Here is a 57671-nt window from a genome sequence, read left to right as displayed (position 1 = left end):
GTCATCGGTGCGTCCGCCGTAAGCGCAGAAGGGCTCTAGCTTGCTAACCACAAGGATATGCCGGGGCTTAACTGCTTTCTAAAAGGATTTCGAGTATTAGCGTACCACTTTTTGTAAAGGGTCTCTTGTCGCGCTGCTAACGCTTCAAGGGAAGGGGCTCGAACCCCCCCCGAGACGCTTTGGCAATCTTCGCATACTGCCAATTTTGCTGAGGAGAAAAGCCATTGTCGGCAACCCGTTGCGGCCTATGAGAGCTGCATTAACAGCGTTTCAGTCAAATACGTCACTTCTAGCGAGAGCAGATATCTCCAAAAACGATCGCCACCCTAATAGACACCATTTCTCTGGAGTCTTAGATCGACTATTGAGGCATGACCTTCTACCTCACACCCAGCATCAGGGCACGCATGATACTTATAGTCCGTAGACTTATAGGCATCACCCTGCGAAATTTCAAGCTACCGAGACCCTCTAGGAAGAACTGTGGGCGATATAGTTTGCAAAAATTTTGGTAAGAGGATCAGGCTCCTACGAATGAGTGCAGGGCTTTCCCAGGAGCAATTGGCCAACTTGTGTGACCTGGATAGAACCTACATTGGTGGAATCGAGCGCGGCGAGCGTAATCCTGCGCTAAAGAATATATATCGACTAGCAAAAGCACTCGACGTCTCACTATCAAATTTATTTGAAAGCATATAAGGAACGAGCAAGTGACATTGGACCTCAACAAGTTAAAATTTGATATTTTGGACAATTTTCACCGAGATCTACGCCCAGCAGTCGACGAAATAAGCAGACTGAATATTGAGCATCAAAAAAAAGCACAGGCTGTCAACTCTCTTGCTGGACAAATAAGAAACGCATGGATTAACTGGATTGCTTCTCTCCCTACAACGGATAGGACGAATGCATCGCTTGTGCTCCAATACTGTTATTCAGTGGCAAGCCTAGAATACAGAAACAAAGTTTGGCCATATGAGTATATGGCTTTCTCCCGGCGAGTAGGCGAGTTGTGGGAGGGTTTTTGTTCAGCCGCCTGGAACTTCCCAAACAGAGCAAATGTACAGCGCTTTAGTCATCCTCATTTTGATGACGTTAGAAGAACACTACGAGCACGCCTGGACTCTAACATCGGTGGTCATGCACGCAAAACGGAACTGCAGGCAGACATAGATATACTATTCGACATTATTGGCGACATCAACATGAGGGAGGACGAAGTCTTCGAGGTAGACGGCATCCCTCATGTTATTGATTTCAAAAGTGGATTTGGGTCCAACGAAAAAGGAAATATGCTTCGCCTACAAACCGTTGGGCGCGCATATAAGCTTTGGAACCTAAACACTCGACTATTGCTTCTCGTCAGACAGTCAACTAACAACAACTACCTCAGGGTTCTACAGAACCTTGGGTTATGGGAAGTCCATACAAGCGACAACGCTTACAACCTCATCTCCGAACTTACCGGAGCTGACATCCAGCAAGTTCGGCGCATGATAATAGATTGGGAGCACGATCTCTCCCCAGAATTCATAAACCATCTATCAGAACAAACAACGGATCTCCGAGCCTATCTAGAGTGGTAATACATCCAACGACTCTATAAATTTATCGCACACATCTTGCGGCAGAGCATTGTCAGTCTTGGCTTTAGCATAAATCTCTGCCGCAACTCTATATTGCTCCTCCGTTAGTTTAGGCACAGCGAGGCGCTTTAGATAATTAGCGGAATTATTAGCGCTACCGTTCGTAATTTCCTTAACTTTACGAGACGCGATAGAAGAATTTAAATAAATGAGAAGAAAAGGAATATCTCGCTCCTCTTTTGGAAAAATACCAACAACACCTTGGTCAAATACAGCATTTTCCATCAGAGCAGCAGAGATACGGCTCGTTGAAACCATAGGAACCGAGATGCCACGCCGAAAGTAAAAACTAGAATTTTGAAGGCGAGCTTTTTTATTCGTTTTATAAAAGCTTACTGACTCCTCGCTCCAATGCACGGCTGAAGAAGGCTGCTCAAATGGCTGCCTATGCCCTCCACGAATCAATGGGACATATGCTTTTCCACTTTTTATCCCAGTTTCCATTTCCGCTGCAGTGAGCTTATCACTCTTTACTTCTTCCCATGGAATAGGATGACCGTTAATTCTCCGCGGAATGCGCCTAGGATCGAATCCAATGAATCTCTCATTATCACCAGTGTAGATACCAGTACGGCATTCTGCGATATCCCCAAGGACTGTATGATTAGCAGAATCTCTTCCCTCCTCCACTAACATACCAGAACTCCACCCTGTAGAAACTCCCCGAACAAGATCTTTAGAAGCCACGCTAGACTGCAAAACAGATGTCAAATTCAGAGGCAGCTCATCATCAAAAAGATCGGCCCAATAAACTGATCCAGTAGTATCTAATGATTTCCGATCACCAGCAATTATACACAAATTTCCATAACCAAAATTTACAGTTTCAAAACGTCGAGAGGAAAATCTGATGATATGCGTAGGTGCCGCCGCACTTACTATAAACTCTCTCAGCGGCTTATGAGAAACACTTGTCAAGAAAGTATCCGGAACAATAAAAACATAACGTCCATTTTCCTTGAGTCGCAATATCGACAGCATGAAAAACAACCCGTACGACTCTTTCACATAGAAATTCGGATATCTTTTCTTGAGTTGGCGCCGATAGTCCAAATCGAAATACAAACCATACGGAGGATTTGAAATTACCGCATCGTAAAGCGTTTCACATATCGCATCGTAACCAGTTAACAAATCACCATCAAAAATCCTAATAAAATCTTTATGGTGAAGGCTTAGATTAAGATGACCGAAACGTTGTCGTGTAACGTTTAAAGCGTCAGCATCTACATCCACAGCATCGATTTTGCTTGGTGAACCGATAAGACCTGATAGGAAGGAACCATGACCTACACTGGGTTCAAGCACCGACAAATTGGTAACATCCCCCAAAAGTTGGCACATTAAGGATTTTATTTCCGGGGCATCGGTGAAATACTGTTTGAGAATTTGTTTCTTCATTGTCACTTTTTCTTAAGTGCGGTACTTAAAATCATCATATCATTTTACGCACTCAAATGTCTACTCCAGTCTTCAACGGAAATCTGATAACTCCGCCACATAAGATTAGCACTTAGGAAAACTCACGAAGCATCATAGACTTCAACCGAAGCTATTAATCATGCTCAATGTCTTGGCAGCTAGCCCTATAACACCCGAAAGCTTTTGATATTTGCCTCAAGAGAATATCCAGCTCTGCCGTGCTCCCGTTTTGGAGTACCTCAGTCAGTAATTCTGCCGCATATAGTGGATCTCGCCTGAATTGCTCAACAACCGCATCGTCGCGCGCTCGATCTCTCAAATGCTACCACCTCACATATTTAAATAACCACTCAATCCTAACTATTGCAGCTGACCTACTATTTTGCTTTCAATTCACCTCACAATATTAAAATTCGAGCATACAAGATACAGAGCCCATACAGGCTGAATTAACAAGAAACCTTCTAATTACAACATCAAGCCAATAGCATACCCTCCTAGAACTTAAAGTGCTGCAAACATACTATTTTTTATTGTTTACGATCTGACTCATAAGATTCAAAATCTGCGATTGTAGAGTTCGAAAATCGCTTATCAGCGCATCCAAGTTTATCGGCCTTATTCCCCCCCCTGGCCTCTTAACCAACCACAGTTTTAACAACCCAGCGGCTCGACCGAGATCGCCGTTGACCTTGGCCAAATCGGAAACAGCTTTCAGATCGACGACAGAACGCATTGGCGTGTTCAACCCAAGCGCCCGGAGGTAACCCGAACGGGACATGCCCGCCTCCTCGGCACGTTCAGTGATGGTCGCTTTTTCCTCGTCGGTCACCCACACCTCTATAGGCTTTCCCCGCCGTCGAGGTTGGGCCTTCCCCTTGGTGTCCTCTGTCATGACTTTTGCTCCTATTGTTGCCTTCAGCGATCTTAGACGCGGCAGCGGCTGGGGCCTCGCAGAGCAAGATACCATTGAGCCGCAGGCGAATACGGGGCGGTGTTGGATGGGTTCGGGCTTGCCCGTACCCGTACAACACACATCTTGCCGTCCAGTGAAGCGCAAACACGTGCGTATCTCTGCGAACAGCTCTGGACTAGTATCACTAAGCATACTTACGCATATATACGCTAGGTTGAGCGTGGCACAAATGCAACTTTATGCGCATACTTGCGTAATCATGCTTAGGCGGAGCTTGCGATGAAGAACACACCAAAAGAGGGACTCAGCGGCGCGGGTCGCGTAGCATTTCTAGCGCGTCTTGAGGAGTTCCGAGTCCTGATTCAGGCCGGTTGGCCCGTGACGGTCGTATACGAGAATCATGGTGGAGACAAGACGAGCCTCAGCTACAGTCAGTTCGCCCGATACGTTGGAAAATACATCCGCACACCAACCAAACGCGGAGCCCAGCGAGCAAGGGCTACGGACGGAACGCAACCCCCAACGACACCTTTGCTTGAGCAAAGGCAATCTACCCACCCAACGCAACCAAGCACCATGTCGAAACGTCAGCCTGGGTTTCAGCATGACCCAAGCAGCGGCAACAATCGTGACGATCTCATCTAAATCTTTATGAGTTTCTGTGCCTACCTGGGACACGATCAGCGCCGACTGACCGAAAAACACGGTCAATCGGGCGCTTAATTATTTTTAGGGCGAACCACAGCGACATTCATTACAGTCGATATTGTTCATGTCAACCTAAGTAGCCAATCATTCTATCGATGCAACTGGCATATCGGGGCACGATCAGGCACGAATAATAGTGACTGATCGAGGTCAATCATATGCGTAATATATCCGCAGCCCGATTTAAAGACAAAACGCTGTCAGAAAACATCTCGAACGAAACACCCGCTTCTCCGTTCCAAAAATTCCTACGCCAAGCGGCCTATAGCACCAAAATAGTTGGAGCCGCTTTTATAGCGATGGCCGTATACATCGCATCAACCCCGGCCTATGCAATCTACTGTTCGAACTGCTCAACGTTCTACCAGCAAATGTTCGAGTACGCTGAGGCGGTTAACACGGCTCTAAACACCGCCGAGCAACTGCAAACCCAAGTGCAGCAGTATCAAAGCATGATCACGCAGGGCACGGGCTTGCCTGATTCGATGTTCGGCAGTATCGCGGCTGATCTTAGAAACGTGATGAACATCTACGACCGCTCGCAAGCGTTAGGCCGCCAAATCCAGAACATGGATTCGCAGTTCAGCAGGGCTTTCCCCGGTTTCAATTCGTACCTGAATCAAGCTGCCAACTCGGCTGAGTCACCGGCACAAGACCGCTTTCAGGCGTGGTCTGAGCAAGGCCGCGATAACGTGAAAGCTGCGCTGGAAGCGGCGAACCTCAATACCAGCACCTTTGAGACTGAGGGCGAGCAGCTTGACCGCATGATGACCCGCTCACAGTCGGCCGTCGGCCGGATGCAGGCACTTCAGGCGGGCAACGAAATTGCCTCACAGAACGTACAGCAATTGCAAAAGCTGCGCGATCTTGTGGCTACGCAAATCAACATGCAGGGCAACTATCTGGCTCAGCAGGGCGACAGGGCAGCAGCCAGCGAAGCTACCGAACTACAGTTTGAAGCTCGCAAAAACACACGCGGCGGCGTGAAGGGGTACTGAGAATGGCTATTTCGAAATGGCTCATCACGTTGATCTGCTTCGGCTCTGCACTAATCGGTTCGATGATCACCGTGGCGATTCAGAGCGACTGCGAATGTACCTCTGTGATTGAGCACCAACGGCAACAGCATGACGCTGATGCCTCGTTTGAAGCGCGCCCGAACACTCGCGGCGGCGTTAAGGGGTACTAGCTATGGATACTCGCCTACTGTTGTTCCTCGCCTTAGCGAGTGCGTTCGTGAGCGGAAATGCTATGGCAACCTCCGACCTTTCCCATGCTGACACATCGGTGCAGGGCCTACTCGACCTCGTTTTACATCAGTCGCACCAGTGGTCAGGAAAGCTGTATGACTATGCGATCAGATTATTCTGGCTGTTGGCCTCGATTCAGTTCATCTGGACGTTCATACCTCTGGTCATGAAGCAAGCCGACTTCGGCGAGATTGTCGGCGAGCTGCTGCGCTTCGTCCTGGTGGTCGGTTTCTTCCTTGCCATTATGAAGTACTCGGTGGAGTGGTCATCTGCCATTGTCGATAGTTTCCGCGATGCGGCGGCATCTGCGAGCGGCCTCAGCCGTGCGTTAGAACCCGGCGATATGCTGGCGGTTGCGCTGGATTTTGGCCGCACTATGGTGAAGGGCATATCAGTGTTTTCGCCGGCCAAAGGACTTCTGATCGCAGTTTGCGCAATCCTTGTATTGGCGTGTTTCGCCTTCATCGCTGCATTCATGTTCGTAACGCTCGTAGAGTCTTACGTCATCATCAATGCTTCGGTGCTGTTCTTTGGCTTTGGCGGCTCACAATGGACGCGTGATTTTGCGATCGCCCCAATGCGTTTCACCGTCGCAATCGGAGCCAAGCTGTTCGTCTTAACGCTGATCGTCGGCCTGATCGTTCAGTCGGCCAAGCAGTGGTTGGCCGCCTACACCAATGACGAAGCGTCGTTGATGACGATGGTTGGTCTGGCCTTGGTGTGCTGCTATCTGACAAAGACCATTCCTGACCTCATCGGCGGCATGATAAGTGGCACCTCGATGGGTGGTGGATCAGCCATCGGCGGTATGGCGGCGGCTGGTGCTGCCGGTGCAGCGGCGGCAATCGCAACCATCGCCACAGCCGGGGCTGCCGCTCCTGCTACTGTCGGTGCTCTCGGCGCCGCTGGCAGCAGTGGTGCAGCCGGTACCGGTGCAGGTGCAGCGGGTGCCGGGGGCGGTCTCGCAGGGGCGATCAACTCCAGCTTTGCCGGTGCAAGCTCCGCCGGTGGTGCCGCTCCGGCTGTAGGTGGCGCTACCCCCACTGGCGTCGGGGCCAACACTGGCGGCGGGGCAGTTGCCAAGACGGCCAGCTCCGCAGGCGTGAAAACTGGAGGTGGCGCAACTACCCAATCGGCCCCGCCCAGCAGCGGCACACAGCAGGCCGCTAAGCAGACCGGGAAGGCCTCGCAGAGCGGCGATGACAATGATCAGAAAGCAACACCGAAAGGGGGAGCTGTTAGTTCCGGCAACGCACTGTCCCAAGCGGCCAATGGTGGTGCAAAAGCGCTTGGCGTAATCGCCTCACTGACAGTCCCGGGCATGGAGAATGCACACTCAGCGTCGCTTGGCGCTGGTCCTCCACAGCCAGCTCACGGTGCCTCCAGTTCGCTCAAATCCGCAACGCCGGCTGCGGAAGCCCTAGCTATGGAATCCAATGTCATTCGACCAGATACGCACACCAGCTCGAACTCCGGAGGCACCGACGTTTCGAGCATAACCTCAAGCAATGACCACCCGGAGAAATAACCATGAATAGCATTCTGATGTTCGCTGGATTCGTCGTACTCGCCTCCACCTTGGCCATTGCCATGTGGGCGTTCGGCCGCTGGCTACGAAGCAAAGGCTACGGGCCATTGCTCGATAGACTGGGTCGACAATGTACCGCGTTGCAGCTTCGAGTTAGCCCGCTGGCCCTTTCGGCTTCCTTTCACATGTTTTCCGGAGTGCAACACCTGAATCGCCTCCCACTGCTTGGTAGCAAGAGCAATGCTGCTCAAGCCCAGCAAATTCTGATGGCGATCCGAGCGACGCAGGAAGCCCAAAGGCTCGACTCCCCCGGCGACCGTTGACCCTACAACCCCCGCCAGAGTGCGGGGGTTTGTTTTTCCGGAGATACCCAATCCGAGTAATACGCACGGACTTGTCTCAGCTCATCCCTTCAGATCTCCCGCACGTAAGCGTCATCTCCCCCTGAATTCAAAATCCGAGCCGCCTTATTACTTCGGACCAGCACCCTTCTGGCATTTCATCAGAATGACGACCCCAGACAGCCTTGATCCAACGCTCGGAAGGCTCTGCCATTAGTAATACGCACGGACTTTGAACACCTAGACCATCAGCTTGGACGGAGCGCCGCCAAAAGCGCAGGGGCTTCGCCATTAGTAATACGGACGGACTCTGAACACTCTACGGCGGGAGCTTTGAGATAGCCCGAGACGGCCCCCACGGATACAGCCATTTGCTTAGCGATGGCTCGCACGCTCAGGCCTTCGCGTCTGAGGGCCTGCGCCTGCGCCTGCTTAGCGTTGGCAGCCTCAAGGTAGGTTTCTCGATCTACAGAACCGGCAGCTCGCCTACGAAGTTCGTGGCGCCTCCTATCGCGCTCTGCAGCCTCGACCCGACTGACAATCGTTTTGAGCTGGCGTTGTTCGTCCTCAGTGATGCCGAACAGGTTGATAAGGGTGTCGTTCTTCGGCGTGTACAGCGGCGCGTAGTTCTTTCCGCCAAAGCTGATTTTCTCCCCGGCCTCGTAGGCTTTGGCCTTGCTGAACAGGGTCATAAGCTCTTTCGAGCGGCTATTCCACTGCGGATCGAGTTCGCGGGCCAGCGCAGCCGCTTCGTGGTACATCTGCTTGCTGTTGGTCGCCCCGGACAGCAGCAGGAAATTCAATCGCCAAAACAGGTGCTGCATCCGGCTGCCTTCACCGACACCACCGCGCAGCTCGGCCAGCTTGCGCAGGTCTTCCAGCCGATCCCACGCGAGCTGTCGGCCGGAAAACCCGCGCAGATTGTCGATTTTGCTGCCGGGCACCAAAAGGAAAGGCTTTCTCGATGCGCGCTGTTCGGCCTGTTTCTGTTGCTCCTGCCGTTGCTGCTCGATAGTCCATCGGGCTGCCGGTAGAAGGGCCTCGGCTAGATACTCGAAGTTGTAGCGGATCGGCTGACCATCGAGGCCGCTCTGAACGTGAACCACACGGCAGACTTCGCCGCTCTTGCTGTTGACCGTCTCGACGGTGCGCAGCACGCGGCTGGCATCCTTGGCCATCGGGTCGGCCCCGACGTGCGCGAGACGATCCACAAGGTAGCGTTGGCAGGCGTTCCAGCGGGGCAGGGCCTGTCGTGGAATCGTGCCCTCCAGCAGCCACTTGGCTTGTATGCCCCGGCCGCTGTAGATCAGCACGGACGGCGGCGGCAAGCCCTCTTCGGCGCAGAAGTATAGGACGGACGCGGCCAATTGGTCAGGCGCTCGCCCAGCCAGCGCGGGCACGCGGTAAGTGTCGAGGTCGGCGAACAGCAAGCCAAGCCGCAGAAGATTAACGACTCGCCTATTGGGTCGGATGAACTCTGCTTGGGACATCCACGTGTCACGTTTTTTGTCCAACAAACTGAGCACTTTTGGCATATCAGCCAAACGATGAGAAGACTGGCGCTTTTCACCTCGGGAGTCGACGAGCAACGAAAAAAAACCGGCTCTCATCCTATCGTGGTACATCTGCGCTTCGTCCTGAGAACTGAAAAGCACAAGCTGTGAACATGCGCTATTCAGCTCTACCAGAGCGTTTGCAGTGTCTGAGTAAAGACGCGATATCGACCTTGTCTCAGGCCTGACCTGCACCGCTCAGACTGCCATTCCTGGCCTAGGAGGAGGGCCGAACTCCCTGCATGTATCAATCCACTCCTCTATCTCAGCTAAATCCCACACGACCTTGCGGCTACTCACCGCAATTCGACGTGGAAATTTAGTAAGGGATCCATCATCCCCACATTCCAACCGTCCACCTGATTCCCGATGCTGTGCTCCCGATTTCTTTCTGGAGCCAGCCCGCCATGATGCGCCCCGACAGCAAAGTCGAAAAAGTCTACCTCTACCCCAAGCCCGTGGACTTTCGAAAGTCCATCGACGGCCTCACTGCCCTGGTCGAACTGGACATCAAGGTCGCCGTGTTCGACCCGGTACTTTTCGTCTTCCTCAATAAAGCCCGTAACCGCATCAAGGTGTTGTATTGGGAGCGCAACGGCTTCTGCCTTTGGCTCAAGCGCCTCGAAGCCGAGCGTTTCAAAACTTCACCCGACGCGACCGACGAAGCTATCGTACTGACCGTCCAGGAACTGAATTGGCTACTCGACGGTTTCGATCTCTGGCGCAACCGTCCGCATCAGGTTTTGACTCCTCGTTTCGTCGCCTGACCGGGTATAATCCGGGCCATGATTTCAGTGCCCGATAACCTTCCTGACGACCCTGCCGCGCTCAAACTACTGCTTGCGCAGTTGTTGGCCGAGCGCACGGTCGACAAAGGTCAGATCGTCGACCTTAAAGAACAGGTCAAGCTGCTGCGTGACCGATTATTCAATCGCAAGTCCGAGCAAACCGTCGAGTCCAACACGCCCCAACTGGCGTTGTTCAATGAACCCGAAAGTCAGTGGGTACCTACCGCTGATGATGCCGACGAAGAAGTTGTTGCGCCAAGCAAGCAGCGCGGCAAACGCAAGCCACTGTCGGCTGACCTGCCACGCATTGAAGTCATTCATGACTTGCCCGAGCACGAACTGACTTGCGCCTGTGGTTGCCGCAAACACGTGGTTGGCGAGCAAACCAGCGAACAACTCGACATCGTGCCGATGCAGATCCGTGTGCTTAAACACGTACGCAAAATCTATGGCTGCCGTGGCTGCGAAACCGCGCCGGTCACCGCTGACAAGCCGGCCCAATTGATTGAAAAGAGCATGGCCAGTCCCAGCGTGCTGGCGATGTTGCTAACCACCAAGTACGTCGATGGCCTGCCGCTGCACCGCTTCGAAACGGTGCTGAACCGACATGGTATCGAGATCCCCCGGCAAACCCTGGCCCGCTGGGTCATCCAGTGCAGCGAACACTTTCAGCCACTGCTGAACCTGATGCGTGACCGCCTGCTGGAAAGCCCGGTGATCCATTGCGATGAAACTCGCGTGCAGGTGCTCAAAGAGCCGGATCGTGATCCGACCAGTCAATCCTGGATGTGGGTGCAGGCCAGTGGCCCGCCTGATCGACAAGTCGTGCTGTTCGATTACACCACCAGCCGCGCGCAGGAGGTGCCGCTGCGCCTGCTGGAGGGCTATCGCGGTTACGTGATGACCGATGATTACGCCGGTTACAACGCGTTGGCGCTACAGCCGGGCGTTGAACGACTGGCGTGCATGGCGCATGTCCGGCGTAAATTCGTCGAAGCGCAGAAGGTGCAGCCTAAGGGCAAGACCGGTCGCGCCGATGTTGCGCTGACGATGATCAACAAACTGTATGGCATCGAACGCGACCTCAAGGATGCCAGCGATGAACAGCGATTCATCGGTCGTCAGGAACGAAGCCTGCCGATCCTTGAGCAGTTGAAAAGTTGGCTCGACAAGACGCACTCACAGGTGACACCGCAAAGCGTACTGGGCAAGGCGGTGCTTTACCTGGCAAACAACTGGAACCGCTTGGAGCGGTATGTCGAGGCGGGCCACCTGCCGATCGACAACAACCTGGCAGAGCGGGCCATAAAGCCGTTTGTGATCGGGCGCAAAGCTTGGCTGTTCAGTGACACGCCCAAGGGAGCCACGGCTAGCGCGCAGATCTACAGCTTGGTCGAAACCGCCAAGGTCAACGGCCAAGAGCCCTATACGTGGCTGCGCCACGTCCTGGAGCGACTGCCGCACGCCTCATCGGTAGCAGCCTACGAAGCGCTGCTGCCATGGAACTGTTCGCCAGAGATGCCACGGTAACCTTGGCTTCCACCTTGTGGTAGGTGGGGTTTATGGATCGGTTACGAAATTTACCCTTCATTTCAAAGTTATAGATCGTGCGCTCACACAGCGGGATCATCGCCAGGAGTGTCTTTTTGTCGATGAGTTTTTTGCTCGATGGATGCATAGCTAGGCCCTACCAGTCACAGCGAATGTGTGCCTGATCGTGCCTTTAGGTGCCTATTGCTTCGACAGAATGATTGGCTAGAATGGTTGACATGAAAAAACAAACGACCATAGCTATTTGGGAGGGGTGTGACCCCTCCGTCGCAGAGGCCCTTCACCGGTTCCTTGATCGCTGGGAGCCTTACTCCACTGCATCTAAACGCTATGCGATCGTTCGTCTGGTCGAAGAGCTTATCGACCCTGCCGTGGCGGCATATGTCGAAACGCTTCCATCGCGCTATACGGGCCATATACCCGGAGCAGGAACGAATGTAGCGTTCAGCGCGATTATGCAGCTGGTTGGCGTTGCCGCTATGGTCCGCCTACAGCGCCAACTGCTACGAGCCTTTGTTCTGACCCATGACAAGCAGTCGGAAGATGATCGCCGCTTCATTGCGACGCTTGAGACGTTGATAGAACTGGTGCTGGCATGTAAGCGCAAGCAACCGTCTAACAAGGATCTGGGCGGTTTGAACGGTCAACGCTTGAAGGGCTTTTGTAGATTCTGCGGCGCGCGAGCAGAGCTAGCATTGTTCGCAGAAGGTGAAGGTCAGCGTGACCTTGATGAACACCTACGCCTGAGCAACCTTTACTGCACCACCCACCGCCCAAAGACACCAGATGGACGATGGAACCCGGCATACAGGCAAGCAATGAGATCTGTAGCGCAGTTCGACCTAGAGCTGGCCAGGTTGAGCAGACAATGCGCGATGCGAGCAGAGCCTAAGGCAAAGTCAGGTGACGAACTGGTCGACGCGTATATCTTTCGATACATGCTTAGCCAAACCCTGCACCTAGCGGACGAAGCGGAGTTAAGAAATCTCGCTCGACTAATGGTGGACATGAAACTGACAGACCGAAGAAAGCAAATACTCGTACTGCAAAAATTCGGCTTCAACCAGTCAGAAATTGCTCGCAGACTGGAGATCGAGCGCCAAGCAGTATCCAAAGCTCTTCGCTCGATTCCTGATTGCTTTCGGCTTTCGACGCCGTGAATGCGTCGAACTGGGTAAATTGCGCCCACGTGACCACACACTTGTATTCGACGTGACCAGTCATTCGCATGGCTGAGGGACGAAAGCAGCCATCAACGCCCGGCAGCTAACTGCCAGAAGCAGAATCTCGCTCAAAGGTGAGCACTCCCCCCTGAGCGGCTCGATCGCAATTCAGAATGTTTTTTTGCTCCCCCATATAACCTGATTAGTAAATGGTCAGAAGAGCTATGCGCCCTGATTTCGAGGCTCCTTAGCGGGGGCGAATTCCACCGTGATGAAGTACTCGGTCTCCTCCTTCGTGCTTGCGGTGATCTGCGCGTTTGCGCCTGCTTGTAGCATTTGAGCTTGGATTTGGAACTCTATATTGCGGTCGTTCGAGAACGACGTGGTCTCTTTGATTTCGAGCGACGCTGCTTCACACGCACCGATTTCACGAGCCATCACCACTGCTGCCCAAGATGGTTCAAAGGCCAGCCAGAAGTAATCCGCTCTGGTCAGGCGGTCGCCCTCATGCCATTGCTTACCTCTGAGCCGAAACTCCCTGGAGTCCATAGCATTCCTGGCCTGATCGTTCTTGCTGGAGTAGGACGCACTACTACCGCCGTAACCAGCAACGTCAGTGGATGCAGATCCGTCGATTGAGCTACGGGCTACCTCAGCGGATTTTTTTGAGATCTGGATTCTGGTCGCCCCCATGTCGACCAGCATTTTGATCAGCTCTGCTTCACGCTCAGCGAGCAAAATTTGGTCATACCGCTCGCTTGGGATGTACAGGTTATGCTTGTCATGGGTTGCGGCACCTGCCAGCGGATGACGCTTGTAGACTTTTCCAACTAGCGGGTGCCCTGGCTCGAATCGGAACCCCGCCTTCTCGGCCAGGGCGGGAGTTACAGAGTGCTTACGCATATACGCTGCAAATCGAGCGGCTTCTAGTGCCTGAGCTTCGTTCAACTGTTTTCGTTCTTCCGCATTCGCTACCGCATAGCGGGATATCAATTGAACGAAAAATGGGCTAACTGCCGCTGCGCCGACTGCAGAGACTAAAAGCCCAATCGGGGTGGTCCGCATCGTAGCGATAGCGGCAAGGCTCAATCCGCTCAACGCCAGCTTATCCCAGCTTTTTTCATCTGGTGAGATTGGACTGAGCGAGCCCTCTACATCTTTGACTGAGGCACCTTCTGTCACGTAGATGTGATCAAGCATTAAAGGCCCAAGGGTCTCGTCTTCACTAGGAAGATTGATTACATTCACTTGCGATCACCTCTGGGTATGATTGGTCATATCTGCTTCGGCTGATTTTGCGTTTACTTAATTTTTGTTACGAGCGTGCTGTGAAGGCACGGGCGTGGAGCATGGCTGGTCACTGGTGTCTGGACAGCGCCTACCTATTTGTTTTCCGAGGTTTATCAAGCGTCCACTCATCAATCATGTCGGCCCAATCCTGCAACATGGCTCGACGCTGATCACGATACTCGGCTTTGTTGTACACGGCTCGCACACCTTTCTGCTCGTGCGCGAGGCACTTCTCGATCCAGTCGGAGTTGTAGCCCGCCTCATGCAACAGCGTGCTGGCCGTGCGCCGCAGGTCGTGAGGACCGAACTTGCCTAGGGGAACCCCCTCCTTTTGGGCAAGACGATAGGTCAGCGTCAGTACCTGGTTGATCGTGGCCGCACTCATTGGCAAATCAGAGTCGTAGCGTGACGGCAAAACGTAGTCCGAACCTCCTGCCAAGGTTTTCAATGCGATGAAGAAATCCAATGCCTGCTGGGACAGAAATACCAAATGAGGGTTACGACGCTTCATCCGCTCTTTTGGGATGGTCCATAACGCTTCGCTGAAATTGATCTCATTCCACGTCGCATTGGTCAGCTCGCTCTTGCGCACCATCGTCAGCAGAAGGAGCTTTGCCGCAGCACGAACCGAAGTCGCGGTACCGATTCTGTCCATGTACTGGTACATCAGCGCAATTTCATCGGGCGTCAACGCACGGTCGCGTGGCTCGAATTTCGCGATGCTGGCAGGCCGTACCAGATCGGCCGGGTTTTCAACCTTCTGGCCACGCTCGATGGCCCAACGGAAGACTTGCAGCACGATCTCTCTTGAGTGGACGGCGGTTGCAGGGGCACCCCGCTCCACTATGGCATCCGTCAGCGCACGCAGATCCTCATGGGTGATTTCGACCAGCTTCTGATTGCCAAATTTCGGCTTCAACTCACGCTCGTAGACTGATCGACGCATGTCTCGCGTCGAGTCCGCCATCTGGTAGCCTCGCAGCCATTTTTCAGCCCAAGCATCAAAGGTCTCAGCGCCCTTCGTGCGAGCCTTCGCACGCGCTTTTTCCTTCGCTGGAGACTTGCCAGCGGCGACCATCTTCTTAGCCTCCCCTAGCCGCTCACGCGCCTCTGCCAAGGTGATGCCCCCTAAGCCATAACGACCGAAGGTGATGGTCTCCTGCCGGCCGTTGATGGAGTAGTTGTAGCGAAAGGAGATTGAGCCGGCTGGGGTAACGGCTACGTACAAGCCGTCACGGTCAATCACCTTGTAGAGCTTGTCCTGGGGCTTGAGATTTCGAAGCTTGGTATCGGTGAGCATGGCTTCCACTATTTCCATGAAAAAATACCATGCCCTGAAAAGCGCGGAAAAATGGGGTCTATACCCAGTAAAACCGGGCCTTTAGGCCAACTCGATACCATGCCAACACTGAAGCAAAGGACATGGTATTGAGCGTCATGCATGGCATTAGATGCAGTCAATACCCCGTACCATGCCACACAAACACCGTGCTTGGCGATGCATAACGCTACCCGAATTTGCCAGACCCAAAAAGCCAAAAGCCCGCAATTACGCGGGCTTCAGGGCATTTTTTGCTAGATCGTACCTGGCAGTGCCAGACGCGGGATCATTCCCACTCGATAGTCGCCGGCGGCTTGCTCGACACGTCGTAGGTAACGCGCGAGATGCCGTCGATTTCATTGATGATACGGCCGCTGACGGTTTCCAGCAGCTCGTACGGCAGGTGCGCCCAGCGCGCGGTCATGAAGTCCACGGTCTCGACGGCACGCAGGGCCACGACCCAGGCGTAGCGACGGCCATCGCCAACGACGCCTACCGACTTGACCGGCTGGAACACCACGAATGCCTGGCTGGTCTTGTGGTACCAGTCGGCCTTGCGCAGCTCTTCGATGAAGATGTGGTCGGCGCGACGCAGGATGTCGGCGTATTCCTTCTTCACTTCACCAAGGATACGCACGCCCAGGCCCGGGCCCGGGAACGGGTGGCGGTAGACCATGTCGTACGGCAGGCCCAGCTCCAGGCCGATCTTGCGCACTTCGTCCTTGAACAGTTCACGCAGCGGCTCGACCAGCTTGAGGTTCATTTCCTCCGGCAGGCCACCGACGTTGTGGTGCGACTTGATCACGTGGGCCTTGCCGCTCTTGGCGCCCGCCGACTCGATCACGTCCGGGTAGATGGTGCCTTGGGCGAGGAACTGGATGTTTTCCAGCTTGCTGGCTTCGGCATCGAACACGTCGATGAAGGTGCGGCCGATGATCTTGCGCTTCTTCTCCGGGTCGGCTTCGCCGGCCAGGTTGTCGAGGAACTGCTTTTCAGCGTCGGCGCGGATGACCTTGACGCCCATGTTCTCCTTGAACATGGCCATCACCTGGTCACCTTCGTGCAGGCGCAGCAGGCCGTTGTCCACGAATACGCAGGTCAGCTGGTCGCCGATGGCGCGGTGCAGCAGTGCGGCAACGACGGAGCTGTCGACGCCGCCGGACAGGCCCAGCAGGACGTTGGCCGAACCGACCTGCTCACGCACCTGGGCAATGGCGTCTTCGACGATGTTGGACGGAGTCCACAGGGCTTCACAGCCGCAGATGTCCTGCACGAAGCGGGACAGGATGCGACCGCCCTGCTTGGTGTGGGTCACTTCCGGGTGGAACTGCACGCCGTAGTAGCCGCGCGCGTCGTCGAACATGCCAGCGATCGGGCAGCTCGGGGTGCTGGCCAGCACGTGGAAGTTGCCCGGCATCTGGGTGACCTTGTCGCCGTGGCTCATCCACACGTCCAGACCCAGCACGCCGTCGGCGTCGATGTGGTCTTCGATGCCGTCGAGCAGGCGGCTCTTGCCAACCACGTCCACGCGGGCATAACCGAATTCACGCAGGTCGGAACCTTCGACCTTGCCGCCCATCTGCTCGGCCATGGTCTGCATGCCGTAGCAGATGCCCAGCACTGGTACGTTCAGGTCGAACACCGCCTGCGGGGCGCGCGGGCTGTTGGCTTCGTGGACCGACTCGGGGCCGCCGGCGAGGATGATGCCGCGCGGGTTGAATTCGCGGATCGCTTCATCGTCCATGTCGAACGGATGCAGCTCGCAGTACACGCCGATTTCGCGCACGCGGCGGGCGATCAGCTGGGTGTACTGGGAACCGAAATCGAGGATCAGGATGCGGTGAGCGTGAATGTCGAGGGCCATGACTCAATCTCGTCAGTGGAAATCGGAAACGACGCGGGGCTGTCATGACAGCCCCGCTTTCTGTTGTAGCTGGAAGCCTCAGCCTACGCGGTAGTTAGGGGCTTCTTTGGTGATCTGCACGTCATGCACGTGGGACTCGGCCATGCCGGCACCGGTGATGCGCACGAATTCCGGCTTGGTGCGCATCTCTTCGATGGTTGCGCTGCCGGTGTAGCCCATGGACGAACGCAGGCCGCCCATCAGCTGGTGGATGATCGCGGCCAGCGCGCCCTTGTAGGGAACACGGCCTTCGATACCTTCCGGTACCAGCTTCTCGGCGCCGGCCGAGGAGTCCTGGAAGTAGCGGTCGGACGAGCCTTGCGCCTGTGCCATGGCACCCAGCGAGCCCATGCCGCGGTAGGCCTTGTAGGAACGGCCCTGGAACAGTTCGACTTCACCCGGAGCCTCTTCGGTACCGGCGAACATCGAACCCATCATCACGCAGGAAGCACCGGCAACGATGGCCTTGGACAGGTCACCCGAGAAGCGGATGCCGCCGTCGGCGATCAGTGGCACGCCAGTGCCTTCCAGTGCAGCGGCAACGTTGGCGATGGCGCTGATTTGCGGCACGCCTACGCCGGCAACGATACGGGTGGTGCAGATCGAGCCTGGGCCGATACCGACCTTGACCGCGTCAGCGCCAGCTTCGGCCAGAGCCTTGGCGGCAGCGCCGGTGGCGATGTTGCCGCCGATCACCTGCACTTGCGGGTAGGTTTCCTTGACCCAGCGAACGCGATCGATCACACCTTTGGAGTGACCGTGGGCGGTGTCGACCACAACCACGTCAACGCCAGCAGCCACCAGGGCGGCAACACGCTCGCCGGTGTCCTTGCCGGTGCCGACCGCGGCGCCGACGCGCAGGCGACCCTGGTCGTCCTTGCTGGCCAGCGGGTAGGCCTTGGCCTTTTCGATGTCCTTGACGGTCATCATGCCCTTGAGGTTGAACTTGTCGTCAACGATCAGGACTTTTTCCAGGCGGTGCTTGTGCAGCAGCTCGCGGACTTCGTTCTTGTCGGCGCCTTCGCGGACGGTGACCAGACGCTCTTTCGGGGTCATCACGTCGCGGACCTTGGCGTCCAGGCGGCTTTCGAAGCGCACGTCACGGGAGGTGACGATGCCGACCAGGTCGCCGTTCGCCAGCACCGGAACGCCGGAGATGTTGTTCAGGCGGGTCAGATCGAACAGATCGCGCACGGTGGCGTCGGCGTCGATGGTGATCGGGTCCTTGACCACGCCAGCCTCGAACTTCTTGACCTTGCGGACTTCGCTGGCCTGCTGTTCGATGGTCATGTTCTTGTGGATGATGCCGATGCCGCCTTCCTGGGCCATGGCAATGGCCAGGCGCGCTTCGGTCACGGTATCCATGGCAGCGGATACCAGCGGAATGTTCAGCTCGATGCCACGGGTCAAACGGGTCTTGAGACTGACTTCATTAGGCAGTACCTCGGAATAGCCAGGTACAAGGAGGATATCGTCGAAGGTCAGGGCTTCTTGGCTGATACGCAGCATCGCGGGGGCTCCCGGGCGGGAAAAATGGAAGCGCGCCATTATACTCATGCACGGCGCGCCGCTCAATGCAAAATAAGGGCCTTCGGTCAGCCTTGTGGCAGTTTTACCTGTACCACGGCCACCGGCTGGTCGAGCCAGTCGGCGAAGCTGTCGAGAAAGGCCTGGGTGAACCCGGCCTCGCCCCAGTTGTTGAAGATGAACCCCAGGTTGGAAAAGGCACATGGCTGCAGGTAAATGAAGCCATTGATGTCATCTTCGAAGCCGCACAACGGGCAGGTGAAGTTGTCGCTAACTGCCGGCATCCATTCTTCCAGGCTTTCGAACAGCGGCTCACCCACCTCGCGCCGGCACTCGGGGCAACCGGCCTCTTCGAGGAAACCTTCGGTAGGGGTATAGATGCAGCGCTTGAGCATCACCTCCAGGCCGTTGACCTGTTCGCCGAAGGGCAGTTTCTCCGGATGCAGGGCCACTTTGCGGGCACCTTCGGCCAGGGCATGGCCCATGCGGTTGCCGGTGCGGCCACAGGTGGTCAGCTGTTCCTCGACGACTTTCTCGCGCACCAGCCAGCGCAGGATGGCGCGGGCACGGGCTTCGTGCACCGGGACGGTAGACAGCTTGGGAACGATGATGCTCTGGGTGTTCATGAACGGGACAAGCCTGAAAAACTGCGGTAATAGCGCAATTCTACCGCCTGCTCAGGCGCTCAGGTAGCGACCGATCAGCGCCAGGCCGCTGGCCAGCACCAGCCAGGTGACCAGGCGCACAAAGGCTTCGCGAGACAGCCGATGGGTAAGCCTGCGCCCTGCCCAGAGGCCGACGAGCATGACCGGCAACAGGCAGGCGGCGAGCAACAGCAGGCTCTGGTCGGCATAGACGCCTGCGATAAGGAACAGCGTCAGCCGCACCACCGTACTGCAACTGATCAGCGCGCTCTGGGTAGCGCGCACCTGCTCCTTCACCTCCAGCCGCGCGCTCAGGTACAGCGCATAAAGGAAGCCGCCGCTGCCGAACAAGGCGCCGAACAGCCCGCCTGCCGTGCCCATCGGCATTGCCCAGAAACCCGACAGACTGGCCGGCCGTACCTTCACCGCCAGCCCGTACAGGGCATACGCCGTGACGAACAGCCCCATCAGCAGCAGCAACAGGTCTGACTTCAGCTGTAGCAGGAATACCACACCCAGCGCGCAGCCAATGGCCATGAACGGCAGCAGCCGCAACAGTTCGCCGCGCACGACATCGCGGCGCGAGGGCAGCAGGTTGCCGAAGGCGGCGACGAAGTCCAGCAGCACCAGCAGCGGAATGATCCGCGACAGCGGCATGAAGTGGATCAGCACTGGGCCGGCCACCAGCGCGGTGCCGAAACCGGCGATGCCGAAGACGATGTAGGCAGCGCCGACACCAAGCAGGATAGGCAGCCAGTCGAGGCCGGAAAACGACAGTTGGGCGAGCATGACAGCAGTTCCTGGGAAGACAGGCAAAGGTTAGCCAGCCATGAGCCATGCCGACTAATATGCCTTTGTCGCCACACTCATCTCGAAAAGGCATGACATGACGTCGATCCGCCAATTGCGTTACTTCGTGGAAATCGCCGAATGCGGCAGCTTCAGCGCTGCCGCCGAGCGGCTGTACATCGCCCAGTCGGCGCTGAGCCGGCAGATCAAGGAACTGGAGCAGCAACTGGGCACGCCGCTGTTCGAACGCACCGCGCGCCTCCCGCGCCTGACACTGGCTGGCCAGGCCTTTTTGGAACGGGCGCGGCGCTTGCTGGCCGACTTGGCGCAGGCCGAGCGTGTAACCCGCGACATTGGCGAAGGGCTGCAGGGCAGTCTGCGCCTGAACCACTCCAGTACAGTGCCGCTGACCGGCCCGCTGCTGGCTCGCCTGGGCGGTTACTTGCGCGACAACCCAGGTGTTTCGCTGGAAATTGCCCAGCAGTCGTCGGAGGCGCAGTTGGAGGATATCGCTGCCGGGCGGTTGGATATCGGCCTGCTGCGCTTGCCGGTGCTGCGCCAGCATGAAGGGGTGGTGCTGCATGAACTGTTCAGCGAACCCCTGCTACTGGCGGTCGCCGCCGCGCATCCCTTGGCCAGCGCGCCACAGGTGAAACTGGAACAACTGCGGGAAGAGCGCTTCATTTCCATTCCGCACCGGGACCGTGGCGGGCTGAGCTACCTGTCGGCCTCGATGTGCATGGAGGCAGGCTTTTTCCCGCGAGCAGCGCAGGTGCTGTCGCGCAAGACCACCCAGTTGCAGTTGATTCAGGCGGGGTTTGGGGTGGCGTTGTTGCCGGAATGCATGCGAGAGATTGCGCCAGCCTCAGTCAGCTTCGTGGCACTGGAAGGAGGGTGTGAGAGTACTGTGGCGATGGCTTGCAGGCGTGACGCAGGTTCGATGGTGCGCCAGTTCGTGACGGCGATGCAGGCCTGAAAGGCCGGCCCCCATAGAACTGCACTTAACTCATTGAATTAGCAGGGGCCCTGTGGGAGCGGCTTTAGCCGCGAACACCGGCGCAGCCGGTGCCATGCACCGCGTTGGATTCTTCGCGGCTAAAGCCGCTCCCACAGGGTATGCGGACTGCTTGCACTTTCAGTTATCTACGCGACAGCGCAGCCCAAAGGGCTGGGCCGGCTCCCACAGGGACAGCATGAGGCCCAAGCCAGCGCGATACCTATGGGAGCCGGCTTGCCGGCGATAGGGCCGGGACAGACAACCGGGGCCGATGTCCTTTATGATGCCCGCCATGATCAGAGACCCTTTCGAACGACTCGGCCTGGACCGCGAGGTCCTTACCGTCAGCCAACTCAACGGCCGCGCCCGCGTGCTGCTGGAAGACGTGTTCCGCAGCGTGTGGGTGGAAGGCGAGATTTCCAACCTCGCCCGCCCGGCGTCCGGCCACATGTACTTCACCCTCAAGGACAGCGGCGCACAGGTACGCTGCGCGCTGTTCCGGCAGAACGCCACGCGGGTGCGCCAGGCCCTGCGCGACGGTCTGGCGGTGCGGGTACGCGGCAAGGTTTCGCTGTTCGAAGGGCGTGGCGATTACCAGCTGATTCTCGACACCGTCGAGCCGGCCGGTGATGGCGCCTTGCGCCTGGCCTTCGAGGCATTGAAAGAGAAGCTCGGTGCCGAGGGGCTGTTCAGCGCCGAACGCAAGCAGCCGCTGCCGGCCCACCCGCAGCGCATCGGCATCATTACGTCGCCCACCGGCGCAGTGATCCGCGACATCATCAGTGTGTTCGGTCGCCGCGCCCCGCAAGTGGAACTGAACCTGATCCCCACCGCAGTACAGGGCCGCGAAGCCACTGCACAGATCGTGCGCGCGATCCGCCTGGCCGATAGCCTGGGGTTCGATGCGCTGATCCTGGCCCGGGGCGGCGGCTCGCTTGAAGACTTGTGGTGCTTCAACGAAGAAGCCGTGGCGCGGGCCGTGGCCGCTTGTGTCACGCCGATTGTCAGCGCCGTGGGCCATGAGACCGATGTCTCGATCAGCGACTTTGTCGCCGACGTGCGCGCGCCCACACCCTCTGCCGCTGCCGAGCTGCTGGCCCCCGACAACAGTGGCCTGCAGCAACGTCTGGATGGCCTGCAACGGCGCCTGCTGCTGCGCATTCAGAACCGCCTGACCCACGACCGCCTGCGCCTGGAGTCGCTGACCCGGCGCCTGCGCCACCCGGGCGAGCGCCTGCGCCAGCAGGCCCAACGCCTGGACGACCTGGACATGCGCTTGCGCCGCGCGTTCATGCTCAACCTCAACCAGCGACACGAGCGCCTGGCACGCCTGGACACCCGCCTCGCCGCGCAGCACCCGGGGCGAACCCTGAAACTGCTGGGCCAACGCCTGGACAGCCTGGCCGAGCGCCTGCCACGGGCCATGCGCGAGGTGCTCAAGGACCGCCGCCAGCGCTTCCAGGCCCAGTTGCAGACGCTGCAGGTGGTCAGCCCGCTGGCCACCCTCGCCCGCGGCTACAGCATCCTGCTGGACGAACAGGGCCAGGCCATCCGCAGCGCCGAACAGACCCGAAATGGCCAGCGCCTGACCGCCCGCCTGAACGAAGGCGAGCTGTTGGTGCGGGTCGAAGACAACCACCTGACCCCGGTCACCCTCTCACTTCTGGACTGACACATGCCCCGCCTGCTCGCGCCCCTGCTTGCCCTTTGCATCCTGCTGCTGGCCGGCGGCGCCCAGGCCAGCTACATCACCCGCACGCTGAACAAGCCGGTACCCGGCGGCGTGGCGGTGGTCGACCTCGGCCCCGCCGCCAGCGCGCCCAGCGCCCGCTTCGACGGCAAACCGGTGCTGGTGGTGAAGGAGCAGGACAACTGGCTGGCCATCGTCGGCATCCCGCTGACCCAGAAGCCCGGCACCGCGACGCTGAGCCAGGGCGGCCGTACCCTGCCCTTCACGGTCGGTAGCAAGAAATACCCCGAGCAGCGCATCACCCTGAAGAACACCCGCCAGGTCAACCCGAACCCGGCCGACCTCAAGCGCATCGATCGTGAGCTGGCCGAGCAGATCAAGGCTTACCGCAGCTTCAGCCCGACCCTGCCCAGCAATCTGATTCTCGACAAGCCGGTCAGTGGCCCGCTGTCGAGCAAGTTCGGCGTGCGCCGTTTCTTCAATGGCGAAGAACGCAACCCGCATGCCGGGCTGGACTTCGCGGTGCCGGCCGGCACGCCAATCAAGACCCCGGCCAATGGCAAGGTGATCCTGGTGGGCGATTACTTTTTCAACGGCCGCACGGTGTTCGTCGACCACGGGCAGGGCTTTATCAGCATGTTCTGCCATATGTCGAAGATCGATGTGCAAGTGGGGCAGCAACTGCGCCGGGGCGAGGTGGTCGGGCGCGTGGGCTCGACCGGGCGGGCTACCGGGCCGCACATGCACTGGAACGTCAGCCTGAACGATGCACGGGTGGATCCGGCGATTTTCATTGGTGCGTTCCAACCCTGAGAGCGGTACTGCCTGTGCCGGCCTCTTCGCGGGTAAACCCGCTCCCACAGGGATGGCGCTGCACCTGTGGGGGCGGGTTCACCCGCGAAAGGGCCAGCACAGTCGACATCAGTTCAACTGTGTTGCGCCATCGAAAAATACTGCGCAACAATCAATAAGCCAGCCTTTCTTTCATGCCATAAAATCTCGCCTTTCAGCTTTTTTTAAACATTCCTCTCAATTTTTTCTGAACGCTTGCCATCACCCACCCCACTGGTTAGGGTTGAAGGCATGAAAACCTACAGCACCCTCATCCTGCTCCGACAACATCGCAGCCTCTGCCTGGTCAGCGCCCGACTACCAGGCTGAATCGCGTCGCCTCGCCTTTTATCTCGTTATCGCTCGGCAGGCCCGATCTCGGCCGCACACAAAAGGATTGCTTCCATGACCATGCTCAAAGACCCTTCGAAGAAATACCGCGCTTTCCCGACCATCGACCTGCCTGACCGTACCTGGCCGTCGAAGACCATCACCGCCGCGCCAATCTGGTGCAGCTCCGACCTGCGTGATGGCAACCAGTCGCTGATCGAGCCGATGGATTCGGAGAAGAAACTGCGCTTCTGGAAGACCCTGGTGCAGGTTGGCGTGAAGGAAATCGAAGCCTCATTCCCATCCGCCTCGCAGACCGATTTCGACTTCGTGCGCATGCTGATCGAAGACGGCCACATCCCGGACGACACCACCATCCAGGTGCTCACCCAGGCCCGTGAAGACCTCATCGCCCGTACCTTCGAATCGCTGCGCGGGGCGAAGAAGGCCATCGTCCACCTGTACAACGCCACCAGCCCGTCGTTCCGCCGTATTGTCTTCAATCAGGACAAGCAAGGCGTGAAGGACATCGCGGTGAACGCGGCCAAGCTGTTCGTCAAGTACGCCGCCCAGCAGCCGGAAACCCAGTGGACCTTCCAGTACTCGCCGGAAACCTTCAGCGCCACCGAGATGGAGTTCGCCAAGGAAGTCTGCGACGCGGTCATCGAGGTGTGGAACCCGACCCCCGAGCACAAGATCATCCTCAACCTGCCGGCCACCGTGGAAGTGTCCACCCCGAACATCTACGCCGACCAGATCGAGTGGTTCTGCCGTAATGTCAGCCGTCGCGACAGCGTGATCATCAGCCTGCACTGCCACAACGACCGTGGCACCGGCATTGCCGCCACCGAGCTGGGCCTGATGGCCGGCGCCGATCGTGCCGAAGGCTGCCTGTTCGGCAACGGCGAGCGTACCGGTAACGTCGACCTGGTGACCCTGGCGCTGAACCTCTACACCCAGGGCATCGACCCACTGCTGGACTTCTCCGACATCGACGGCGTGCGCAAGGTGGTCGAAGAGTGCAACCAGCTGCCGGTGCACCCACGCCACCCGTACGTGGGCGACCTGGTCCACACCGCGTTCTCCGGCTCGCACCAGGACGCCATCCGCAAGGGCTTCGCCAAGCAGCAGGAAGGCGAACTGTGGGAAGTACCTTACTTGCCGATCGACCCGGCCGACATCGGTCGCAGCTACGAGGCGGTAATCCGCGTCAACAGCCAGTCGGGCAAAGGCGGCATCACCTACCTGCTCGAGCAGGAATACGGCATCAGCCTGCCGCGCCGCATGCAGATCGAATTCAGCCAGGTAGTACAGGGCGAAACCGACCGCCTGGGCCTGGAAATGACCGCCCAGCAGATCTACAGCCTGCTGCACAAGGAATACCTGCAGGCCAACTCCCCGTATGCGCTGGTCAGCCACCGTCTGCAGGAAGAGAACGGCCACAGCGCCGTGGAAGTGGAAGTCGCTGGTGAAGGCGAAACCACCCTGCACTGGCGCGGCAAGGGCAACGGTGCACTGGAAGCACTGGTGGCCGGCCTGCCGATTGCCGTGGAGATCATGGACTACAACGAGCATGCCATTGGCGCCGGCACCAATGCCAAGGCCGCGGCCTATATCGAACTGCGCGTGGCCGGTGGCCGCCCGGTGCATGGTGTGGGTATCGATGAAAACATCACCACGGCCAGCTTCAAGGCATTGTTCAGCGCGCTGAATCGCTCGCTGAGCCAGCAGGAAGCCAAGGCGGCCTGAGCCGTACCGCAATGAATGAGAAAGCCCGCATCGTTTGATGCGGGCTTTTTTGTTGGCCTGTGCCGGCCTCTTCGCGGGTGAACCCGCTCCTACAGGGATCGCGCTGCACTTAGCATCTGTACAGTACCTGAGGGAGCGGGTTCACCCGCGAAAGGGCCGGTACAGGCGCTGCAAGATCTCCAGGCAAAAAAAAGGGGCGCCGACCAAGCGCCCCACAAGCCGTAAAGCACACAACAAATTCAGTTGGCGTCCAGCAGCGCCATCGCTTCCGCACTGCACGCTTCGATCCGCGCCCAGTCGCCGTTCTTGATCCAGCTGCTGTCGAGCATCCAGGTACCACCCACGCACATCACATTGGGCAACGCCATGTAGTTGCGCACGTTGGCCGGGTTCACCCCGCCCGTAGGGCAGAAACGAATATCGCCGAACGGGCCGCCAAAGGCCTTGATCGCCGCTACCCCGCCGCTGATCTCCGCCGGGAACAGCTTGAAGCGGCGGTAGCCCAGGGCGTAGCCCATCATGATTTCGGACGGCGTGCTGATGCCTGGCAGCAGCGGGATCTCGCTGTCCACACCAGATTCGAGAATGTCTTGGGTAATGCCTGGCGTAACGACGAATTGCGCACCCGCAGCTTCAACCGCGGCGAACATGCCACGATCGAGCACGGTGCCGGCACCGACACAAAGCTCCGGGCGCTGCTCGCGCAACACCTGGATGGCCTTCAGGCCATATTGCGAGCGCAAGGTCACTTCCAGGGTACGGATACCGCCGGCGGCCAGGGCGTCAGCCAGCGGCAGGATGTCTTCCTCACGGGCGATGGTGATCACCGGCAGGATGCGCGCCTCTTTGCAAATGGCGTCGATCCGTGCGGCTTTGTCGGCCATCGAGAGCTTGGGCTGTGGGCGTTCGAGGGTGGTCATGACTGTGGATCCTTGGCTCATGGGCACCAGTAGATGTCCAGGGGGGCGTGAAGAAAAGCGCGTATCGGCATTTCGGAAAGGTCGGTGCCAGCCAGCGCGGCGCGCAGGGTAGCGAGTTTGCCCTGCCCTTGTAGGGACAGCGCGGTAAAGGCGGAACTGGCCAGCAGCGAGCGGGTCATCGAAAGGCGCTGGCGCGGTACGCTCGGTGCCAGCAAAGGCAGGCAGCGGCGTGGGTTGGCCAGGTCGAGGCCTGCTTCCAGGTTGGGGCTGGCGGGGAACAGCGAAGCTGTATGGCCATCATCCCCCATGCCCAGCACCAGTACGTCAATTGGCGGCAGCTCGGCCAAGGCCTGATCGGCCTTGCCTGCAGCGGCATCAAGGTTCTCCGCCTGCTGGTAAAGACCAACGAAGCGGGCCTTGGCCGCCGCGCCCTTGAACAGGTGGCGCGCCAGCAGGCCGGCATTGCTGTCGGCATGCTCCACCGGCACCCAGCGCTCATCGGCCAGGCTGACGGTGACCTTGGCCCAGTCGAGGTTTTCGCTGGCCAGCTTCTCGAGAAACGGTACCGGGCTACGGCCGCCGGATAGCACCACGCAGGCCTGGCCCTTGGCGGCAATGGCTGCGCGCAGGCGCTCGGCCACGTCATGGGCCTGGGCTGCGGCCAGAGCCTTGGCATCCGCCAGCTCATGTACCGTCACAGTCGCTGGCAGTTTCAGTTCAGATATCCCCATACCACGCCCTCCCATCGCGTGTGATCAGTGCAATCGAGCTCATCGGCCCCCAGGAGCCTGCGGCGTACGGCTTGGGCGCATCGCCTGCGTTACGCCAGCCAGCAATCAGCTGGTCGCACCACTTCCAGGCATACTCGATTTCATCCTTGCGCACGAACAGGTTCTGGTTACCGCGCATCACTTCGAGCAACAGCCGCTCGTAGGCATCCGGGATCCTTGCACTGCGCCAGGTATCGGAGAAATTCAGCTGCAACGGGCCGCTGCGCAGTTGCATGCCTTTATCCAGGCCCTGCTCCTTGGTCATAACCCGTAAAGAAATGCCTTCGTCCGGTTGCAGGCGGATGATCAGCTTGTTACCGATTTGCAAACGCTGTTCCGGAGCGAAGATGTAGTGAGGCGTTTCCTTGAAGTGGATGACGATCTGCGACAGTTTCTGCGGCATGCGCTTGCCGGTACGCAGGTAGAACGGCACCCCCGACCAGCGCCAGTTGCGGATGTCGGCACGCAGTGCGACGAAGGTTTCGGTGTCGCTCTGGGCGTTGGCGTTGTCTTCTTCCAGGTAACCGGGCACAGGTTTGCCATCGCTGTAGCCGGCGATGTACTGGCCGCGCACCACACGGGTGCTCAGCCCTTCGCCGGTGATCGGTGCCAGGGCCTTGAGTACCTTGACCTTCTCGTCACGGATGGCGTCGGCCGACAGTTCGCTGGGCGGGTCCATGGCGATCAGGCACAGCAGCTGCAGCAGGTGGTTCTGGATCATGTCGCGCAGCTGGCCGGCCTTGTCGAAGTAGCCCCAGCGACCTTCGATACCGACCTTCTCGGCGACGGTGATCTCCACATGGGAGATGGAATTCTGGTTCCACTGGGTTTCGAACAGGCTGTTGGCGAAACGCAGGGCGATCAGGTTCTGCACTGTTTCCTTGCCCAGGTAGTGGTCGATGCGGTAGACCCGGCTCTCTGGGAAGAACCGAGCCACAGCATCATTGACCCGGCGCGACGACTCCAGGTCGTGGCCAATGGGCTTCTCCAGCACCACTCGGGTGCGTGCGGCCAGCCCGGCCTTGTCGAGGTTTTCGCAGATGGCCCCGTACACCGCCGCAGCGGTGGCGAAGTAGGCAATCAGCGGCAGCTCGTCCGGCAACTGCTCGGCCAGGGCCTGATAGCCCTCGGGCTGGAGGAAATCCAGGTGCTGGTAGCTCAGCCTGGCGAGGAAACGGCCCAGTGCGGCGGGCTCGATATCGGCCTCGGGCACATGCCGGCGCAGGTGCGCCTCGATGCTGTCCAGGTGGCCCTGCGCGCTACCGGCCTCGCGGGCCAGCGCCAGCAGGCGGGTTTCCGGGTGCAGCAGGTTGGCCCGGTCGAGCTGATAGAGGGCAGGAAACAGCTTGCGCAATGCCAGGTCGCCTAAGGCGCCAAACAGGGCAAAGGTGCAAGGTTCGACACTGATCGCAGCCATGATGTTGGTTCTTTCCTAAAGTTGGTCTAGGAATACCGCTTTCACATACGGTTTTCAAGGGATAATGTAGTAAAAACCACAACATTACACACAAGTGTTACAGACAAGTGGTACGTCAACCGCGCCGACAGTACGATAGACGACCGTGCAAAAAGCCTGCTGCTCCAACAGCCGGCTGTCTTCCCGACCCAAGGACACACCCATGGACCGCGTGCGAAACCTCCTGGAACAGATCCAGGGCCGCCTCGACGAGCTGAACAAGGCCGAACGCAAAGTCGCCGAAGTCATCCTGCTCAATCCGCAACAAGCCACCCGTTTCAGCATCGCTGCGCTGGCCCAGGCGGCCAAGGTCAGCGAACCGACCGTCAACCGCTTCTGCCGCTCGTTCGGCGTCAGCGGCTACCCCGAGCTCAAGCTGCAGCTTGCGCAGAGCCTGGCCAGCGGCGCCGCCTACGTCAGCCGCGCGGTGGAGGCTGACGATGACCCGGCAGCCTACACCCAGAAGATCTTCGCCAGTGCCATCGCCTCGCTCGACAGCGCCTGCCAGCAGCTCGACCCGCAACAGGTCAGCCGTGCCGTGGACATGATGATCCAGGCCCGGCAGATCCACTTCTTCGGCCTGGGCGCCTCGGCCCCGGTGGCGCTGGACGCCCAGCACAAGTTCTTCCGCTTCAACCTGGCAGTATCGGCCCACGCCGACGTGCTGATGCAGCGCATGCTGGCCTCGGTGGCGCACACCGGCGACCTGTTCGTGATCATCTCCTACACCGGGCGCACCCGCGAACTGGTCGAGGTGGCCCGCCTGGCCCGGGAAAACGGCGCCTCGGTACTGGGCCTGACCGCTGCCGGTTCGCCACTGGCCAATGCCTGCAGCCTGAGCCTGCACATTCCGCTGCCGGAAGACACCGACATCTACATGCCGATGACCTCGCGGATCATCCAGCTGACCGTGCTCGATGTGCTGGCCACCGGCATGACCCTGCGTCGCGGCGTGGACTTCCAGCCTCACCTGCGCAAGATCAAGGAAAGCCTCAACGCCAGCCGCTACCCGATCGAGGACGACGAGCTCAACTGAGCCGGTGTGCCTGCAGGCGCAGGTGTGCACGCTGCCCCGGCGCCAGGCTCAGGCCCTCGCCACTGCCGCTGGCGGCCTCGACACAGACGAAGCGCTGGCATTCACGCCCGGTCACGCCCATCAGCGGGCGGTTGCCCGGGTGCCACACCACCGTGTCGTCGCTGTCACCGGTATCGATGCACAGCTCGCGCTGCCAGGCCGGGTCCTGCAATTGCACCCGCGGCGTGCCGGGGTAGACCTTCTGGCAACCGCCCTTGAGCTTCAGCGCGCCATCTTCACGGCAGGCCTGGCGGTTCAGACGGTCGTAGCCTTCGATATCCTCCAGCCCGGACAGCGCTATCTCGGACACGTCACTGATGCGCCAGTAGGCCAGCAGGGCATGGCTCAGCTGACAGGGTTCGCTGTCCTGGTGCTCGGTGCTCAGGCTCAGCTCCATGCGGCTACCCAACCGGGCATGAAGGTCGACCTGCCAGTCGCACAGGTCCAGCCGCCATTTCAGGGTTACGCCCTCCTCGTCCTCACGGCTGTCCACCAGCTTCCAGTCGAGCAGGCGCGCCCAGCCATGGGCGGGCCACAAGTCCTCGCTGGGGTGGCGGCCATACCATGGCCAGCACACCGGCACGCCACCGCGGATCGCCCCCACCTGCGGCCACTGCTCGGCGCACCACAGCCAGGGCCGTTCACCCGCTGGTTGAAAATGCAGCAGTTGCGCACCCTGGCGGCTGAACACCGCCTGACAACGGGGATGGTCGATGATCAGCACATCGCGCTGCTGGTAACGCTCCCACTCGAATGTCGGCCGGGGCCGCTGCGAGGTGAAGAAGCGATGGAGCGGATGTTCGGGCATGGTTCAGAGCTCTTGTTGTTTGAGATAGCGCTGTCTCGGCCTATCCCCGACAACCACTGAAGACCAGTGGTTGCCGGGTACCGAAGTGGATTGGCGTAAATTTACAACAATTGCTCTCAGAATGACGACTGAATCTTCAACCCTGCGACCAGCGCGTTGTCCACCTCATCCACGCCGCCGGGGCTCTTGATGTACTGCAGGTTGGGCCGCACGGTCAGCCAGTTGGTGACGTGGAAGCCGTAGTAGAGCTCGGCGTTGTACTCGGTACGCTGCAGCGGCACGAAGCCTGGGTTGTCGTAATCGCTGATGCCGCTCTGGGCGTTGAGCAGTTCGGCGCGTTTCTTCACATCGTCATTCACATGAATGCGCGCCACGCCGAAGCCGATATCGTCCTTGGGCCGGGCGTCGAATGCGCCTTTGTAGACCAAGCCCAGTTGCTGATAGTTGTCGACGACGTTGGTGGCCTTGTCGTGCACGGTGAAGTTGGCGAACAGGCTCAGGCCACGGTTTACATCGCCGCCATGGGCAGTGACCTGCTGCTGTGCCACCACCCACCAGCCATGCTTGCTGGAGTGCGACTTGAAGGCCTCGCCCGTCAGCGCCTGCGGGTTGCCGTTGACGTCATCGAACACATCGTCGGCCTTGGCCGTGCTGTAGTAATAACCCAGGCGGTACTCGCCCGGCAGGCCATTGACCTTGGGTGACCACACCGCTTCCACCGGCAGGATCGCGCCTTTGGTGCCGCTGCCACTGAGCTTGAAGCCGTTGCCGGTTTCCAGGTTGGAAGGGTTCTGCTCGAAGGCACCGACCTGAACGAAGAATTCCGGAGTGATGTTGTATTTCACCCGCAGCGCCCACTGGCTGACCGGCCAGTTGTACCAAATGCCGCCAACCCAGTTGCCCACCTGCGAGCCGCAGAAGGCCAGGTTCTGGAAGTCGCAGGGGAAACTGTTGAAGTCCTCGCCCTCGCCGAAGCGGCCAAATTTGACGTCCAGTGCGCCGTCGAAGTACTTCTGCTTGACCCACATCTGGGTCAGGCGCCAGGTCTGGCCGCGGCCCCACACCTCCTGCACCGAGCTGAACTGCCCGGCGCGCGGGTCGCTGATGCGGTCGTTGGACAGGTTGCGGCCGCTGCGCTCGGTGATCGCCAGCTTGAACTCGGCGTCGTGCCAGCCAAAGATTTTCTGCAGGTCCAGGTGCGCGCCGAGGGCGAACTGGTCGCTGTAGCGCGCAGTCTTGTCGTCGTTGTATCCACCGTGCAGGTTACCGGCAACCTCGCCGACGTAATCGAGGGTGAAGTCATAGCCCTTTTCCAGCAACTCGGTGCGGGTGCCGCCCCAGTCGCCGGTCATCCACTTCGATTCGCTGGAGAAAGCTTCGGCAGCCTGAACGCTGCTGCCAACAGCCATCGCCAGTGGCGCGAGCAAGGCCAGCGAGCCCAATGTCCTGATGCGTTTGCGCTGTTCCATCCCTTTGCGTCCTCTTTTTCTTATTTGATGGTGTAGACGAGTTATCGGCCCTTGAAGTGCGCCACGTTGTCTTTCATGGTTGCAGCAGTGGTGGCCAGGTGCAGGCGCTCGCCGCTGGCGGCGTCGAACAGCAGCACCCGGGCTGGGTCGAATTGCAGGTTCAGGTTATCGCCGACCCGGCACGCCACATCCGGCGCCAGGCGGCAGCAGACCTTGGTCTGGTTGAGGGTGACGAATACCAGCAGGTCTGGCCCGGTGGGCTCGGTCACCTGCACCTCGGCGCGAATGCCGGGCAGGCCATTGCCCTCGGCTGCGCCCAGGGCAATCTGCTCGGGGCGGATGCCGAGGATCACCTCGCGGCCATCCATCTCGTCCGCGGCCATTCCCAAGGGCAGCTCGCAACGCGCCTGGCCGCTGTCGAGCACGGCCAGCAGGCGCCCGTCCTGTTGCGTGAGGCGCACCGGGATGAAATTCATCGGCGGCGAGCCGATGAAGCTGGCGACGAACTGGTTGGCCGGATCGTTGTAGATTTGCTGGGGGGTGCCGAACTGCTGGATGATGCCGTCCTTCATCACCGCCACCTTGTCGCCCAGGGTCATGGCCTCGATCTGGTCATGGGTGACGTACACGGTGGTGGTCTTCAGGCGCTGGTGCATCAGCTTCATTTCGGTGCGCATCTCGACGCGCAACTTGGCATCGAGGTTGGACAGCGGTTCATCGAACAGGTAGATCTTCGGCCGCCGTGCCAGCGCCCGGCCCATGGCCACGCGCTGTTGCTGGCCACCGGACAGCTGCGCCGGCTTGCGTGCCAGCAAGTGCTCGATCTGCAACAGCTTGGCCACCCTCGCCACTTCCTCGTCGATTGCAGCTTGCGGCAGCTTGCGGATCTTCAGGCCGAACTCGATGTTCTCGCGCACGCTCATGGTCGGGTACAGCGCGTAGGACTGAAACACCATGGCGATGTCGCGGTCCTTGGGGCTCATGCCGCTGACGTCCTGCTGGTCGATGAGTATCGCGCCGCCGGTGATCTGCTCCAGCCCGGCGATGCAGTTCATCAAGGTCGACTTGCCGCAGCCCGAGGGGCCGACCAGGATCAGGAACTCGCCATCCTTGATCGACAGCTGGATGTCCTTGAGGGTGTCCGGCAAACCGCTGCCGTAGGTCTTGTTCACATTGCGAAGTTCGAGCGTTGCCATGACTTACCCCTTTACCGCGCCAGCAGTCAGCCCGCGGACGAAATATTTGCCTGCCACCACGTAGACCAGCAGGGTTGGCAGGCCGGCGATCATCGCCGCCGCCATGTCGACGTTGTATTCCTTGGCCCCGGTGCTGGTATTGACCAGGTTGTTCAGGGCCACGGTAATCGGTTGCGAATCGCCGCTGGAGAACACCACGCCGAACAGGAAGTCGTTCCAGATCTGGGTGAACTGCCAGATCAGGCAGACCATGATGATCGGCGTGGACATCGGCAGGATGATGCGGCGGAAGATGGTGAAGAACCCGGCACCGTCCAGACGCGCGGCCTTGACCAGCGCATCGGGGATGCTTACGTAGAAGTTGCGGAAGAACAGCGTGGTGAAGGCCAGGCCGTAGACCACGTGTACCAGCACCAGGCCGGTCGTGGTGCTGGCCAGGCCGAGCTTGCCGAGGGTGAACGAGGCCGGCAGCAGTACAGTCTGGAACGGCAGGAAGCAGCCGAACAGCAGCAGGCCGAAGAACAGCTGCGAACCGCGGAAGCGCCACATCGACAGCACATAGCCGTTCAGCGCGCCGATGGCAGTGGAGATCAGCACCGCTGGCACGGTGATCATGATCGAATTCCAGAAGTAACCGCTGACCGTGCTCCAGGCCTTGACCCAACCGATGCCGGTAAATACTGCCGGCCAGCTCAGCAGGTTGCCGGTGCTGATGTCTTCCGGGGTCTTGAAGCTGGTCAGCAGCATCACCACCAGCGGTACCAGGTACAGCAGCACCGCCAGCAACAGCACGGCGTGGATGGCGATGCGGCTCGGGCTCAGCACCGCTTTGTCGAGAGGGCTATGCATGGCGTTTGCTCCGCAGCTCCGAGTACAGGTAAGGCACGAGGATCGCCAGGATCGCCCCGAGCATCAGGATGGCGCTGGCCGAGCCCATGCCCATCTGGCCGCGGCTGAAGGTGAACGAATACATGAACATCGCCGGCAGGTCGGACGAGTAGCCTGGGCCGCCGGCAGTCATGGCCGCCACCAGGTCGAAGCTCTTGATGGCAATGTGCGCGAGGATCATCAGCGAGCTGAAGAACACCGGGCGCAGACTGGGCAGTACCACGCGCCAGTAGATGCGCGGCAGGCTGGCGCCGTCGATCTGCGCGGCACGGATGATCGACGGGTCGACGCCACGCAGGCCGGCAAGGAACATTGCCATGATGAAACCCGAGGCCTGCCACACGGCGGCGATCACCAGGCAGTACACCACCCGGTCGGGATCGATCAGCCAGTCCAGGCGAAAGCCCTCCCAGCCCCAGTCACGCAGCAGCTTGTCCAGGCCCATGCCGGGGTTGAGCAGCCACTTCCAGGCGGTACCGGTGACGATCATCGACAGCGCCATGGGGTACAGGTAGATGGTGCGGATGAAACCTTCGCGACGGATGCGCTGGTCCAGCAAGACCGCCAGCACTACGCCGATGACCAGGCTGATGGCGATGAACAGGCCGCCGAACAGCAGCAGGTTCTTGCTTGCCACCCACCAGCGGTCGTTGTCGAACAGCCGGGCGTATTGCGCCAGGCCGGCCCATTTGTAGGTCGGCAGGAAGGTCGAGGTGGTGAAGGACAGAACGAAGGTCCAGAGGATGTAGCCGTAGAAGCCCACCAGGATGATGAACATACTAGGCGCCAGCACCAGCTTGGGCAGCCAGCGCTGTAGCGCGTCCAGGGGTGAGGCCCGCAGTTGGGCGGTTGCTGTGGTCATGGTTCACCTCAAAGGCACAACGGCCCGCTTTTGTGGGAGCGGCCTTGTGTCGCGAAAGGGCTGCGAAGCAGCCCCGGGGGCCTGATGAACGAAACTGTTCTGGAAGGACTGCGCTGCCTGGTTCTGGGACCGCTTTGCGGTCCTTTTCGCGACGCAAGGCCGCTCCCACAGTCAGGCTGCGTTAGCCTCCGAGCTGCTTACTGGGCAGCCTTGATCGCCGCCGCCAGCTTCTTCGCCGCATCGGCCGGTTCGGCCTTGGGGTCGTTGATGTAGTTGGTCACCACATCGAAGAACGCGCCCTGGACGGCCAGCGTGGTGGCCATGTTGTGCGCCATGCTCGGCTGCAGGCCGCCATTTTTGGCATCGGCCAGGAAGTCCTTGGCAGAGGTCTGCGCGCAGGCGTCGAAACCATACTTGCCCATGTCGGCCAGCATGTCGTTGCGCACCGGGATCGAGCCCTTGTTGCTGCTGAAGACCTTCTGGAAGTCCTCACCCAGCACCTTGCGGGCAATGTCCTGCTGGCCGGCAGACGTGCCGGCGTCGTTCTGCTTGAACACCACCAGCGAGTCGATGTTGTACAGGAAGGCCTTTTCGGTGCCGGGGAACGGCACGCACTGGTAGTCCTTGCCGGCGGTCTTCTTCGCCAGGGTCCATTCGCTCTTGGCCCAGTCGCCCATGATCTGCATGCCGGCCTTGCCGTTGATGACCTTGGCCGCTTCCAGGTTCCAGTCCTGGCCTTTGCCATCCGGGTCCATGTAGGTGGCGACCTTTTTCAGTTCGGTCAGCGCCTTGACCATCTGCGGGCCGGTCAGGGCCGTGCTGTCGAGATCGACCAGGGCCTTCTTGTAGCCATCGGCCCCCATCACCGCCAGCACCACGCTTTCGAACACGGTGCTGTCCTGCCACGGCTGGCCGCCATGGGCGAGCGGGATGAAGCCGGCGGCCTTGAGCTTGTCGGCGGCGGCGTAGAATTCGTCGAGGGTGGCTGGCGCCTTGTCGATCCCGGCCTTCTTGAAGACCTCGGGATTGATCCACAGCCAGTTGATGCGGTGGATGTTCACCGGCACGGCGACATAGTCACCGTCGTACTTGACGGTGTCCGCGACCTTCTTGTCGAGCAGTGAGTCCCACTTTTCTTCCTTGGCCACATTCTTGAGCACATCGGCGTCGAGCAGGCCGGTGGCAGCCCAGTCCTGGATGTCCGGGCCCTTGATCTGCGCGACACCCGGCGGGTTGCCGGCCACGGCGCGGCTCTTGAGCACGGTCATGGCGGTGGCACCACCACCACCGGCGACGGCGCCGTCCTTCCAGGTGAAGCCATCTTTTTCGACCTGGGCCTTGAGCACATCGACCGCCGCTTTTTCACCACCGGAGGTCCACCAGTGCACGACCTCGACACTGCCTTTGGCATCGGCAGCCAAGGCACTCAGCGGGAACAAGGAGGCCAGTGAGATTGCGGCAGCGAGACGGAGCGTGGAATTCATCGAAGCACCTTTCTTGTTGTTATGCCGTGCAAGTCGATCGCTTGCGTTGCATGAAGTCTAAACAGCGTGCTCGCCTCGCCAGGTAACGAAGCGATGCGTGAATGTCATCGTTTGGTTACATTGCCGGCAAAGCTGCAGGCCAGGCTGGGTGCCAGTGGCAAGCCCGGCAGCAGCAGCGCCTGATAGGCATGGTAGAGGTCGGGTTTGCCTGGCCAGATGGTCGCGGCCGGCTGGTTGTGCGCATCGAGTTCGTGGTGCCAGCTGCCAGCGCCATGGTCGATGAAATGGTTGGCGATGAAGTCCCAGCAACGGCGGTACCACTGTTCGTAGTGCCTGTCGCCCGTGCGCTGCAACAGTGCTGCTGCGGCGGCGCAGGCTTCGGCATGTACCCAATGCAGGCGTGCGCGCACCACCGGGCGATCGTCCCAGTCCAGGGTGTAGACGAAACCGGGCGCGCCATCGACGTTCCAGGCCTGCTGGCAGGCTGTGTCGAATAATGCGCAGGCGCAGTCTGGCAGCCACCGCGGGGCTTGCAGGCCGGACCGTTCCAGGCTGGCCTCCAGGTGCAGCAGCAACCGCGCCCACTCCAGGGCATGCCCGGGCGTGGAGCCATAAGGCCGGAAGTGGTCTGCCGGGTACGCCTGGTTGTAGTGCGGCAGCGGCTGCCAGAGGGCGTCGAAATGCTCGATGACCCGGTAGCCGTTGGCGGCGGCATGGGTATGGATGATGCGTTCGGCGATGCGCAAGGCACGTTGCAGCCACAGGTTGTCGCCAGTTACGTCTGCCAGGGCCAGGAAGGCCTCGACCGCATGCATGTTGCTGTTGGCACCACGGTACTGCTCGGGCAGCTGCCAGGCGCGGGAGAAGGCTTCCCGCAGGGCACCCTCCTCTTCGCTCCAGAAATGCGCTTCGAGCACCTGCACCGCGTCTGCCAGCAGGGCTGGTGCACCACCAGCACCTGCCATTACCGCCGAGCTGGCGGCCAGGGCGACAAAGGCATGCAGGTAAGCCGCCTTGCCGCTGTCGTCATGGCCACCGGGGTGGGCGAACCAGCCGCCGTAGGTGGCATCCTGCAGCGCGCCACGCAGTGCGGCCACGCCGTGTTCGGCATAGGCCAGGTAGCCGGGCACCCCTTGCAGGTGGGCCAGGGCAAAACAGTGGGTCATGCGGGTGGTGATCAGGGTTTCGGCGCGGGCACCGGGGGCAAGCAGGCCTGCGGCGTCGAGGCTACCGAAGCCATCGGGCAGTTTCGAAGCCGTGGCGAAGGCCAGCAGGCGTTGCCCTTCTGCCATGCGCCAGGCGTTGTGGGCCGGGGCGTCGAGCCAGCGGGTGGAAGCCAGGTTGGAGGTGCTCATGGGCCAGCTTGATCCTTGCCAGTCGTCTGCGAATTCTAGTGAGCGGGCCTGGATGGGAATGTCACCAAGGAGGGTGGGTTTGTCACCAGCCAGTGACATTTGTGTTGCCTGTGCCGGCCTCTTCGCGGGTAAACCCGCTCCTACAAGTTTTTGCGTTAGCCTCGGAGTCTGTATGGACCTGTGAGGTCTTTGTGGGAGCGGATTTACCCGCGAAGGGGCCGGTAGAGGCAATACAACCCTTCAGTCCATGCCCCGCGGCAGATACAAGGTCACCCGCAACCCGCCCTCACGCAGGTTCAGCAAGCTCACCTCCCCGCCATGGCTATGGGCAATGTTGCGCGCAATCCCCAACCCCAGCCCGTACCCCTGCTGCTTCCCGGCCAGACGGAAGTGCGGCTCGAACACCTGCTCCAGCTGCTGCTGCGGCACCCCCGGCCCCTGGTCATCCACCTGCAGGACAAACCCCTCGGCATTGTCGATGATGCGCAACCGTGCCCGCTCGCCGTACTTGATGGCATTGTCGATCAGGTTGCCGATGCAGCGCCGCAACGCCAGCGGCTTGCCCGGGTACGGCGCCAGCGCCCGGCCTTCGAGCGTTATGCGGCCATCGCCCAGGTAAGGCTCGGCCAGGATTTCCAGCACCTGGTTGAGATCGACCGGCTCGATGTTCTCGTGGATGTCGGTGTCCTTCACGCACTGCAACGCGCCTTTGACCAGCAGTTCCAGCTCGTCCAGATCCTGGCTGAACTTGGCCTGCAGGCGCTCGTCCTCCAGCAGCTCGACGCGCAGGCGCAAGCGGGTGATCGGTGTGCGCAGGTCGTGGGAAATGGCGCTGAACAGCTGGCTGCGCTCGGTCAGGTATCGGCTGATGCGCTCGCGCATGCTGTTGAACGCACGCCCCACCTCGACCACCTCGCTGCCACCGCCTTCGGCCACCGGCGCTACATCGGCGCCCAGCGACATCTCCCGCGCAGCCCGCGCCAGGCGCTTGAGCGGCCAGCTTTGCCAGTGCACCAGCAAGCCGATGAACAACAGCAGCAAGGCCGTGGTCAGCACGATGAAGCCGATCTGTTGACGCGGCAGGCGCTCGGCCTCCAGGCTGGTGTAGGGTTCGGGCAGCAGCGAGGCGATGTACAGCCACTCACCCTCGCCCAGGCGGATCTGGGTTACCAGCACCGGCGGGTTGAGTGGCTCCAGGGTCAGCGAGTAATGCGCCCAGGACCGTGGCAGTTCGTCGAGCTTCAGCCCGCTGTTGAAGATACGCAGGTCGTCCGGCCCCACGAACTCCACGGAAATTTCCATCTGCGAACCCAGGCGCTCATGCAGCACTTGCTGGAACACATCGATCACCGCCTGCTTGCGTGGGGTAACGGGCAGTAGCGGCATGTCCAGCGGCTTGGCGTTGAGGGACACGAAAAAGCGCGTGCCGCCCATGCTGCGCAGCTGATCGAGGACCATCGGCCGGTAGGCCACCGGCAACGAGCGGAAGTAGCTGACGCTGGCACTCATCGAATGAGCCAGGCTGCTGGCGCTTGCACGCAGGCCCTGCAACTGGCTGGCGCGCAATTGGGCAACCCAGATGATGCTCGACAACCCCTGGGCCAGCAGCACTACCAGCAGGGTCAGCAGCAACATGCGCCCCAGTAGCGAACGCGGCAGCAGACGCCAGCGCCGCTCAGGGCGCATTGCAGACATGGGCAGCCAACAGGTAACCGCTGCCGCGTACGGTGCGGATCAGCCGGGGTGGTTTGTCGGTATCGCGCAGGCGCTGGCGCAGGCGGCTGACCGCCATGTCGACGATGCGGTCCAGCGGCATCGGCTCGCGACCACGGGTGGCGTTGCCGATGGTGTCGCGGTCGAGGATCTGCTGTGGGTGGTCGAGGAACAGCTTGAGCAGGGCGAAGTCGGCGCCGGAGAGAATCACTTCCTCACCGTCGCGATGGAACAGGCGGTGGCTGACCGTGTCCAGGCGCCAGTCGTCGAAGGCCAGCACCGCACTGCCCGGCGCCGCCTGGCCGAACTCGGCGCGGCGCAGCAGGGCCTTGATCCGCGCTTGCAGTTCGCGGGGGCTGAATGGCTTGCCCAGGTAGTCGTCGGCGCCCAGCTCCAGGCCGATGACCCGGTCGGTTTCGTCGGAGCTGGCGGTGAGCATGATGATCGGTACCCGTGCCTGTCGCGGGTGCTGGCGTACCCAGCGGCACAAGCTGAAGCCGTCTTCGTCGGGCAGCATGACATCGAGGATGACCAGGTCGCAGGGGGTGGTTTCCAGCGCGCGGCGAAAGCCCTTTCCGTCGGCTTCGGCATGCACCTGGAAGCCGGAGCGGCTCAGGTAGGTTTGCAGCAGTTCGCGGATTTCCTGGTCGTCGTCGACCATCAGGATTGATTTGCCGGCAGTGCTCAAGGTGGTCCGTCCTTTTGTTAGTTACAGGTCTTTGTTGCCTGTTTTTATTGGGGCCGCTTTGCGGCCCTTCGCGGGCTTGCCCGCTCCCACAGGAGTGACGCTATGCCCATGAATTGTGCGATCCCTGTGGGAGCGGGCAAGCCCGCGAAGGGCTGCAAAGCAGCCCCAGTCAGTGAACCTGCGCCTGTTGCAAAGCCACCCCGGCCCCCAGCAACCCGGAAAACTCCGCCGTCACCAGCCAAACCGGCACGCCAGCGAAATAGCCACTCATGCAGCCCTTGTCGGAAAAACTCGCGGCAAACCCGCTGCGCAGGAACAGCTCGGCAAAGCGCGGGATCACGCCGCCGACAATATAGACCCCACCCCGCGCGCCCAGCGTCAGAACATTGTTACCAGCGACTCGGCCGAGGAACCGGCAGAACTGCTCGATCACCGCCAGCGCCCGCGGCTCGCCGCCGAGCGCGGCATCGGTGATCTGTGCCGGGGTCTTGTGTCGGGGTGTGTCGCCGTCCAGCGCGCAAATTGCCTGGTACAGGCGCAGCAGGCCACCGCCACTGAGCACGGTCTCGGCGCTGACATGGCCGATCTGCCCGTGAATCTGTTGGTGAATCGCCGCTTCGCGGGCATTGCCCACCGGCAGGTCGACGTGCCCGCCCTCTCCCGGCAAGGCATGCCAGTGCTGTTCGCCCAGGCGCAATAGCGCGCCAACGCCCAGCCCGGTACCCGGGCCAATGACCAATGCCGGCCGAGACAGGTCCGCCTGGCCTGGGCATACTTCGCGGAATTCGCCGGGGCGCAGGCGGGTCATGCCCAGCGCCATAGCGGTAAAATCGTTGATCAGCAGCAGCCGCTCGACCTGCAATGTCTGGCAGAAGGCCACGCGGCTGAGGCGCCAGTGGTTGTTGGTGAAGCGGAACTCATCGCCATCGACCGGCCCGGCCACCGCCAGGCAGGCAGCAGTCACGCCGCCGCGGGGAATGCCCAAGCCTTCGAGGTAAGCCTCGATGGCCTGTTCCGGGCTGGTGTAGTCCTCGGTGGCAAAGACCTTCACTTCATGCAGCTGGTTGTCACGCCACAACGCAAAACGGGCATTGGTGCCGCCGATGTCGCCAACCAGCAGGTCCTTCATTTGAGGTTCTCCAGGGCCGAGGTGAACGCACTGGCGCCCTGCTCTGCCGGGCTGAACGCCATGCGCATGAAGCCGAACAGCTCGCGCCCGCAGCCCAGGTCGTTGCCCTGTGGCGCTGGCGGCAGGTCGCGGCTGGCCAATTCTTCAGCCGACACCATTACCCGCAGCGTGCCTTCGACACCATCGACCCGCACAATATCACCATCGCGCACCCGTGCCAGCGGGCCGCCGTCATAAGCCTCGGGGCAAACGTGAATGGCCGCCGGGATCTTGCCCGAGGCACCGGACATGCGACCGTCGGTGACCAGCGCCACCTTGAAGCCACGGTCCTGCAGCACACCGAGGAACGGTGTGAGCTTGTGCAGCTCCGGCATGCCGTTGCAGCGCGGGCCCTGGAAGCGCACCACGGCGACGAAGTCACGCTCCAGCTCGCCGGCCTTGAACGCATCGGCCAGCGACTGCTGGTCGTGGAACACCCGCGCCGGGGCCTCGACCACCTGGTGCTCGGGGGCGACAGCGGACACCTTCATCACGCCGCGGCCAAGGTTGCCCTCCATCACCCGCAGGCCGCCTTCGGCCGAGAACGGCCGCGCCACCGGGCGCAGGATGCTTTCGTCCAGGCTGTGCTGCGGCCCTTCGCGCCACACCAGCTTGCCGTTGTCGAGGAACGGCTCCTGGGTGTAGCGGCGCAGGCCATGGCCGGCCACGGTGTTGACATCTTCGTGCAGCAGCCCGGCATCGAGCAGCTCGCGGATCAGGAAGGCCATGCCGCCAGCGGCCTGGAAGTGGTTGATGTCGGCCTTGCCGTTGGGGTAGACGTGGGACAGGGTCGGCACCACCTCGGACAGGTCGGCCATGTCCTGCCAGGTCAGCTGGATACCCGCAGCCTGGGCAATCGCCGGGATGTGCAGGGTATGGTTGGTCGAGCCGCCGGTGGCATGCAGGGCGACGATGGAGTTGACCAACGCCTTCTCGTCGACGATTTCACCCAGCGGCATGAAGCTGCCGCTGGCCTTGGTCATGCGCGTGACCTGCTGCGCGGCCTCGGCGGTGAGCGCGTCGCGCAGCGGTGTGTACGGGTTGACGAACGAGGCGCCCGGCAGGTGCAGGCCCATCACCTCCATCACCAACTGGTTGGTATTGGCAGTGCCGTAGAAGGTGCAGGTGCCAGGACTGTGGTAGGACTTCATCTCCGACTCCAGCAGCTCTTCGCGGCTGGCCTTGCCTTCGGCGTAGCGCTGGCGCACATCGGCCTTCTGCTTGTTGGAAATGCCGGAGACCATCGGCCCGCCCGGAACGAAGATGGTCGGCAGGTGGCCGAAGCGCAGCGCCCCCATCATCAGGCCGGGAACGATCTTGTCGCAGATGCCCAGCATCAGCGCGGCGTCGAACATGTTGTGCGACAGGGCCACGGCAGTGGACATGGCGATCACTTCGCGGCTGGCGATGGCCAGCTCCATGCCCGGCTCGCCCTGAGTCACGCCATCGCACATGGCTGGCACGCCACCGGCGAACTGGCCGACCGAGCCGACCTCACGCAAGGCCTGCTTGATCTGCTCGGGGAAGTGCTGATACGGCTGGTGCGCCGAAAGCATGTCGTTGTAGGCCGAGACGATGGCCACGTTGGCCGCGTTCATCAGGCGCAGGGTCTGCTTGTCGTCGCTGCCGCAACCGGCCACGCCATGGGCGAAGTTGGCGCACTGCAGGCTGGCACGCATGGGGCCGTCACTGGCCGCGCCGCGAATCAGTTGCAGGTAGCGTTCGCGGGTGGCACGGCTACGTTCGACCAGCCGCTGGGTAACCTCAAGGATGCGCGGATGCATGTACTGGACTCCAGGCTAATTGTAAGGGCGGTTTGCCGGGCATTTCCCCTCCAAACGATTGCGGCCTAGGCTCAAGGTAGAGGAGCCCGCTGCATCGGTGGAGGCACGTCGCCCAACCACTCGTTGTATATTTAAACAAAATACTGCCACTAAAAAGGCTTGTTTTCTATCGGCAGGTGAATAATCTTGTAATTCCAACAACAAAACCGTTTCAGTGAAGCTCCTTTGTGCCACAGCTTTCACTCGGACTGCCAGAGGTACTGCCATGACCCTACGCATCGCCATCAATGGATTCGGCCGCATCGGGCGCAACGTCCTGCGCGCACTGTATACCCAAGGCTACCGCCAGGACCTGCAGGTCGTCGCCATCAACGACCTGGGCGACAGCGCCATGAATGCCCACCTGCTCAAGTACGACAGCGTGCACGGTACCTTCGACGCCAGTGTCGAGGCCGACCACGAAAGCCTCACGGTCAATGGTGACCGTATCGCGGTCAGTGCCATCCGCAACCCGGCCGAACTGCCCTGGAAGGCCGAGGCGATCGACGTGGTGTTCGAATGCACCGGGCTGTTCACCGAGCGTGCCAAGGCCGCCGCCCACCTGGCTGCGGGGGCTGGCAAGGTGATTGTCTCGGCACCGGCCAAAGGCGCCGATGCCACCGTGGTGTACGGGGTCAACCATGACATCCTGCGGGCCTCGCACCAGATCATCTCCAATGCCTCCTGCACTACCAACTGCCTGGCACCGATTGCCCAGGTGCTGCACCGCGAGTTCGGCATCGAACAGGGCCTGATGACCACCATCCATGCCTATACCAACGATCAGGTGCTGACCGATGTGTACCACGGCGACCCGTATCGTGCGCGTTCGGCAACCCAGTCGATGATCCCGAGCAAGACCGGCGCTGCCGAGGCCGTGGGCCTGGTATTGCCGGAGCTGGCCGGCAAGCTGACCGGCATGGCGGTACGGGTGCCGGTGATCAACGTGTCGCTGGTGGACCTCACGGTCAACCTCAAGCGCGAGGCCACGGCCGAACAGGTCAACCAGCTGTTCCTCGAGGCCAGCAAGCATTCCAGGGTATTGGGCTACAACGCCTTGCCGCTGGTTTCCTGCGATTTCAACCACAACCCGCTGTCGTCGATCTTCGATGCCAACCATACCCGGGCCAACGGGCGCATGCTCAAGGTGCTGGCCTGGTATGACAATGAGTGGGGGTTCTCCAACCGCATGCTGGATAACTGCCTGGCGTTGTGCCGCGCCGGCTGAGCTTCTCAGCCTGGCGGCCAATGTGGGTGTGCCCCTTGTGGGAGCGGCCTTGCGTCGCGAAAGGGCTGCAAAGCAGCCCTCGGACCTCAGCGGTGGTGCTGAGACCTCCGGGGCCGCTTTGCGGCCCTTTCGCGACGCAAGGCCGCTCCCACAAAAAGCATGCCGGCGCCTGCCACTCACAATCTTTACCTTTTCCTAACATTTCCAGACTTGACCTTCGAGGAGGATGATAAGCATTATCATTAACCTTTCGTCGGCCAGGTCCCCCTGTGAGTCAGTCCCGGTTCAACTCTGTCTTCCTCGTCCAGCGCCTTACCCTGCTGCGCACCTTGCAGCGCATGGTGGGCAACCCCAATACGGCCGAGGACCTGTTGCAGGAAACCTACCTGCGGGTGTCCCGCGCCCTCGGTGAGCGGCCCATCGAACACATCGAACCGTTCGTGTTCCAGACCGCACGCAACCTGGCCCTCGACCACCTGCGCGCGCGCCGGGTGCAATCGCGCATGCTGGTCGACGACGTGCCCGACGAGGTCCTGCACAGCGTGGCCGCGCCGGCCACCAGCAGCGAGGATGCGGCCCATGCCGAGCAGTTGCTCAAGCACCTGAGTATCAGCCTCAAACAGCTGAGCGAACGTCAGCAGCGCATCTTCATGCTAAGCCGGCTGCATGGCGCCACCTACCTGGAAATCGCCAGACAACTGAATGTTTCGCCCAGCACGGTACAGAAGGAGCTGAAACTGATCATGGCGATCTGCATGGGTGTCGCCGACCGCCTCAAGTGAGGCAACCCAAAGCCCTTGCCACACCCCGCCTCAGCCTTGATCATTCGAAAAAAACCATTCAAGGATTCACCGTGACCGACAGCCCTGCCCCTCGCCCGTCACCCGCCGGGCCCAGCGCCCGTGCTCGTGCCATGGACGAGGCGCTGGACTGGCTGGTACGCCTGCAATGCGCCGACGCCGAGGACACCCAGGCCTTCGAAGCCTGGCTGAGCGCAGCGCCGGAAAATGCCGAGGCCTATGTCGAGGCAGAAGCATTGTGGAACGGCGCACCGCTGCACCAGGTGGCCGTACAGATGCATCAGCAACAGCGCCGCTCGTGGCGCGGGCGCCTGCGCAGCCACTGGAAACCCCTGGCCACGGCAGCGCTGCTGCTGGTCGGGCTGTTCACCCTCGGCAACCTGCCCATACGCCTGCAAGCCGACCACCTGACAGTGGTGGGAGAACGCCAGCGCCTGCAGCTGGAAGACGGGGCGAAAGTGCTGCTCAACACCAATTCGGCATTTGCCAGCGAGCAGCGTGACGGCCGCCAGGTCGCCCGCTTATTGCAGGGTGAGGCCTATTTTCAGGTCCCCGAGGGCGCGCTGCTGCCACTGGAAGTGCAGGCCGGGCCATTGCGCGCGCAGGTGCGCGACACCGACTTTGCCGTGCGCTACCTCGACGGCGAGGCACAGGTGCGGGTGCAGCGCGGCGATGTCGACCTGCAGGGGGCCCGCGACCAGCGCATCCGCCTGAGCGCCGGCGACAGCATCAGCGTCGGCCCCCAGGGATTCGGCAAGCGCCAGCGCCCCGACATGCACAAGGACCTGGCCTGGGTCGACGGCCGCCTGGTGTTCGAGAACTGCCCGCTGAGCCAGGTGCTGGCCGAGGTGCAGCGCTACTACCCGGGCTGGATCATCAACCGCAATGCGCAGCTGGAAGACATGGCGGTCACCGGCAACTACCGCCTCGACCAACCGCTGGAAACCCTGCGTGCGCTGGCCCACATCACCTCGGCACAGCTGCATGAGTACCCGGCGCTGGTTATCCTGAACTGATCCGCAAATCTGAAACCCGACACGGTCCCTGTGGGAGCGGGCGTGCCCGCGAACACGGGCAACGCCCGTGCCATCCACCGCGGTGCCTGTTTCGCGGGCATGCCCGCTCCCACAGAAATCGCGATACAGACCGCCAAACCGCAATCCAACTTTTTTTACGCAGTCACGCTACCCCGCCCGTCTCGTTATAGCCAATGCAACTGATTCTCGTTTGAAAACGAGGACAGCCATCACCTATAACAGTCCGCGCGTCAGGGAGCGCTTCCGATGTCCACAGGTCCTACCCGCCCCTCCACCCTTCCTCGCCATGGAGGGCAACTGTCCCTCCTGAGCCTTTCCCTACTGAACCTCGCCCTGCTCGCCAGCGGCGCCATCAGCCTGCCGGCACTGGCCGCCGAACCGGCACAGGCCAGCAGCCCGCGCATGGGCGACTACCGCTTCAGCATCGGCCAGCAGCCGCTGGTTTCGGCCATAAATGCTTTCAGCCAGGTCACCGGCTGGCAGGTCGGCTTCAGCGCCGAACTGGCCGACGGCGTGGCATCGCCAGGGGTGCAGGGTTCGCTACCGCCGGAAGCCGCACTCAAGCGCCTGCTGCACGGCACCGGCCTGGGCTTTCGCAAGATCAGCAACGGCAATGTGGTGCTCGAACGCCAGGCCAGCGCCAATGTGATTGCCCTGCAGCAGGTGACCGTCAGCGCCACCCGCAGCGCCCAGGACGTCAGCCAGGTGCCGAGCACCGTCAGCGTGCAGACCCGAGAGCAACTGGACCGGCAGAACGTCAACAACATCCAGGACCTGGTGCGCTACGAACCGGGCGTGTCGGTAGCCGGCACCGGCCAGCGCAGCGGCCTGAACGGCTACAACATCCGTGGTATCGATGGCGAGCGCATCCTCACCCAGGTGGACGGCGTGTCGATCCCCGACAGCTTCTTCTTCGGCCCCTACGCCCAGACCCAGCGCAACTACGTTGACCCGGAGATCGTCAAGCGTGTGGAAATCCTTCGCGGCCCGGCCTCGGTGCTGTATGGCAGCAACGCCATCGGCGGAGCGGTGAGCTACTTCACCCTCGACCCGGACGACATCATCAAGCCTGGCAAGGACGCCGGTGCCCGCCTGAAGACCGGCTACAGCTCGGCCGACGAAAGCTGGCTGACCTCCGCCACCGTCGCCGGCCGCCAGGGCGACTTCGACGGCCTGTTGCACCTGAGCCAGCGCAACGGTCACGAAACCGAGACCCACGGCGGCCACAGCGGTGACGGCCTGGCGCGTACCGAAGCCAACCCGATGGACGTGCGCACCACAAACGTGCTGGCCAAGCTGGGCTGGAACTACGCCGACGAAGCGCGCCTGGGCTTCACCTACGAGCGCTACAAGGATGATCGCGACCAGAACATCCTCAGTGCGGTGGGCGGGCCTTTCATTCCTGGCTTTGGTGCCCCAGGTTACTACAAGGCGCGTAACGGCAACGACACCGTCACCCGCGAACGCCTTGGCATCAACCATGAGTTCGGCCTGGATTCGCTGGTCGCCGACCATGTGAAGTGGAGCCTGAACTACCAGATCGCCAAGACCGACCAGCACACCGAGGAAGTCTACGCACCGCCTGGCCGTCAGGTACTGCGTACCCGAGACACTCTGTACAAGGACCGCCAGTGGGTATTCGACGCCCAGCTGGACAAGGCCTTCAGCCTCGGCGCCACCGACCACCTGCTGACCTACGGCACCACCCTCAAGCACGAGAAGGTCACCGGTTCGCGCAGCGGCACTGGCACCTGCCTGGCCGTTGGTTCAGGTTGTTCTGGCGCTGGCGCCGAGCGCCCGGCAGACGGCCAGGCCCTGGTCAGCGACTTCCCGGACCCGACGGTGAACACCTACAGCCTGTTCGTGCAGGATGAAATCCGCTGGAACAACTGGACCTTCATGCCTGGTGCTCGTTACGACTACACGCGCATGGAGCCCAGGTTCACCGAGGAATTCCTGCGTGGCCTGGAGTCCAGCGGTACCGCACCTATCTCCCAGGACGACTCGGACAAGAAGTGGCATCGCGTCTCGCCCAAGTTCGGCCTGACCTACGCCTTCAACGACAACTACACCTGGTATGGCCAGTACGCCGAAGGTTTCCGCACCCCGACTGCCAAATCCATGTACGGGAAGTTTGAGAACATCGAGCAAGGCTACCGCGTCGAAGGCAACCCGGGTCTCGAACCCGAAAAGAGCAAAAGCTATGAAACCGGCCTGCGTGGCAACTTCGACGCCGGTAATTTCGACGTGGCGGTGTTCTACAACAAGTACCGCGACTTCATTGACGAAGATGCCGTACAAAGCGCCAACCTGGAGCAGACCTTCAAGGCCAACAACATCAAGCACGCCACCATCAAGGGTACCGAGGTCAAGGGCCGCCTGAACCTGGACCACTTCGGTGCGCCGCAGGGCCTGTATACCCAGGGCTCGATCGCCTACACCTATGGCCGCAACGATGACACCGGCGAGCCACTGAACAGCGTCAACCCGCTCAAGGGCGTGTTCGGCCTGGGTTACGAACAACAACACTACGGCGGCCTGCTGAGCTGGACATTGGTCAAGCGCAAGACCCGCGTCGACGACAGCACCTTCTACTCGCCCGACGGTTCGAGCTCCAAGTTCCGCACCCCGGGCTACGGGGTGCTGGACCTGACCGGTTACTACAAGGTCACCGACGACGTGACCATCAACGCCGGCCTGTACAACCTCACCGACAAGAAGTACTGGCAGTGGGATTCGGTACGCAGCTACGACGGCCAGGGTGAAGCGGCCGTGACTCAGCCGGCCAACATCGACCGCCTGACCATGCCGGGGCGCAACTTCGGCATCAATGTGGTTTGGGATATCTGACCCCTTGCGCCTTTGCCGGCCTCTTCGCGGGCTTGCCCGCTTGTATGGTTAGACTTGAAGGGGTGGTGGGACTAAATGCCCGATTCTGACTGTTCACAGCAGTACAGACCGTGGGAGACATCGCCCCACCCCTTCCACCAAAGCGCCGATAAAGAATGCATCGTTTGCAAGCGACGATAGAAACAAGCCAGCGCCTCTTGGTGAAACCCCTTCAAGCCGAAAAACCATAACGTGAGGAGCGGCCCATGGCAATGCAGGTAGGTAAGTTGATCGTGGGTGCGGATGTCGCGAAAGCTGAGCTGGTTATCCACCACGATGATCGCGACGAGATCATCAGGCTCAAAAACTCCAAACTCGAGATCAGAAGGTGGCTCAAGCAACAACCCCTCAACACCGCTATCGCTGTTGAGGCGACCAACGTCTATCACTTGGACCTGGTTGAATTGGCCCACAGCCTAGGCTTCGAGGTCTATGTCATCGATGGTTTTCAATTGAGCAACTACCGGAAGAGTGTTGGGGGACGGGTTAAAACCGACCCCTCCGATGCTCGGTTGCTGTCCCGTTTTTTAAAAAATGAAGGCGAGGACCTTCGCCCTTGGAGCCCGCCTCCCGCTGTCTACGGCAAGCTTCAGAGCCTCTTGCGACGCAGAGCCGCCTTGGTGACTGCTCGTACTGCAATGACTCAGAGCTGGGCTAACGAAAGCCTTTTGAAAGCCGCCTTCGAAACTTTTGTGAAGTCGATAGATCGGCTGGATCAGTTGATTCAAAAGAAGATTAAAGAAGTACTGCGAGACGCTGGGCTGCAGGAACAAGTCGCTCGCTGCCAGGCAGTAGAGGGCATTGGTTTTCTCACCGCCGCAGCATTGGTGATGGCTTTTACAAGGGGCGAGTTCAAAAGCAGTGACTCGTACATTGCATTCCTAGGAATGGATTTACGAGTCAGTGATTCCGGACAGAAGAATGGGCGACGTCGCCTCACCAAGCGAGGTTGTTCAGAAATTCGTCGCTTATTGCACAACGCTGCGATGGCGGCCAGCAGATCGGCAGCCTGGAAAGGGCTTTACGAACAGCATCGGAGCAGTGGTAAAGCAACAACCCAAGCGTTGGTAATCCTGGCAAGAAAGCTCGCGCGGGTGGCATTCGCCCTGATGAAAAATCAGGACGAATACGTCACTAAAGGCGCGAAACTGGCTTGCTGAAAACCATAGAATCTCCCACAGATACTGCGCAAGCCTTGGGCCTGCGATGAACCTGTGGGAGCGGGCATGCCCGCGAAGAGGCCAGTACAGGCAACACGAAATCCCGATTTTTTTTACTGTCCCACCCCCGCTATTTCGTCTTGTCTCTAGACCCCCTCTTCCAAGGACTGCCCCATGACCGACCGCCCAGCCCTGCGCTCCCAGCGCCTCAACCAGATCACCCACGCCCCCCACGCCGAACTTGATGCCCTGGTCAAAGCCCACGCGCCCTTCGACAGCCGCGAAAGCTTCGCCCGCTTCGTGGTCGCCCAGTACCTGTTCCAGGCCGAGCTGCAGGCCCTGTACAACGACCCGCAACTGATCGCCATCATCCCCGACCTTGCCGAGCGCTGCCGTGCCGAACAGGCCCGTCTGGACCTCGCCGACCTTGACACCGAAATACCACCAGCCGTGCCGGGCGCCCTGCGCAACCCGAGCCTGGGCGAGGCAATGGGCTGGATCTTCGTCTCCGAAGGCTCCAAACTGGGCGCTGCGTTTCTGATCAAGCGTGCCGTGGCCCTGGAACTGTCCGACAGCTTCGGTGCCCGACACCTGGGCGAACCGGCCGGTGGCCGTGCCGAAGGCTGGAAACAGTTCACCCGCATTCTTGATGGCCTGGCCCTGTCGGCCGAAGAGGAAGCCGCTGCCGAACGCGGCGCAATTGCTGCCTTCGAGCGCTTCACCAAGCTGCTCAAGCATGCCTATGCTGCAGATGCCGCGCTGGTTTGACACGCCATACCCCGGCCACCCTACCGGTGGCCGAACCGCTTCCATGCAGTGAGACCATGACCCGACCCGCCCGTTCGAAACTCGCCCGCCTGCTGTATGCGACCTTGGCTTACGTGAGCCTGGGCGTGGGCCTGGTCGCGATCGTCATTCCCGGCCTGCCGACCACCGAATTCATCCTGCTGGCTGCCTGGGCGGCCACACGCAGTTCGCCGCGCCTGTCTGCCTGGCTGGAGAACCATCGGCTCTTCGGGCCGATATTGCACAACTGGCGCAATGGCAAGGTGATCCAGCGCCGGGCCAAGGTCAGCGCGACCCTCAGCATGCTGCTGTGCGCGGGCCTGATGCTGACGTTCCTGGAACACCGCTGGCCGGTGTTCCTGGCCATTGCCGGCATGACCCTGGGCAACCTGTGGATCTGGTCCCGCCCCGAGCACGCCCCCTGCCCTGCCCCGTCACAAGCTCAGCAGCCCTGAGTACAGGGCATAGGCCGCCAGCGCGGCACCTGCCAGCACGGCAGCGAAAATCAGCTTTTCCCAAGTGGTGAACAAGGTTTTACCCTGCTCATGCTTGGCCCTGGCGAACAGGATCACGCCCGGGGCGTACAGCAGCGCCGACAGCAGCAGGTACTTCAGCCCGCCGGCGTACAACAGCCACACGGCATATACCAGGGCAACCAGCGCCACCAGCAGGTCCTTGCGGCGCAGGGCCGGCTGCTCGTCGTAGGTTTCTGCACGTACCGCCAACAGCACGGCGTAGGCCGCCGACCACAGGTAGGGCACAAGAATCATCGACGAGGCCAGGTAGATCAGGCTGGTATAGGTACCGGCGGAAAACAGCGTGATCAGCAGGAAGCCCTGGATCATGCAGTTGGTCAGCCACAGGGCGTTGGCCGGTACATGGTTGGCGTTTTCCTTGGCCAGGAAACGCGGCATGGTCTTGTCCCGCGCCGTGGCGTAGAGGATCTCGGCACACAGCAACGCCCACGACAGCAGCGCGCCAAGCAGCGAAACCGCCAGGCCGATACTGATCAACAAGGCACCCCATGGCCCGACGATATGCTCCAGCACCGAAGCCAGTGACGGGTTCTGCAGCCCGGCCAGTTGCGGCTGGGTCATCACCCCCAGCGACAGCACGTTGACCAGCACCAGCAGCGCCAGCACTCCCAGAAAACCGATCACCGTAGCCTTGCCCACATCCGAGCGGCGCTGGGCGCGCCCGGAATACACACTGGCGCCCTCGATGCCGATGAACACGAACACGGTGACCAGCATCATGTTACGCACCTGCTCCAGCACGCTGCCGAACTGCGGGTTGCTCAGGCCCCAGATGTCACGTGTGAAGATATCGGCGCGGAAGGCGAACGCCGCGATCACCACGAAAATCAGCAACGGTACCACCTTGGCGACGGTAGTCACCTGGTTGATGAACGCCGCTTCCTTGATGCCGCGCAGCACCAGGAAATGCACCGCCCAGAGCAGCAGCGAAGCGCAGCCGATGGCGATTGGCGTGTTGCCCTCGCCGAATACCGGGAAGTAGAAACCCAGGGTGCTGAACAGCAGCACGAAGTAGCCGACGTTGCCCAGCCAGGCACTGATCCAGTAGCCCCAGGCCGAGGAAAAACCCATGTACTCGCCAAAGCCGGCCTTGGCGTAGGCGTACACTCCCGAGTCCAGCTCCGGCTTGCGATTGGCCAGGGTCTGGAATACGAAAGCCAGGGCCAACATGCCGACTGCGGTGATACCCCAACCGATCAGCACAGCCCCCACATCGGCACGCGCCGCCATGTTCTGCGGCAACGAGAAGATCCCGCCTCCAATCATCGAGCCGACCACCAATGCGATCAGCGCGCCCAGGCGCAGCTTCTGTCCCGGTTCGCTCATGAGCCTTCCTTTTTTTGCGCACTGTCATGGGCTTGAAACAGCCATGCAGTCCATATAAGTGTTGCTACTTATAATGATCCTGACCAATGAAGCTATAGCACTAATAACTGCTTTGTCTATGCCAGCTTTTGAGTAAAACCTAGCAGCTCCGGAGCAACTAGAAAAGAATCCGATAAAACTCGAAATTCTTGTGAAAAATTTGCGAAAGCGGCAAAAACGGCTAGCGTCAAGCATCGCAGGCTGAACAGAGCGTTTGCTCTAGATGGACATGGAGGTGCCAGCATGCAGGGCCTGCGGCATAAGTTGTCGGCACTCTCCAGGAGCTTCGTGAAGGAATTTTCCTACTTCACGTCGCCATGAACTGACCCAAGTCAGCGAATGGCAGCGGCGTCGGATTTACTCTGTCGTCAACTTTCTCCTGGCAGGAGTTGTTAAATGTCTGATTCATCCGGAAAACTAAAGCTCGGCGCGTTAGTTGCACTTGTCGTCGGTTCGATGATTGGTGGCGGGATCTTCTCGCTGCCGCAAAACATGGCTGCCAGCGCAGGGGTTGGCGCTGTACTGATCGGCTGGGCGATCACCGCGGTCGGCATGCTGACCCTGGCGTTCGTGTTCCAGACCCTGGCCAACCGCAAGCCTGACCTGGATGGCGGGGTGTATGCCTACGCCAAGGCCGGTTTTGGCGACTACATGGGCTTCTCCTCGGCCTGGGGCTACTGGATCAGTGCCTGGCTGGGCAACGTCGGCTACTTCGTGCTGCTGTTCAGTACCCTGGGCTACTTCTTCCCGATCTTCGGCGAAGGCAACACCCCGGCCGCCATCATCGGCGCATCAGTGCTGCTGTGGGCCGTACATTTCCTGGTGCTGCGCGGCATCAAGGAAGCAGCATTCATCAACCTGATCACCACCGTGGCCAAGGTGGTGCCGCTGCTGCTGTTCGCCCTGATCTGCCTGTTCGCCTTCAAGCTCGACATCTTCACCGCCGACATCTGGGCGGTAGGTACGCCAGAGCTGGGCAGCGTGATGAACCAGGTGCGCAACATGATGCTGGTCACCGTGTGGGTGTTCATCGGCATCGAGGGTGCGAGCATCTTCTCGTCGCGGGCGGAAAAACGCTCTGACGTGGGCAAGGCCACGGTCATCGGCTTCGTCACCGTGCTGCTGTTCCTGGTGCTGGTCAACGTGCTGTCGCTGGGCATCATGACCCAACCAGAACTGGCCAAGCTGCAGAACCCGTCGATGGCTGCCGTACTGGAGCATGTGGTCGGCCACTGGGGCGCGGTACTGATCAGCGTCGGCCTGATCATCTCGCTGCTCGGGGCCCTGCTGTCGTGGGTGCTGCTGTGCGCCGAGATCATGTTCGCCGCCGCCAAGGACCATACCATGCCGGAGTTCCTGCGCCGCGAGAACGCCAACCAGGTACCGGCCAACGCCCTGTGGCTGACCAACGCCATGGTGCAGATCTTCCTGGTGATCACGCTGTTCTCCAGCAGTACCTACCTGTCGCTGATCTACCTGGCCACCTCGATGATCCTGGTGCCCTACCTGTGGTCGGCCGCCTATGCCTTCCTGCTGGCTCTGCGTAGCGAAACCTACGAGCAGGCCCTGGCCGAACGGCAGAAGGACCTGGTGATCGGTGGTATCGCCCTGTTGTACGCCGTCTGGCTGCTGTACGCCGGTGGCGTGAAATACCTGCTGCTCTCGGCCCTGCTCTACGCACCTGGCGCAATCCTGTTCGCCAAGGCCAAGCGTGAGGTTGGCCAACCTGTCTTCACCAACGTGGAAAAACTGATCTTCGCAGCCGTGGTCATCGGTGCCCTGGTGGCAGCCTTTGGCCTGTACGACGGCTTCCTGACCCTTTGACCCACGTCTTCGTTCAACTGGAGGAATGAAATCATGTCCGCTGAAAAACAGAAGTACGGTGTCCACTCCGAAGCCGGCAAACTGCGCAAAGTGATGGTTTGCTCGCCGGGCCTGGCGCACAAGCGCCTGACGCCGAGCAACTGTGACGAGCTGCTGTTCGACGACGTGATCTGGGTCGACCAGGCCAAGCGTGACCATTTCGACTTTGTCACCAAGATGCGCGAGCGTGGCGTGGATGTGCTGGAGATGCACAACCTGCTGACCGACATCGTCCAGCAACCCGAAGCACTGAAGTGGATCCTCGATCGCAAGATCACCTCCGACACCGTCGGTGTCGGCCTGACCAATGAAGTGCGAAGCTGGCTCGAAGGCCTCGAGCCACGCCATCTGGCCGAGTTTCTGATCGGCGGCGTGGCAGGCCAGGACTTGCCGGAAAGCGAAGGCGCCAGCGTGGTCAAGATGTACAACGACTACCTGGGCCACTCCAGCTTCATCCTGCCACCGTTGCCCAACACCCAGTTCACCCGTGACACCACCTGCTGGATCTATGGCGGCGTCACGCTCAACCCGATGTACTGGCCGGCGCGCCGCCAGGAAACCCTGTTGACCACCGCCATCTACAAGTTCCACAAGGAGTTCACCGGCGCCGACTTCCAGGTGTGGTACGGCGACCCGGACAAGGACCACGGCAACGCTACCCTCGAAGGCGGTGACGTGATGCCGATCGGCAAAGGCATCGTGCTGATCGGCATGGGCGAGCGCACCTCGCGCCAGGCCATCGGCCAGTTGGCGCAAAACCTGTTCGCCAAGGGCGCGGTGGAAAAAGTCATCGTCGCCGGCCTGCCAAAATCCCGCGCTGCCATGCACCTGGACACCGTGTTCAGCTTCTGCGACCGCGACCTGGTAACGGTCTTCCCGGAAGTGGTGAAAGAGATCGTGCCGTTCATCATCCGCCCGGACGAAAGCAAGCCTTACGGCATGGACGTGCGCCGCGAGAACAAGTCGTTCATCGAGGTGGTGGGCGAGCAGCTTGGGGTCAAGCTGCGCGTGGTCGAAACCGGTGGCAACAGCTTTGCCGCCGAGCGCGAACAGTGGGATGACGGCAACAACGTGGTGGCCATGGAACCGGGCGTGGTCATTGGCTACGACCGCAACACCTACACCAATACCCTGCTACGCAAAGCCGGGATCGAGGTCATCACCATCAGTGCCGGCGAACTGGGCCGGGGCCGGGGTGGCGGCCACTGCATGACCTGCCCGATCGTGCGCGACCCGATCGACTACTAACGACCATTACCCCCGGCCGCCCTCATAAAGCGGCGGCCGGTGCGTTCACCAAACTCAAGGAGAAAAGTCATGGCGTTCAATATTCACAACCGCAACCTGCTCAGCCTGGAACACCACACCACCCGTGAGCTGCGCTACCTGCTGGACCTGTCCCGCGACCTCAAGCGTGCCAAGTACACCGGCACCGAGCAGCAGCACCTGAAGGGCAACAACATCGCGCTGATCTTCGAAAAAACCTCTACCCGTACCCGCTGCGCCTTCGAAGTGGCCGCCTATGACCAGGGCGCCAATGTCACCTACATCGACCCGACCTCCTCGCAGATCGGCCACAAGGAAAGCATGAAGGATACTGCCCGCGTGCTCGGGCGCATGTACGACGCCATCGAGTACCGGGGCTTCAAGCAGGAAATCGTCGAAGAGCTGGCCAAGTTCGCCGGCGTTCCGGTGTTCAACGGCCTGACCGACGAATACCACCCAACCCAGATGATCGCCGACGTGCTGACCATGCGTGAGCACAGCGACAAGCCCCTGCACGACATCAGCTACGCCTACCTGGGCGACGCCCGCAACAACATGGGCAACTCGCTGCTGCTGATCGGCGCCAAGCTTGGCATGGACGTACGCATCGCCGCGCCCAAGGCGCTGTGGCCGCATGACGACCTGGTCGAACGTTGCCACAAGTACGCCGAGGAAAGCGGCGCACGCATCACCCTCACCGAAGACCCGGTTGCCGCGGTCAAGGGTGTGGACTTCGTGCACACCGACGTGTGGGTATCGATGGGTGAGCCGATCGAAGCCTGGGGTGAGCGCATCAAGCTGCTCAAGCCGTATCAGGTGAATGCACAGCTGATGAAGTCCACCGGCAACCCGCGGACCAAGTTCATGCACTGCCTGCCGGCGTTCCACAACTCCGAAACCAAGGTAGGCAAGCAGATCGCCGAACAGTACCCGGACCTGGCCAACGGTATCGAAGTGACCGACGACGTCTTCGAGTCGCCGGCCTGCATCGCCTTCGAGCAGGCGGAAAACCGCATGCACACGATCAAGGCGATCCTGGTGTCGACACTGGCTGACCTGTAAAGGCTGACTCGGCAAGCCGGGCAACCCGAACCCCGTGTGGGAGCGGGTTTACCCGCGAATGCGTCAG

47 protein-coding genes and 2 pseudogenes are annotated in these 57671 nt (G+C 60.5%); 23 read left to right on the top strand and 26 right to left on the bottom strand.

Going from position 1 to position 57671, the window contains the following annotated elements:
* Nucleotides 1-534 precede the first annotated feature (534 nt).
* Nucleotides 535-699 carry a helix-turn-helix domain-containing protein gene (locus tag NY023_RS05490; protein WP_080563743.1) on the top strand — a complete coding sequence of 55 codons (165 nt, stop codon included), beginning with the start codon at nt 535-537 and terminating at the stop codon, nt 697-699.
* Nucleotides 700-710: 11 nt separating this feature from the next.
* Nucleotides 711-1586, top strand: a complete 876-nt coding sequence (locus NY023_RS05485) for a hypothetical protein (RefSeq protein ID WP_144241748.1) — start codon at nt 711-713, stop codon at nt 1584-1586.
* On the opposite strand, the gene NY023_RS05480 is transcribed toward NY023_RS05485, so the two are convergent.
* Together NY023_RS05480 and NY023_RS05475 are read right to left on the bottom strand one after the other, a co-directional pair.
* A complete protein-coding gene (locus NY023_RS05480; RefSeq protein ID WP_013971148.1) occupies nt 1575-3047 on the bottom strand; it encodes an Eco57I restriction-modification methylase domain-containing protein in 1473 nt (490 codons plus the stop codon). The two genes, NY023_RS05485 and NY023_RS05480, sit on opposite strands and share 12 nt — an antisense overlap.
* Nucleotides 3048-3591: 544 nt before the next feature.
* Nucleotides 3592-3963, bottom strand: a complete 372-nt coding sequence (locus NY023_RS05475; protein ID WP_038408924.1) for a plasmid mobilization protein — start codon at nt 3961-3963, stop codon at nt 3592-3594.
* A gap of 887 nt (nt 3964-4850) precedes the next feature.
* On the opposite strand from NY023_RS05475, the gene trbJ reads away from it, so the two are divergent.
* The 3 genes from trbJ (at nt 4851) to NY023_RS05460 (ending at nt 7793) form a co-directional block, all read left to right on the top strand.
* Complete coding sequence (gene trbJ / locus NY023_RS05470) at nt 4851-5690, top strand: P-type conjugative transfer protein TrbJ (RefSeq protein WP_080563740.1); 840 nt, start codon at nt 4851-4853, stop codon at nt 5688-5690.
* Between the two features lie 193 nt (nt 5691-5883).
* Nucleotides 5884-7470: a P-type conjugative transfer protein TrbL gene (gene trbL, locus NY023_RS05465; protein ID WP_013971145.1), complete on the top strand. Its 1587-nt coding sequence runs from the start codon at nt 5884-5886 to the stop codon at nt 7468-7470.
* 2 nt (nt 7471-7472) lie between these two features.
* Nucleotides 7473-7793, top strand: a complete 321-nt coding sequence (locus NY023_RS05460; RefSeq protein ID WP_013971144.1) for a hypothetical protein — start codon at nt 7473-7475, stop codon at nt 7791-7793.
* A 266-nt stretch (nt 7794-8059) separates the two neighbouring features.
* On the opposite strand, the gene NY023_RS05455 is transcribed toward NY023_RS05460, so the two are convergent.
* Nucleotides 8060-9436: a hypothetical protein gene (locus tag NY023_RS05455; RefSeq protein ID WP_049798429.1), complete on the bottom strand. Its 1377-nt coding sequence runs from the start codon at nt 9434-9436 to the stop codon at nt 8060-8062.
* 126 nt (nt 9437-9562) lie between these two features.
* Nucleotides 9563-9685, bottom strand: a pseudogene (locus NY023_RS05450) (helix-turn-helix transcriptional regulator); the annotation flags it as partial.
* A gap of 86 nt (nt 9686-9771) precedes the next feature.
* Here NY023_RS05450 and tnpB point away from each other — a divergent pair.
* Both tnpB and NY023_RS05440 read left to right on the top strand, forming a co-directional pair.
* The gene (tnpB, locus tag NY023_RS05445; RefSeq protein WP_009687920.1) at nt 9772-10131 is read left to right on the top strand and encodes an IS66 family insertion sequence element accessory protein TnpB; all 360 of its coding nucleotides are present in this window, start codon (nt 9772-9774) and stop codon (nt 10129-10131) included.
* A gap of 18 nt (nt 10132-10149) precedes the next feature.
* Nucleotides 10150-11682, top strand: a complete 1533-nt coding sequence (locus tag NY023_RS05440; RefSeq protein ID WP_013971142.1) for an IS66-like element ISPpu15 family transposase — start codon at nt 10150-10152, stop codon at nt 11680-11682.
* Between the two features lie 37 nt (nt 11683-11719).
* Here the strand turns inward: NY023_RS05440 and NY023_RS05435 are convergent.
* Nucleotides 11720-11830, bottom strand: a pseudogene (locus tag NY023_RS05435) (DNA-binding protein); the annotation flags it as partial.
* A gap of 91 nt (nt 11831-11921) precedes the next feature.
* Here NY023_RS05435 and NY023_RS05430 point away from each other — a divergent pair.
* Nucleotides 11922-12863: a LuxR family transcriptional regulator gene (locus NY023_RS05430; RefSeq protein WP_200873966.1), complete on the top strand. Its 942-nt coding sequence runs from the start codon at nt 11922-11924 to the stop codon at nt 12861-12863.
* A gap of 225 nt (nt 12864-13088) precedes the next feature.
* On the opposite strand, the gene NY023_RS05425 is transcribed toward NY023_RS05430, so the two are convergent.
* The 6 genes from NY023_RS05425 to NY023_RS05400 all read right to left on the bottom strand — a co-directional run bounded on the left by NY023_RS05425 (nt 13089) and on the right by NY023_RS05400 (nt 20340).
* Nucleotides 13089-14114, bottom strand: a complete 1026-nt coding sequence (locus NY023_RS05425) for a hypothetical protein (protein WP_049798428.1) — start codon at nt 14112-14114, stop codon at nt 13089-13091.
* A 130-nt stretch (nt 14115-14244) separates the two neighbouring features.
* Nucleotides 14245-15456, bottom strand: coding sequence for a tyrosine-type recombinase/integrase (locus tag NY023_RS05420; protein ID WP_038410353.1), 1212 nt, complete (start codon nt 15454-15456; stop codon nt 14245-14247).
* 307 nt (nt 15457-15763) lie between these two features.
* Nucleotides 15764-17341 (bottom strand): glutamine-hydrolyzing GMP synthase, encoded by a 1578-nt coding sequence (gene guaA, locus NY023_RS05415; protein WP_013971139.1) that lies wholly within the window; start codon nt 17339-17341, stop codon nt 15764-15766.
* A gap of 78 nt (nt 17342-17419) precedes the next feature.
* Entirely contained in the window at nt 17420-18889 is a 1470-nt protein-coding gene (guaB, locus tag NY023_RS05410; protein WP_013971138.1) for an IMP dehydrogenase, read from the bottom strand.
* 86 nt (nt 18890-18975) lie between these two features.
* A complete protein-coding gene (locus tag NY023_RS05405) occupies nt 18976-19533 on the bottom strand; it encodes a hypothetical protein (protein WP_003257977.1) in 558 nt (185 codons plus the stop codon).
* Nucleotides 19534-19584: 51 nt separating this feature from the next.
* Nucleotides 19585-20340: a sulfite exporter TauE/SafE family protein gene (locus NY023_RS05400; protein ID WP_013971137.1), complete on the bottom strand. Its 756-nt coding sequence runs from the start codon at nt 20338-20340 to the stop codon at nt 19585-19587.
* A 97-nt stretch (nt 20341-20437) separates the two neighbouring features.
* On the opposite strand from NY023_RS05400, the gene NY023_RS05395 reads away from it, so the two are divergent.
* From NY023_RS05395 to leuA, 4 genes are all read left to right on the top strand, one after another.
* Nucleotides 20438-21316, top strand: coding sequence for a LysR family transcriptional regulator (locus NY023_RS05395; protein WP_013971136.1), 879 nt, complete (start codon nt 20438-20440; stop codon nt 21314-21316).
* Between the two features lie 313 nt (nt 21317-21629).
* A complete protein-coding gene (gene xseA, locus NY023_RS05390) occupies nt 21630-23009 on the top strand; it encodes an exodeoxyribonuclease VII large subunit (RefSeq protein WP_038408915.1) in 1380 nt (459 codons plus the stop codon).
* Between the two features lie 3 nt (nt 23010-23012).
* Nucleotides 23013-23840, top strand: a complete 828-nt coding sequence (locus NY023_RS05385) for a M23 family metallopeptidase (RefSeq protein ID WP_013971134.1) — start codon at nt 23013-23015, stop codon at nt 23838-23840.
* A gap of 423 nt (nt 23841-24263) precedes the next feature.
* Entirely contained in the window at nt 24264-25937 is a 1674-nt protein-coding gene (gene leuA, locus NY023_RS05380) for a 2-isopropylmalate synthase (protein WP_013971133.1), read from the top strand.
* 239 nt (nt 25938-26176) lie between these two features.
* Here the strand turns inward: leuA and NY023_RS05375 are convergent, their stop codons facing one another.
* Genes NY023_RS05375 through zwf form a run of 3 tightly spaced genes read right to left on the bottom strand, consistent with a single transcriptional unit; the run spans nt 26177 to nt 29044 of the window.
* Nucleotides 26177-26857 carry a bifunctional 4-hydroxy-2-oxoglutarate aldolase/2-dehydro-3-deoxy-phosphogluconate aldolase gene (locus NY023_RS05375; RefSeq protein ID WP_013971132.1) on the bottom strand — a complete coding sequence of 227 codons (681 nt, stop codon included), beginning with the start codon at nt 26855-26857 and terminating at the stop codon, nt 26177-26179.
* A 17-nt stretch (nt 26858-26874) separates the two neighbouring features.
* Nucleotides 26875-27588 (bottom strand): 6-phosphogluconolactonase, encoded by a 714-nt coding sequence (pgl, locus tag NY023_RS05370; RefSeq protein ID WP_024086368.1) that lies wholly within the window; start codon nt 27586-27588, stop codon nt 26875-26877.
* Nucleotides 27575-29044 carry a glucose-6-phosphate dehydrogenase gene (zwf, locus tag NY023_RS05365; protein WP_013971130.1) on the bottom strand — a complete coding sequence of 490 codons (1470 nt, stop codon included), beginning with the start codon at nt 29042-29044 and terminating at the stop codon, nt 27575-27577. The genes pgl and zwf overlap by 14 nt, the downstream gene beginning before the upstream one ends.
* A 211-nt stretch (nt 29045-29255) precedes the next feature.
* Between zwf and hexR the strand changes: the two genes are divergently transcribed.
* The gene (gene hexR, locus NY023_RS05360; RefSeq protein WP_169774905.1) at nt 29256-30119 is read left to right on the top strand and encodes a DNA-binding transcriptional regulator HexR; all 864 of its coding nucleotides are present in this window, start codon (nt 29256-29258) and stop codon (nt 30117-30119) included.
* On the opposite strand, the gene NY023_RS05355 is transcribed toward hexR, so the two are convergent.
* The 11 genes from NY023_RS05355 to edd all read right to left on the bottom strand — a co-directional run bounded on the left by NY023_RS05355 (nt 30112) and on the right by edd (nt 43573).
* Nucleotides 30112-30966 carry a D-hexose-6-phosphate mutarotase gene (locus NY023_RS05355; RefSeq protein WP_013971129.1) on the bottom strand — a complete coding sequence of 285 codons (855 nt, stop codon included), beginning with the start codon at nt 30964-30966 and terminating at the stop codon, nt 30112-30114. The genes hexR and NY023_RS05355 overlap by 8 nt on opposite strands.
* Before the next feature lie 116 nt (nt 30967-31082).
* Nucleotides 31083-32375: a carbohydrate porin gene (locus NY023_RS05350; protein WP_230397116.1), complete on the bottom strand. Its 1293-nt coding sequence runs from the start codon at nt 32373-32375 to the stop codon at nt 31083-31085.
* A gap of 101 nt (nt 32376-32476) precedes the next feature.
* On the bottom strand, nt 32477-33631 hold the full coding sequence (locus NY023_RS05345; RefSeq protein ID WP_013971127.1) for an ABC transporter ATP-binding protein: 1155 nt from the start codon (nt 33629-33631) through the stop codon (nt 32477-32479).
* A 3-nt stretch (nt 33632-33634) separates the two neighbouring features.
* Nucleotides 33635-34480: a carbohydrate ABC transporter permease gene (locus tag NY023_RS05340; RefSeq protein WP_003257967.1), complete on the bottom strand. Its 846-nt coding sequence runs from the start codon at nt 34478-34480 to the stop codon at nt 33635-33637.
* On the bottom strand, nt 34473-35381 hold the full coding sequence (locus NY023_RS05335; RefSeq protein WP_013971125.1) for a carbohydrate ABC transporter permease: 909 nt from the start codon (nt 35379-35381) through the stop codon (nt 34473-34475). Before NY023_RS05335 ends, NY023_RS05340 begins: the two co-directional genes overlap by 8 nt.
* Nucleotides 35382-35578: 197 nt before the next feature.
* Nucleotides 35579-36865 carry an ABC transporter substrate-binding protein gene (locus tag NY023_RS05330; protein WP_038408913.1) on the bottom strand — a complete coding sequence of 429 codons (1287 nt, stop codon included), beginning with the start codon at nt 36863-36865 and terminating at the stop codon, nt 35579-35581.
* Nucleotides 36866-36969: 104 nt separating this feature from the next.
* Nucleotides 36970-38220, bottom strand: coding sequence for an AGE family epimerase/isomerase (locus NY023_RS05325; RefSeq protein WP_013971123.1), 1251 nt, complete (start codon nt 38218-38220; stop codon nt 36970-36972).
* Nucleotides 38221-38460: 240 nt separating this feature from the next.
* Complete coding sequence (locus tag NY023_RS05320; protein WP_023663606.1) at nt 38461-39915, bottom strand: ATP-binding protein; 1455 nt, start codon at nt 39913-39915, stop codon at nt 38461-38463.
* Complete coding sequence (gene gltR / locus NY023_RS05315; protein ID WP_003257963.1) at nt 39896-40621, bottom strand: two-component system response regulator GltR; 726 nt, start codon at nt 40619-40621, stop codon at nt 39896-39898. The genes NY023_RS05320 and gltR overlap by 20 nt, the downstream gene beginning before the upstream one ends.
* Before the next feature lie 169 nt (nt 40622-40790).
* Nucleotides 40791-41750 carry a glucokinase gene (locus NY023_RS05310; RefSeq protein ID WP_013971121.1) on the bottom strand — a complete coding sequence of 320 codons (960 nt, stop codon included), beginning with the start codon at nt 41748-41750 and terminating at the stop codon, nt 40791-40793.
* Nucleotides 41747-43573 carry a phosphogluconate dehydratase gene (edd, locus tag NY023_RS05305; protein ID WP_013971120.1) on the bottom strand — a complete coding sequence of 609 codons (1827 nt, stop codon included), beginning with the start codon at nt 43571-43573 and terminating at the stop codon, nt 41747-41749. The genes NY023_RS05310 and edd overlap by 4 nt, the downstream gene beginning before the upstream one ends.
* Nucleotides 43574-43838: 265 nt before the next feature.
* Here edd and gap point away from each other — a divergent pair, with 265 nt between their 5' ends.
* The 7 genes from gap to NY023_RS05270 all read left to right on the top strand — a co-directional run bounded on the left by gap (nt 43839) and on the right by NY023_RS05270 (nt 51967).
* Entirely contained in the window at nt 43839-44840 is a 1002-nt protein-coding gene (gene gap, locus NY023_RS05300) for a type I glyceraldehyde-3-phosphate dehydrogenase (RefSeq protein ID WP_003257961.1), read from the top strand.
* 269 nt (nt 44841-45109) lie between these two features.
* Entirely contained in the window at nt 45110-45622 is a 513-nt protein-coding gene (locus tag NY023_RS05295; protein ID WP_013971119.1) for an RNA polymerase sigma factor, read from the top strand.
* Nucleotides 45623-45693: 71 nt separating this feature from the next.
* Nucleotides 45694-46656 carry a FecR family protein gene (locus NY023_RS05290; protein ID WP_038408911.1) on the top strand — a complete coding sequence of 321 codons (963 nt, stop codon included), beginning with the start codon at nt 45694-45696 and terminating at the stop codon, nt 46654-46656.
* A 267-nt stretch (nt 46657-46923) separates the two neighbouring features.
* Nucleotides 46924-49527: a TonB-dependent receptor gene (locus NY023_RS05285; protein WP_013971117.1), complete on the top strand. Its 2604-nt coding sequence runs from the start codon at nt 46924-46926 to the stop codon at nt 49525-49527.
* 245 nt (nt 49528-49772) lie between these two features.
* A complete protein-coding gene (locus tag NY023_RS05280; protein WP_013970314.1) occupies nt 49773-50726 on the top strand; it encodes an IS110 family transposase in 954 nt (317 codons plus the stop codon).
* 174 nt (nt 50727-50900) lie between these two features.
* On the top strand, nt 50901-51494 hold the full coding sequence (locus NY023_RS05275; RefSeq protein ID WP_013971116.1) for a biliverdin-producing heme oxygenase: 594 nt from the start codon (nt 50901-50903) through the stop codon (nt 51492-51494).
* Between the two features lie 56 nt (nt 51495-51550).
* Complete coding sequence (locus tag NY023_RS05270; RefSeq protein WP_013971115.1) at nt 51551-51967, top strand: YbaN family protein; 417 nt, start codon at nt 51551-51553, stop codon at nt 51965-51967.
* Here the strand turns inward: NY023_RS05270 and arcD (NY023_RS05265) are convergent.
* A complete protein-coding gene (gene arcD, locus NY023_RS05265) occupies nt 51947-53374 on the bottom strand; it encodes an arginine-ornithine antiporter (protein WP_013971114.1) in 1428 nt (475 codons plus the stop codon). The genes NY023_RS05270 and arcD (NY023_RS05265) overlap by 21 nt on opposite strands.
* A 435-nt stretch (nt 53375-53809) precedes the next feature.
* Between arcD (NY023_RS05265) and arcD (NY023_RS05260) the strand changes: the two genes are divergently transcribed.
* From arcD (NY023_RS05260) to NY023_RS05250, 3 genes are all read left to right on the top strand, one after another.
* Complete coding sequence (gene arcD, locus NY023_RS05260; protein WP_015269087.1) at nt 53810-55237, top strand: arginine-ornithine antiporter; 1428 nt, start codon at nt 53810-53812, stop codon at nt 55235-55237.
* 33 nt (nt 55238-55270) lie between these two features.
* Nucleotides 55271-56524, top strand: coding sequence for an arginine deiminase (gene arcA, locus NY023_RS05255; protein ID WP_003257954.1), 1254 nt, complete (start codon nt 55271-55273; stop codon nt 56522-56524).
* A gap of 69 nt (nt 56525-56593) precedes the next feature.
* A complete protein-coding gene (locus NY023_RS05250; RefSeq protein ID WP_013971112.1) occupies nt 56594-57604 on the top strand; it encodes an ornithine carbamoyltransferase in 1011 nt (336 codons plus the stop codon).
* Nucleotides 57605-57671: the final 67 nt, after the last annotated feature.

Origin of the sequence: Pseudomonas sp. NBB (assembly GCF_032701105.1) — a bacterium.
GTDB lineage: Bacteria > Pseudomonadota > Gammaproteobacteria > Pseudomonadales > Pseudomonadaceae > Aquipseudomonas > Aquipseudomonas asiatica.
The sequence above is the reverse complement of the archived record's forward strand: the minus strand, read 5'-3'. Positions and strand labels throughout refer to the sequence as shown.

What these genes read in the sequence shown, in the direction of transcription:
- NY023_RS05490 (WP_080563743.1), top strand. Translation starts at nt 535, where the DNA reads ATGAGTGCAGGGCTTTCCCAGGAGCAATTGGCCAACTTGTGTGACCTG.
- NY023_RS05480 (WP_013971148.1), bottom strand. Translation starts at nt 3,047, where the DNA reads ATGAAGAAACAAATTCTCAAACAGTATTTCACCGATGCCCCGGAAATA.
- NY023_RS05475 (WP_038408924.1), bottom strand. Translation starts at nt 3,963, where the DNA reads ATGACAGAGGACACCAAGGGGAAGGCCCAACCTCGACGGCGGGGAAAG.
- trbJ (WP_080563740.1), top strand. Translation starts at nt 4,851, where the DNA reads ATGCGTAATATATCCGCAGCCCGATTTAAAGACAAAACGCTGTCAGAA.
- trbL (WP_013971145.1), top strand. Translation starts at nt 5,884, where the DNA reads ATGGATACTCGCCTACTGTTGTTCCTCGCCTTAGCGAGTGCGTTCGTG.
- NY023_RS05460 (WP_013971144.1), top strand. Translation starts at nt 7,473, where the DNA reads ATGAATAGCATTCTGATGTTCGCTGGATTCGTCGTACTCGCCTCCACC.
- NY023_RS05455 (WP_049798429.1), bottom strand. Translation starts at nt 9,436, where the DNA reads ATGTACCACGATAGGATGAGAGCCGGTTTTTTTTCGTTGCTCGTCGAC.
- tnpB (WP_009687920.1), top strand. Translation starts at nt 9,772, where the DNA reads ATGATGCGCCCCGACAGCAAAGTCGAAAAAGTCTACCTCTACCCCAAG.
- NY023_RS05440 (WP_013971142.1), top strand. Translation starts at nt 10,150, where the DNA reads ATGATTTCAGTGCCCGATAACCTTCCTGACGACCCTGCCGCGCTCAAA.
- NY023_RS05430 (WP_200873966.1), top strand. Translation starts at nt 11,922, where the DNA reads ATGAAAAAACAAACGACCATAGCTATTTGGGAGGGGTGTGACCCCTCC.
- NY023_RS05420 (WP_038410353.1), bottom strand. Translation starts at nt 15,456, where the DNA reads ATGCTCACCGATACCAAGCTTCGAAATCTCAAGCCCCAGGACAAGCTC.
- guaA (WP_013971139.1), bottom strand. Translation starts at nt 17,341, where the DNA reads ATGGCCCTCGACATTCACGCTCACCGCATCCTGATCCTCGATTTCGGT.
- guaB (WP_013971138.1), bottom strand. Translation starts at nt 18,889, where the DNA reads ATGCTGCGTATCAGCCAAGAAGCCCTGACCTTCGACGATATCCTCCTT.
- NY023_RS05405 (WP_003257977.1), bottom strand. Translation starts at nt 19,533, where the DNA reads ATGAACACCCAGAGCATCATCGTTCCCAAGCTGTCTACCGTCCCGGTG.
- NY023_RS05400 (WP_013971137.1), bottom strand. Translation starts at nt 20,340, where the DNA reads ATGCTCGCCCAACTGTCGTTTTCCGGCCTCGACTGGCTGCCTATCCTG.
- NY023_RS05395 (WP_013971136.1), top strand. Translation starts at nt 20,438, where the DNA reads ATGACGTCGATCCGCCAATTGCGTTACTTCGTGGAAATCGCCGAATGC.
- xseA (WP_038408915.1), top strand. Translation starts at nt 21,630, where the DNA reads ATGATCAGAGACCCTTTCGAACGACTCGGCCTGGACCGCGAGGTCCTT.
- NY023_RS05385 (WP_013971134.1), top strand. Translation starts at nt 23,013, where the DNA reads ATGCCCCGCCTGCTCGCGCCCCTGCTTGCCCTTTGCATCCTGCTGCTG.
- leuA (WP_013971133.1), top strand. Translation starts at nt 24,264, where the DNA reads ATGACCATGCTCAAAGACCCTTCGAAGAAATACCGCGCTTTCCCGACC.
- NY023_RS05375 (WP_013971132.1), bottom strand. Translation starts at nt 26,857, where the DNA reads ATGACCACCCTCGAACGCCCACAGCCCAAGCTCTCGATGGCCGACAAA.
- pgl (WP_024086368.1), bottom strand. Translation starts at nt 27,588, where the DNA reads ATGGGGATATCTGAACTGAAACTGCCAGCGACTGTGACGGTACATGAG.
- zwf (WP_013971130.1), bottom strand. Translation starts at nt 29,044, where the DNA reads ATGGCTGCGATCAGTGTCGAACCTTGCACCTTTGCCCTGTTTGGCGCC.
- NY023_RS05355 (WP_013971129.1), bottom strand. Translation starts at nt 30,966, where the DNA reads ATGCCCGAACATCCGCTCCATCGCTTCTTCACCTCGCAGCGGCCCCGG.
- NY023_RS05350 (WP_230397116.1), bottom strand. Translation starts at nt 32,375, where the DNA reads ATGGCTGTTGGCAGCAGCGTTCAGGCTGCCGAAGCTTTCTCCAGCGAA.
- NY023_RS05345 (WP_013971127.1), bottom strand. Translation starts at nt 33,631, where the DNA reads ATGGCAACGCTCGAACTTCGCAATGTGAACAAGACCTACGGCAGCGGT.
- NY023_RS05340 (WP_003257967.1), bottom strand. Translation starts at nt 34,480, where the DNA reads ATGCATAGCCCTCTCGACAAAGCGGTGCTGAGCCCGAGCCGCATCGCC.
- NY023_RS05335 (WP_013971125.1), bottom strand. Translation starts at nt 35,381, where the DNA reads ATGACCACAGCAACCGCCCAACTGCGGGCCTCACCCCTGGACGCGCTA.
- NY023_RS05330 (WP_038408913.1), bottom strand. Translation starts at nt 36,865, where the DNA reads ATGAATTCCACGCTCCGTCTCGCTGCCGCAATCTCACTGGCCTCCTTG.
- NY023_RS05325 (WP_013971123.1), bottom strand. Translation starts at nt 38,220, where the DNA reads ATGAGCACCTCCAACCTGGCTTCCACCCGCTGGCTCGACGCCCCGGCC.
- NY023_RS05320 (WP_023663606.1), bottom strand. Translation starts at nt 39,915, where the DNA reads ATGTCTGCAATGCGCCCTGAGCGGCGCTGGCGTCTGCTGCCGCGTTCG.
- NY023_RS05310 (WP_013971121.1), bottom strand. Translation starts at nt 41,750, where the DNA reads ATGAAGGACCTGCTGGTTGGCGACATCGGCGGCACCAATGCCCGTTTT.
- edd (WP_013971120.1), bottom strand. Translation starts at nt 43,573, where the DNA reads ATGCATCCGCGCATCCTTGAGGTTACCCAGCGGCTGGTCGAACGTAGC.
- gap (WP_003257961.1), top strand. Translation starts at nt 43,839, where the DNA reads ATGACCCTACGCATCGCCATCAATGGATTCGGCCGCATCGGGCGCAAC.
- NY023_RS05285 (WP_013971117.1), top strand. Translation starts at nt 46,924, where the DNA reads ATGTCCACAGGTCCTACCCGCCCCTCCACCCTTCCTCGCCATGGAGGG.
- NY023_RS05280 (WP_013970314.1), top strand. Translation starts at nt 49,773, where the DNA reads ATGGCAATGCAGGTAGGTAAGTTGATCGTGGGTGCGGATGTCGCGAAA.
- NY023_RS05275 (WP_013971116.1), top strand. Translation starts at nt 50,901, where the DNA reads ATGACCGACCGCCCAGCCCTGCGCTCCCAGCGCCTCAACCAGATCACC.
- NY023_RS05270 (WP_013971115.1), top strand. Translation starts at nt 51,551, where the DNA reads ATGACCCGACCCGCCCGTTCGAAACTCGCCCGCCTGCTGTATGCGACC.
- arcD (WP_013971114.1), bottom strand. Translation starts at nt 53,374, where the DNA reads ATGAGCGAACCGGGACAGAAGCTGCGCCTGGGCGCGCTGATCGCATTG.
- arcD (WP_015269087.1), top strand. Translation starts at nt 53,810, where the DNA reads ATGTCTGATTCATCCGGAAAACTAAAGCTCGGCGCGTTAGTTGCACTT.
- arcA (WP_003257954.1), top strand. Translation starts at nt 55,271, where the DNA reads ATGTCCGCTGAAAAACAGAAGTACGGTGTCCACTCCGAAGCCGGCAAA.
- NY023_RS05250 (WP_013971112.1), top strand. Translation starts at nt 56,594, where the DNA reads ATGGCGTTCAATATTCACAACCGCAACCTGCTCAGCCTGGAACACCAC.